This is a genomic window from Mucilaginibacter sp. P4_C11, assembly GCF_056402115.1.
Window position 1 is genome coordinate 1 of the sequence record NZ_JBFUIA010000015.1, and the last position, 57,671, is coordinate 57,671.

Annotated in this window: 50 protein-coding genes (1 of these 50 running past the window's edge); 18 read left to right on the top strand and 32 right to left on the bottom strand. The window is 43.3% G+C overall.

The genetic code is table 11. From position 1 onward, the window contains the following. Positions 1 to 311: 311 nt before the first annotated feature. A complete protein-coding gene (locus tag AC1DU2_RS15005; protein ID WP_477385142.1) occupies positions 312 to 2,390 on the bottom strand; it encodes a TonB-dependent receptor in 2,079 nt (692 codons plus the stop codon). Positions 2,391 to 2,474: 84 nt separating this feature from the next. Next, positions 2,475 to 2,834: an MmcQ/YjbR family DNA-binding protein gene (locus AC1DU2_RS15010; protein ID WP_477385143.1), complete on the bottom strand. Its 360-nt coding sequence runs from the start codon at positions 2,832 to 2,834 to the stop codon at positions 2,475 to 2,477. 42 nt (positions 2,835 to 2,876) lie between these two features. Here AC1DU2_RS15010 and AC1DU2_RS15015 point away from each other — a divergent pair, with 42 nt between their 5' ends. The 3 genes from AC1DU2_RS15015 to AC1DU2_RS15025 all read left to right on the top strand — a co-directional run bounded on the left by AC1DU2_RS15015 (position 2,877) and on the right by AC1DU2_RS15025 (position 8,589). Beyond that, complete coding sequence (locus AC1DU2_RS15015) at positions 2,877 to 3,491, top strand: class I SAM-dependent methyltransferase (protein ID WP_477366120.1); 615 nt, start codon at positions 2,877 to 2,879, stop codon at positions 3,489 to 3,491. Between the two features lie 351 nt (positions 3,492 to 3,842). Further along, positions 3,843 to 6,248 (top strand): glycoside hydrolase family 31 protein, encoded by a 2,406-nt coding sequence (locus AC1DU2_RS15020; RefSeq protein ID WP_477385144.1) that lies wholly within the window; start codon positions 3,843 to 3,845, stop codon positions 6,246 to 6,248. Between the two features lie 166 nt (positions 6,249 to 6,414). Next, positions 6,415 to 8,589, top strand: a complete 2,175-nt coding sequence (locus AC1DU2_RS15025) for a carbohydrate binding family 9 domain-containing protein (protein ID WP_477385145.1) — start codon at positions 6,415 to 6,417, stop codon at positions 8,587 to 8,589. A gap of 102 nt (positions 8,590 to 8,691) precedes the next feature. Here the strand turns inward: AC1DU2_RS15025 and AC1DU2_RS15030 are convergent, their stop codons facing one another. The 3 genes from AC1DU2_RS15030 to AC1DU2_RS15040 all read right to left on the bottom strand — a co-directional run bounded on the left by AC1DU2_RS15030 (position 8,692) and on the right by AC1DU2_RS15040 (position 10,791). After that, positions 8,692 to 9,018 (bottom strand): DUF6686 family protein, encoded by a 327-nt coding sequence (locus tag AC1DU2_RS15030; protein ID WP_477385146.1) that lies wholly within the window; start codon positions 9,016 to 9,018, stop codon positions 8,692 to 8,694. A gap of 78 nt (positions 9,019 to 9,096) precedes the next feature. Beyond that, complete coding sequence (locus tag AC1DU2_RS15035; RefSeq protein WP_477385147.1) at positions 9,097 to 10,023, bottom strand: DUF6607 family protein; 927 nt, start codon at positions 10,021 to 10,023, stop codon at positions 9,097 to 9,099. A gap of 243 nt (positions 10,024 to 10,266) precedes the next feature. Continuing rightward, positions 10,267 to 10,791, bottom strand: coding sequence for a helix-hairpin-helix domain-containing protein (locus AC1DU2_RS15040; protein WP_477385148.1), 525 nt, complete (start codon positions 10,789 to 10,791; stop codon positions 10,267 to 10,269). A gap of 137 nt (positions 10,792 to 10,928) precedes the next feature. Here AC1DU2_RS15040 and AC1DU2_RS15045 point away from each other — a divergent pair, with 137 nt between their 5' ends. Next, entirely contained in the window at positions 10,929 to 13,169 is a 2,241-nt protein-coding gene (locus AC1DU2_RS15045) for a tetratricopeptide repeat-containing sensor histidine kinase (RefSeq protein ID WP_477385149.1), read from the top strand. A 161-nt stretch (positions 13,170 to 13,330) separates the two neighbouring features. Here the strand turns inward: AC1DU2_RS15045 and carA are convergent, their stop codons facing one another. Beyond that, a complete protein-coding gene (gene carA / locus AC1DU2_RS15050) occupies positions 13,331 to 14,431 on the bottom strand; it encodes a glutamine-hydrolyzing carbamoyl-phosphate synthase small subunit (RefSeq protein ID WP_477385150.1) in 1,101 nt (366 codons plus the stop codon). A gap of 269 nt (positions 14,432 to 14,700) precedes the next feature. Between carA and panB the strand changes: the two genes are divergently transcribed. Continuing rightward, positions 14,701 to 15,513 carry a 3-methyl-2-oxobutanoate hydroxymethyltransferase gene (gene panB, locus AC1DU2_RS15055; RefSeq protein WP_477385151.1) on the top strand — a complete coding sequence of 271 codons (813 nt, stop codon included), beginning with the start codon at positions 14,701 to 14,703 and terminating at the stop codon, positions 15,511 to 15,513. A gap of 126 nt (positions 15,514 to 15,639) precedes the next feature. Further along, entirely contained in the window at positions 15,640 to 16,365 is a 726-nt protein-coding gene (locus AC1DU2_RS15060; protein ID WP_477385152.1) for an RluA family pseudouridine synthase, read from the top strand. 42 nt (positions 16,366 to 16,407) lie between these two features. Here AC1DU2_RS15060 and yiaK read toward each other — a convergent pair whose 3' ends face one another. Then, positions 16,408 to 17,397, bottom strand: a complete 990-nt coding sequence (gene yiaK / locus AC1DU2_RS15065) for a 3-dehydro-L-gulonate 2-dehydrogenase (protein WP_477366738.1) — start codon at positions 17,395 to 17,397, stop codon at positions 16,408 to 16,410. Between the two features lie 174 nt (positions 17,398 to 17,571). Here yiaK and AC1DU2_RS15070 point away from each other — a divergent pair, with 174 nt between their 5' ends. Both AC1DU2_RS15070 and purN read left to right on the top strand, forming a co-directional pair. Beyond that, positions 17,572 to 18,093, top strand: coding sequence for a lipocalin family protein (locus tag AC1DU2_RS15070; protein WP_477366735.1), 522 nt, complete (start codon positions 17,572 to 17,574; stop codon positions 18,091 to 18,093). 105 nt (positions 18,094 to 18,198) lie between these two features. Continuing rightward, entirely contained in the window at positions 18,199 to 18,777 is a 579-nt protein-coding gene (gene purN, locus AC1DU2_RS15075) for a phosphoribosylglycinamide formyltransferase (protein ID WP_147052601.1), read from the top strand. A gap of 145 nt (positions 18,778 to 18,922) precedes the next feature. On the opposite strand, the gene AC1DU2_RS15080 is transcribed toward purN, so the two are convergent. Further along, the gene (locus AC1DU2_RS15080) at positions 18,923 to 19,450 is read right to left on the bottom strand and encodes a hypothetical protein (RefSeq protein WP_477366731.1); all 528 of its coding nucleotides are present in this window, start codon (positions 19,448 to 19,450) and stop codon (positions 18,923 to 18,925) included. Positions 19,451 to 19,501: 51 nt separating this feature from the next. Next, positions 19,502 to 20,164: an SH3 domain-containing protein gene (locus tag AC1DU2_RS15085; protein ID WP_477385153.1), complete on the bottom strand. Its 663-nt coding sequence runs from the start codon at positions 20,162 to 20,164 to the stop codon at positions 19,502 to 19,504. Positions 20,165 to 20,292: 128 nt separating this feature from the next. On the opposite strand from AC1DU2_RS15085, the gene AC1DU2_RS15090 reads away from it, so the two are divergent. Then, positions 20,293 to 20,625, top strand: coding sequence for a hypothetical protein (locus AC1DU2_RS15090; protein WP_477366725.1), 333 nt, complete (start codon positions 20,293 to 20,295; stop codon positions 20,623 to 20,625). Here AC1DU2_RS15090 and AC1DU2_RS15095 read toward each other — a convergent pair. After that, the gene (locus tag AC1DU2_RS15095; protein ID WP_477385154.1) at positions 20,615 to 22,975 is read right to left on the bottom strand and encodes a TonB-dependent receptor; all 2,361 of its coding nucleotides are present in this window, start codon (positions 22,973 to 22,975) and stop codon (positions 20,615 to 20,617) included. The genes AC1DU2_RS15090 and AC1DU2_RS15095 overlap by 11 nt on opposite strands. A gap of 339 nt (positions 22,976 to 23,314) precedes the next feature. Further along, entirely contained in the window at positions 23,315 to 24,223 is a 909-nt protein-coding gene (locus AC1DU2_RS15100) for a serine hydrolase (RefSeq protein WP_477385155.1), read from the bottom strand. 60 nt (positions 24,224 to 24,283) lie between these two features. On the opposite strand from AC1DU2_RS15100, the gene AC1DU2_RS15105 reads away from it, so the two are divergent. The 4 genes from AC1DU2_RS15105 (at position 24,284) to AC1DU2_RS15120 (ending at position 28,693) form a co-directional block, all read left to right on the top strand. Then, the gene (locus AC1DU2_RS15105; RefSeq protein WP_477385156.1) at positions 24,284 to 24,490 is read left to right on the top strand and encodes a DUF433 domain-containing protein; all 207 of its coding nucleotides are present in this window, start codon (positions 24,284 to 24,286) and stop codon (positions 24,488 to 24,490) included. Positions 24,491 to 24,748: 258 nt separating this feature from the next. Further along, positions 24,749 to 25,789 carry a tetraacyldisaccharide 4'-kinase gene (gene lpxK / locus AC1DU2_RS15110; protein ID WP_477385157.1) on the top strand — a complete coding sequence of 347 codons (1,041 nt, stop codon included), beginning with the start codon at positions 24,749 to 24,751 and terminating at the stop codon, positions 25,787 to 25,789. Next, the gene (locus tag AC1DU2_RS15115) at positions 25,773 to 26,588 is read left to right on the top strand and encodes a purine-nucleoside phosphorylase (RefSeq protein ID WP_147052612.1); all 816 of its coding nucleotides are present in this window, start codon (positions 25,773 to 25,775) and stop codon (positions 26,586 to 26,588) included. The genes lpxK and AC1DU2_RS15115 overlap by 17 nt, the downstream gene beginning before the upstream one ends. A gap of 8 nt (positions 26,589 to 26,596) precedes the next feature. Further along, complete coding sequence (locus tag AC1DU2_RS15120) at positions 26,597 to 28,693, top strand: putative porin (RefSeq protein WP_477385158.1); 2,097 nt, start codon at positions 26,597 to 26,599, stop codon at positions 28,691 to 28,693. 329 nt (positions 28,694 to 29,022) lie between these two features. On the opposite strand, the gene AC1DU2_RS15125 is transcribed toward AC1DU2_RS15120, so the two are convergent. Next, positions 29,023 to 30,243 carry an asparagine synthetase B gene (locus AC1DU2_RS15125; protein WP_477385159.1) on the bottom strand — a complete coding sequence of 407 codons (1,221 nt, stop codon included), beginning with the start codon at positions 30,241 to 30,243 and terminating at the stop codon, positions 29,023 to 29,025. Positions 30,244 to 30,510: 267 nt separating this feature from the next. Here AC1DU2_RS15125 and AC1DU2_RS15130 point away from each other — a divergent pair, with 267 nt between their 5' ends. Further along, a complete protein-coding gene (locus AC1DU2_RS15130; protein ID WP_477366704.1) occupies positions 30,511 to 30,948 on the top strand; it encodes a peptidylprolyl isomerase in 438 nt (145 codons plus the stop codon). A gap of 84 nt (positions 30,949 to 31,032) precedes the next feature. Continuing rightward, positions 31,033 to 31,551, top strand: a complete 519-nt coding sequence (locus AC1DU2_RS15135) for a DUF5606 family protein (protein WP_477366701.1) — start codon at positions 31,033 to 31,035, stop codon at positions 31,549 to 31,551. 10 nt (positions 31,552 to 31,561) lie between these two features. On the opposite strand, the gene AC1DU2_RS15140 is transcribed toward AC1DU2_RS15135, so the two are convergent. The 5 genes from AC1DU2_RS15140 to rlmH form a co-directional block, all read right to left on the bottom strand. Further along, positions 31,562 to 32,128, bottom strand: coding sequence for a hypothetical protein (locus tag AC1DU2_RS15140; RefSeq protein ID WP_477366698.1), 567 nt, complete (start codon positions 32,126 to 32,128; stop codon positions 31,562 to 31,564). Between the two features lie 3 nt (positions 32,129 to 32,131). Then, complete coding sequence (locus AC1DU2_RS15145; protein ID WP_477385160.1) at positions 32,132 to 32,542, bottom strand: Dabb family protein; 411 nt, start codon at positions 32,540 to 32,542, stop codon at positions 32,132 to 32,134. A 35-nt stretch (positions 32,543 to 32,577) separates the two neighbouring features. After that, positions 32,578 to 33,054: a hypothetical protein gene (locus AC1DU2_RS15150; RefSeq protein ID WP_477366692.1), complete on the bottom strand. Its 477-nt coding sequence runs from the start codon at positions 33,052 to 33,054 to the stop codon at positions 32,578 to 32,580. 11 nt (positions 33,055 to 33,065) lie between these two features. Then, the gene (locus AC1DU2_RS15155; RefSeq protein ID WP_477385161.1) at positions 33,066 to 34,037 is read right to left on the bottom strand and encodes a cation diffusion facilitator family transporter; all 972 of its coding nucleotides are present in this window, start codon (positions 34,035 to 34,037) and stop codon (positions 33,066 to 33,068) included. A 218-nt stretch (positions 34,038 to 34,255) separates the two neighbouring features. Continuing rightward, positions 34,256 to 34,729 (bottom strand): 23S rRNA (pseudouridine(1915)-N(3))-methyltransferase RlmH, encoded by a 474-nt coding sequence (rlmH, locus tag AC1DU2_RS15160; RefSeq protein WP_090645149.1) that lies wholly within the window; start codon positions 34,727 to 34,729, stop codon positions 34,256 to 34,258. 66 nt (positions 34,730 to 34,795) lie between these two features. On the opposite strand from rlmH, the gene AC1DU2_RS15165 reads away from it, so the two are divergent. Continuing rightward, positions 34,796 to 36,604: a MutS-related protein gene (locus AC1DU2_RS15165; RefSeq protein WP_477385162.1), complete on the top strand. Its 1,809-nt coding sequence runs from the start codon at positions 34,796 to 34,798 to the stop codon at positions 36,602 to 36,604. A 427-nt stretch (positions 36,605 to 37,031) separates the two neighbouring features. On the opposite strand, the gene AC1DU2_RS15170 is transcribed toward AC1DU2_RS15165, so the two are convergent. The 8 genes from AC1DU2_RS15170 to AC1DU2_RS15205 all read right to left on the bottom strand — a co-directional run bounded on the left by AC1DU2_RS15170 (position 37,032) and on the right by AC1DU2_RS15205 (position 47,205). Further along, on the bottom strand, positions 37,032 to 38,057 hold the full coding sequence (locus AC1DU2_RS15170; RefSeq protein ID WP_477385163.1) for a hypothetical protein: 1,026 nt from the start codon (positions 38,055 to 38,057) through the stop codon (positions 37,032 to 37,034). Beyond that, the gene (locus tag AC1DU2_RS15175; RefSeq protein ID WP_477385164.1) at positions 38,054 to 38,335 is read right to left on the bottom strand and encodes a hypothetical protein; all 282 of its coding nucleotides are present in this window, start codon (positions 38,333 to 38,335) and stop codon (positions 38,054 to 38,056) included. Before AC1DU2_RS15175 ends, AC1DU2_RS15170 begins: the two co-directional genes overlap by 4 nt. Before the next feature lie 210 nt (positions 38,336 to 38,545). Beyond that, a complete protein-coding gene (locus AC1DU2_RS15180) occupies positions 38,546 to 41,092 on the bottom strand; it encodes a TonB-dependent receptor (protein WP_477385165.1) in 2,547 nt (848 codons plus the stop codon). Positions 41,093 to 41,194: 102 nt separating this feature from the next. Then, a complete protein-coding gene (locus AC1DU2_RS15185; protein ID WP_477385166.1) occupies positions 41,195 to 42,160 on the bottom strand; it encodes an acyltransferase family protein in 966 nt (321 codons plus the stop codon). Between the two features lie 84 nt (positions 42,161 to 42,244). Next, complete coding sequence (locus tag AC1DU2_RS15190; RefSeq protein ID WP_477385167.1) at positions 42,245 to 42,454, bottom strand: cysteine-rich CWC family protein; 210 nt, start codon at positions 42,452 to 42,454, stop codon at positions 42,245 to 42,247. 279 nt (positions 42,455 to 42,733) lie between these two features. Continuing rightward, on the bottom strand, positions 42,734 to 45,106 hold the full coding sequence (locus tag AC1DU2_RS15195; RefSeq protein ID WP_477366668.1) for a ribonucleoside-diphosphate reductase subunit alpha: 2,373 nt from the start codon (positions 45,104 to 45,106) through the stop codon (positions 42,734 to 42,736). A gap of 189 nt (positions 45,107 to 45,295) precedes the next feature. Continuing rightward, entirely contained in the window at positions 45,296 to 46,267 is a 972-nt protein-coding gene (locus AC1DU2_RS15200) for a ribonucleoside-diphosphate reductase small subunit (RefSeq protein WP_192910129.1), read from the bottom strand. A gap of 575 nt (positions 46,268 to 46,842) precedes the next feature. Then, the gene (locus tag AC1DU2_RS15205) at positions 46,843 to 47,205 is read right to left on the bottom strand and encodes a methionine-R-sulfoxide reductase (RefSeq protein ID WP_477385168.1); all 363 of its coding nucleotides are present in this window, start codon (positions 47,203 to 47,205) and stop codon (positions 46,843 to 46,845) included. Positions 47,206 to 47,364: 159 nt separating this feature from the next. Here AC1DU2_RS15205 and AC1DU2_RS15210 point away from each other — a divergent pair, with 159 nt between their 5' ends. Continuing rightward, complete coding sequence (locus AC1DU2_RS15210; RefSeq protein WP_477385169.1) at positions 47,365 to 47,925, top strand: hypothetical protein; 561 nt, start codon at positions 47,365 to 47,367, stop codon at positions 47,923 to 47,925. 126 nt (positions 47,926 to 48,051) lie between these two features. Here the strand turns inward: AC1DU2_RS15210 and AC1DU2_RS15215 are convergent, their stop codons facing one another. From AC1DU2_RS15215 to AC1DU2_RS15245, 7 genes are all read right to left on the bottom strand, one after another. After that, positions 48,052 to 49,581, bottom strand: a complete 1,530-nt coding sequence (locus AC1DU2_RS15215; protein ID WP_477385170.1) for a serine hydrolase domain-containing protein — start codon at positions 49,579 to 49,581, stop codon at positions 48,052 to 48,054. Between the two features lie 173 nt (positions 49,582 to 49,754). Next, entirely contained in the window at positions 49,755 to 50,633 is an 879-nt protein-coding gene (gene sucD / locus AC1DU2_RS15220; RefSeq protein ID WP_274212389.1) for a succinate--CoA ligase subunit alpha, read from the bottom strand. A gap of 209 nt (positions 50,634 to 50,842) precedes the next feature. Beyond that, positions 50,843 to 51,115, bottom strand: coding sequence for an RNA polymerase sigma factor (locus tag AC1DU2_RS15225; RefSeq protein WP_477367693.1), 273 nt, complete (start codon positions 51,113 to 51,115; stop codon positions 50,843 to 50,845). An 11-nt stretch (positions 51,116 to 51,126) separates the two neighbouring features. Beyond that, the gene (locus AC1DU2_RS15230; protein WP_477385171.1) at positions 51,127 to 51,720 is read right to left on the bottom strand and encodes a cupin domain-containing protein; all 594 of its coding nucleotides are present in this window, start codon (positions 51,718 to 51,720) and stop codon (positions 51,127 to 51,129) included. 268 nt (positions 51,721 to 51,988) lie between these two features. Beyond that, complete coding sequence (locus AC1DU2_RS15235) at positions 51,989 to 52,318, bottom strand: hypothetical protein (protein ID WP_147052632.1); 330 nt, start codon at positions 52,316 to 52,318, stop codon at positions 51,989 to 51,991. A 97-nt stretch (positions 52,319 to 52,415) separates the two neighbouring features. Continuing rightward, positions 52,416 to 53,681, bottom strand: coding sequence for a C4-dicarboxylate transporter DctA (dctA, locus tag AC1DU2_RS15240; RefSeq protein ID WP_477385172.1), 1,266 nt, complete (start codon positions 53,679 to 53,681; stop codon positions 52,416 to 52,418). Positions 53,682 to 53,899: 218 nt separating this feature from the next. After that, complete coding sequence (locus AC1DU2_RS15245) at positions 53,900 to 54,691, bottom strand: hypothetical protein (RefSeq protein WP_477367684.1); 792 nt, start codon at positions 54,689 to 54,691, stop codon at positions 53,900 to 53,902. Positions 54,692 to 55,030: 339 nt separating this feature from the next. Between AC1DU2_RS15245 and leuS the strand changes: the two genes are divergently transcribed. Beyond that, positions 55,031 to 57,671, top strand: partial view of a leucine--tRNA ligase gene (leuS, locus tag AC1DU2_RS15250; RefSeq protein WP_477385173.1) — the 5' portion only. 233 nt of this gene lie beyond the right edge of the window; 2,641 of the gene's 2,874 nt are visible here — the first part of the coding sequence; it begins with the start codon at positions 55,031 to 55,033; the stop codon falls past the right edge of the window.

The window sequence follows — 57,671 nt, forward strand, 5'->3', positions numbered from 1 at the left end:
GCTCTGCTGAGGGCAACACCGATTCCTGTTTTCTAAAAGCCCGAACCCAACTCTGAATCGTACGGGCATTCACCCCATATTTTTCTGAAAGCCCAACCAAAGTCGCGCTCCCGGTTAAATATTCCGATATAATTTGTTGCTTTTTTGATACTATTTCACGTCTGATCATGATTTAAATGATTTACTAATTTAGTAAACCTATTTCAGGACGAGACAGCATGACCGCGCAAAATCAAAATCCAAAAAATCTGACAAAATCTGTTTAATCCGAGTTCAGACAAAAACCACGAAATCATCTTCCATCGGTGAAATCACAGCCTTATATTCATCCCCACATTATAATTTCTTAAGGGCGAAGCATTATAATACCTGTTCCCTACTGCATTTAAATCATTCCCGAGGCTGTATTTTTGGTTCAGGATGTTATCCGCGGCAGCAAAAATCTCTAACCGTGTTTTACGACCGATTGTCGGTTGCCAGCTAACCCTGGCCTGTAACAGGTTATAATGCCCGGCGTATACCGTATTTGCATCATTCAGCGGAATTTTTGAAGTGTAGTTATGTTGCGCAAACAACGAAAGATCTGCCGGGAATTTGAGCTGTAGGCTGGATACAAACACATGCCTTGGCACCCCCGTTAACCTGTTGCCCGAATAGCTGGTGCTGGTAACCGTGTAATCGCGGAAAGTAAACCCACTGTAAGTATATGATTCATTAAACTGCAGACCGCGGATAAAATGAGTACTATTCTGGCGGATGATCCAATCCGTAAATGACAGCTCAAAACCAGGCTGATTGGTACCACCGGCATTAATGTAGTGCTCCGTCTCGTCGGCATTTAAACGGCGTACAATGGCATTGCTGATGCGGTAATAAAACACGGATGCATCAAGCAGCAAAGTCTCGTCCTGGTTGCGCAGGCGGAAACCGGTTTCATAGTTCCAGCCGGTTTGGGCTTGCAGGCTGGTATTTACAATATTATCGGTAGGCCGCACCTCGGCAGTGGTTGGTGTAGAGTAGCCGCGGCTTACTGATGCCCGCCAGATGAAGTTATTGGTAAGCTGGTAGCTTAAGGCCAGCCTTGGCATTAACTGCGGCGTAAAATTACGGTTGGTAAAACCGCTTTGGTTAAGCGGGTAAATATTTTTAAAATCATAGTCGTACCAATTCAGGCTCAGCGCGGCTTCTGCGTGCAGGCGTTTAAATATATCTGCCGAGTACCGTCCAAAAATAAAATGCTGATTGGTATGAATGTTATCGCTGGTTTGGGTAGTATCCTTTACCCCCTTTTTATTGCCGTAATTGCTGATCTGTGAATTGGTTTGTTGCCACTCTATCCCCAGGTCGGCTTTCCAGTCCAGGTTTTCCTGGTGATTGCCGGCCAGTTCAAAATAAGTACGCAAACCATAAGTATTCTCGCTACGCTGCTCATAATTGGTAATAAATGGGTTGGCAAAATCAACATGGCTGCCAAAAACAGATAGTACGTTCCTGATCCTGTCGCTTAAATGGTATTCGTTGCTCAATCCGCCTAAATACAGTTTAGTGGTAATACCAATTTGCTGTTGTATCGCACCCGGCAAAGTAGGTGTTGGCTGGCGTGCCAAAGTAGGGTTGGCGGTAAACTGCACCAGGTTTAAACCTCCCGGCGTTTGGTAGGCCAGGTTGGAGTATAAACCCAGCACTTTTAACTCATTTTTACCGCTATAGTTCCATTTATCAGCAAGTTGAATATAATTGCGGTGCGTATCGCTATGTTGCCTGTAACCATGATAGGTTTGAAAACTTTGGCTGATATTAAGCAAATTTGCCCCCGACCGCTGCTGAAGCGTAACCTTTTCATGGAATAAGCCATAGCTGCCGGTGTTTACGCCCGCCGTTAAGTAACTACTATCATTATAGCGGTTAATGGAACTTAGCAGAACTACTCCGCCCGAGTTGGCACCGAACAAACTGCCATCGGGGCCTTTTAGTATTTCGATACTGCCTATGCTGCCTATATCAATAGCATTCAGGTAAGTATTGCCCCCGGCATCCGTTAAGGGAATTTCATCAAAATAAATTTTTACGTCCCTAACCCCAAACGGCGACCGTAACAGGCTCCCGCGAATGGACAAACGGTAGCTCCCCGGCGACCGCTCCTCGGCCCGGATACCCGGAACCGTGTTTAATGCCGTAACAAATGAATTATCGGGCTGTAATTTTAGTTGTGCAGCCCCCAATACATTTACCGAAGCCGGCACACTTAACACAGGCTGTTCGCTCAGGTAACCACGCACAATTGCGGTTTTAAGGTGTGTTGTATCTTTTGTTACCGTTTTTTTGGTTTGGGCTGCGACATTTATAGTTATAGCGAGGACGAGAAAGCAGCTCAGGTACAATTTTATCATATAGTCAAGTAGGTAGGCAAAAGTAGTTGTTTTAACGCTAAATCGGCGTTGTGTTTTGGTAACAAGTTAAGCTAAAAGTAGTATTTACCCGGCTGATATCATTGCTTCATATTCCTTTACCAGTTTTTTTGTTGCCCGGGCAAGATAGGCGGTTATTAACAGGTTTTTCACGTCATCCGGAGATACCGTTTCAAGGCATATTAGCATGTATTTGTAATTGAGATAATGCGGAGTAATAAAGAATGTGTGAGGATCGCGCTCCATCCACTTTTCACGTTCGGTGGCGTGGATACCCAAAAGCTCTTTTCCTAATTTTACACTGGTGAAAATTTTACCATTTACATAAAAGGCCGGATCTTCAAAGCACATTTTTTCGGTAACACCGGGCAATGGCAGTAAAAAACCACGCATAAACTGCATGAAGATTGACATATCTGTAGCCATAATTAAAGTTAAGTAATTTTCATATTATTCTTAATTTTCGCCATGCAAAATCAGCTTCAGCAAACATTTGGCAATATTGATATTTACCTGTTCGATCAGTTATTGAAAGGCCGGTTTGATGACTGCAAAACCGTATTGGATGCCGGCTGCGGCGGCGGCCGAAACCTGGTTTACTTTTTACAAAACGGGTTTGACGTTTACGGAGTTGATCAAAGCGAGGCGGCTGTTGATGCGGTTAAGCAATTATCGGCCACGTTAGCGCCGGCTAATCCCCTGTCAAACTTCGCGGTATCGGGTGTCGAAGACCTGCCTTATCCTGATAACACTTTCGACCTGGTGATTTGCAGCGCGGTTTTACATTTTGCAAAAAGCATCGAACACTTCGACAACATGGTACACTCGCTTTGGCGGGTGCTTAAACCCGGCGGTTACTTTTTTGCCAGGCTGGCATCAGATATCGGGATTGAAAACCTGGTGAAGCCTGTTGATAACAATAACCGTTTCCTGCTCCCAGACGGTTCTGAACGTTTCCTGGTAGATGAACAGATCCTGCTGCGCTACGGCTTTGCGTTAAACGGTACGCTTTACGAGCCGATAAAAACAACCAATGTACAAAACCTTCGGTGCATGACTACGTGGTGTTTGCAGAAGCTTTGAGCCTGCTTATGCAATTGAGTTAAAAACTCACCATAGATATCACAAATGCTAAAATGTTTTAGCTACCAACAGATATCGGCTTTGAACGCGGGTTAATACTCACCCGACATCGCTGAGACTTGAATAGCAGAATATTCATGCCATCCAAATTAACCACCGTTCAAGCCCCTCTATGCGGCGACAGCCGGAGAGAGGGTGCCGTCCGCCAACGGCGGGGCTGGCGGGGGAGTCTTCGCCTTACTGCAAATATTTTTTCTTCAATTAAAAAAAGTACCTATATTCACGTTTTCAAAACAGGTGTTATTCCTACACTTATTATAAACTAATTTACTGCTGTTCAATATGTTTAAAATGTTACCCACCTTAAATGCAAAAATAAAACAATCGATTGCGTTGTTTATTTTGCTGGCAGGCGCTATGGCCACACTTACTGCAAACGCTACCGTTAAATCCTTTAAAAAAGGGACCGATGGCGTTACCTTTTCTTTAGATAAAGGCCTCATGAAGGTACTTGTGCGCAGCGCCGATATTATCGAAGTAAAATATACCATTTTTGATGCCTTTGAAACCAAGCCATCGCTGGTGGTGGTTAATAGCTGGAAAACACCTACTGCCTACCAGGTAACAGCAACTAAAACCGAGGTAATCATTACCACGGCAAAAATGAAAATTATAGTGAACAAGGCCACCAACGCCATCACTTATACCGATTTAAAAGGCAACGTAATTACCGCCGAAGACAGCGAAAATAAAACGATAACACCCGCAACTATTGCCGGCATCAGTACCTATAATGTAAGCACACAATTTACATCGCCGGTAAACGAGGCGCTTTACGGTTTAGGCTGCCACCCGTTGGATTCTTTATCCATCAACTATAAAGGCCGCAACCAGGAGTTGCTTATCAAGTACCTTACCGGCGCTATCCCTGTATTGTTATCAACCAAAGGCTATGGCTTGCTTTGGGACAACTATTCGGCATCCAACTTTTATGGTGCCGAGGCTGATAATACCAAATTTAAATACGTATCCGAGAGCGGTAAACAGGTTGATTACTTCTTCTTCTACGGCCCTTCTTTTGATCATATTATCGATTCGTATCGTACTGCAACCGGCCGTGCGCCAATGTTTGGCAAGTGGGCTTTCGGGCTTTTCCAATCACAAGACAGGTACATGAGCGAAAAAGAAATATTGACTGTGAAAGATAAATACCGCGATAACCACATCCCGGTTGACGTAATTGTACAGGACTGGTATTACTGGGATCCATTGCCAATTGGCTCGCACGTGATGAAGCCCGAGCGTTACCCTCACCCAAAACAAATGGTTGATGAACTGCACAAGGCAAACATCCATGCCATGATCTCGATATGGCCGGTATTTGGCAAAGGTACCCCCAACTACGATGCGTTGGAAAAAATGGGCGGCTTAACCGACATTACCTGGGATAACGTGGTTACTCACACTTTTGATACCTATTACGATGCCCATAACCCTAAAGCCCGCGAATTGTATTGGGACCAGGCACGCGACAGCCTGGTAAAACGCTACGGGTTTGATGCCTGGTGGATTGACCAGTGCGAGCCTGATAACGGCGCTTTGCAGGATGCCCGCCGTCAAAGCAATTTCAGCATAGGCAAGGGGATTGACTATTTTAACACCTACTCGTTACAACATACCAAAGGCGTTTATGAAGGCTGGCGCAGGGATATTCCAAACAAACGCGCTTTCTTTTTGGTAAGGCAATCATTTGCAGGCGAGCAGCGCAATGCGGCTACTTTATGGTCGGGCGATATTGAGTGCACCTTTAAAGATTTCAAAAACCAGGTGCCGCAGGGAATTAATGCCTGCGCATCGGGGCTTGCCTACTGGACATCTGATATTGGTGGTTACCATTGGCATTGGAGAGCGGCCGACTGGTCGCAGCCGGATAAACGCGAGCTGTTTACCCGCTGGTTCCAGTTTGGCGCTTTCAGCCCCATTTTCAGGATTCACGGTAAAGGGGAACGTGCTTTGTTCAGCAATAACTGGGACGACAATACTAAAGCCATTCTGCTGAACTTTGATAAATTGCGTTATCGTTTGTTGCCTTATATCTACTCGTTAGCCGGCCGCACCACCCTCGATAACTATACCATGATGCGCTCACTTGCCTTCGATTTCAGGAACGATGATAAAGTTTACAATTTACCAGACCAGTTTATGTTTGGCCCGGCATTGATGGTTAACCCGGTTACCGAGCAATTGTATACATCGGCCAATGCTGATAAAAAAGCCAAAGCCCGCCAGGTTTACCTGCCCGCTGCAACCAAATGGTACAACTTTTGGACTGGCGAAGTGCTTGACGGTGGCCAAACCATCAGCGCTGCCGCACCAATCGAAATATTGCCGCTTTATGTAAAAGCTGGTTCTATCATCCCAATGGGCCCGCACATGGAGTACGCTACCGAAAAACCAGCCAATAACATTGAGCTAAGGATTTACCCTGGTGCCGATGGTACCTTTAAGTTGTACGAAGACGAAAACGAAAACTACAATTACGAAAAAGGCGCTTTTGCCACCATCAGCTTTAACTGGAATGATAAAGCCCGTAAACTAACCATATCTGATACCAAAGGCCATTTTAAGGGCATGCTGAAAAACCGCACATTTAACATTGTGTTGGTTAAAGGGGCACACGGCTCGGATGTGGAGGTTACCGCGAAAGCCGATAAAGTGGTTAAATATGCTGGCAAGGCAATGATAGTTAACTTGTAAAAAAGAATCAAGAGTCAAGACAGAAAGCTCTTGTGGTAATTGAAAAGGAAATTATTTCTACGTTAATTCTTCTCTCTTAATTATTATCTTTCGGAAAAATATACCAGCCTGCGGTAAAATGCGGGCTGGTTTGTGTTTAAGCATTTCCAAACAAAACCAAAATCTGTTGAAGCCAAGCAAACACCTGTCGCCCGTTCAAATTATATCACTATTGTTGATTTTATGTTGGGTGCCATTTGCTGCATTGGCGCAAAAAAAGAACTCGGCTTTTCAATATCATATTCGTAAAACCACAGCGCCCATCACTATAGATGGCGTTATGGACGAGGCCTGGCATAATGCCGATTCGGCTGCCAACTTTTTTATGGTAACGCCCATGGATACCAGCCGGGCCAAAGTACCCACCGAAGTGCGGATGACTTTTGATAACAACAACCTGTACATTATTGCCGTTTGTTACACTGCCGGGCCAGGCGAATACATGGTTGAATCGCTGAAGCGCGATTTCGCTTTTCAAAAGAACGATAATTTTATATTTTTTCTCGACCCATTTGATGCCCGTACAGATGGCTTTAGCTTTGGCGCCAACGCCGCCGGCGCTCAATGGGATGGTACCATGTACGAGGGTGGCAAGGTTGACCTGAGCTGGGATAACAAATGGATATCGGTAGTAAAAAACTATCCTGATAAGTGGGTGTTTGAAGCAGCCATTCCCTTTAAAAGTATCCGTTATAAAAAAGGTGTTGGCCAATGGGGTATCAACTTTAGCCGCAACGACCTGATAACGACCGAAAAATCGAGCTGGGCACCGGTACCAAGGCAGTTCCCTACCGCCTCGCTGGCTTATACCGGATTGCTGGTTTGGGACGATTTGCCGCCCGATGCCGGCACCAACATTTCTATTATTCCTTACGCGCTCACCGGCATCTCAAAAGATTATAGCGCCGGAACCAAAACCGACTGGAAAAAAGAAATAGGCGGCGACGCCAAAATTGGCCTTACCTCGTCCCTTAACCTCGACCTTACCGTTAACCCCGATTTTTCGCAGGTTGATGTAGACCAGCAAGTGGTTAATTTGAACAGGTACGAACTGTTTTTCCCCGAGAAGAGGCAATTTTTTTTAGAGAACGGCGACCTGTTTGCCAATTTCGGCTACGCCGATATAAGGCCGTTTTTTTCGCGCAGGATTGGGCTTAATGCCCCCATTAGGTTTGGCACCAGGCTTACCGGCAAACTGGATAAAGATTGGCGTGTTGGGTTGATGGATATACAAACCGGAACATCAAACGATGCCCTTACCCCTGCCCAAAACTATGGCGTGCTCACGCTTCAACGCCGCGTTTTTGGCCGTTCAAACATCGGCTTTATGTTTATTAATAAGGATGCTACAGGGACATCAACCCCGGGCAATGCCTATAACCGCAACTTTGGGGTGGAGTACAACCTGGCCTCGCCAAGCAATTTATGGACCGGCAAGCTTTTAGGCCTAAAATCATTTACACCCGGCCTTAAGGGGCACGACCTGGTAGCAGCAGCCCACGTGCAGTACCTAAGCAAATACTGGACGGCCTATTTACAGGATGAGTATGTTGGCAAAAACTATACTGCGGGGGTTGGCTACGTACCCAGGGTTGGCTATAATAAAATTAGCCCGCTGATATTACATAATTTTTTCCCCAAGGGCGGCGATGTACTTATCCATGGCATTCAGTTAACCAGCAACTATTATTTTGACGAAAACTTTAAGCGCACCGACAATGAAAGCACCTTAGCCTATATCATGACGCTGCGTAACAAAAGTACATTTACGGTATCGGGCATTGATACCTATATCAAATTATTGGTGCCTTTTGATCCTACCAATACAGGCAAAACACCGCTGCCTATCGGCTCGCAACATCATTGGAACACGGTTGATGCGCAATTTGCATCAAAGCCGCAGGCCTTATTCACCTATTTGTTAGAGGGCCTACACGGCGGTTATTACGATGGATACCGCACCAGCCTGATTGCGCAACTGGGCTACCGCTTTCAGCCTTATGTTAACCTGTTTGTAAACTCCTCATTTAATGATTTGCGCCTGCCCCAGCCTTATGGCGATACCCAATTTTGGCTGATTGGCCCAAAGGCAGATATTACCTTAAGCAACACCCTATATTTTACCACTTATGTACAATACAACGGCCAGGTAAAAAACATCAATACCAACGTACGCCTGCAATGGCGCTACAAACCGGCATCAGATTTTTTTATTGTTTATGGGGATAACTCCATTCCATCGCCCTATACCGTTAAAAACCGCCAGCTGGTAGTTAAGTGGACGTACTGGTGTAACCTTTGATTTCGGATTTCGGAATTTCCATTTCGGATTTGCTAATTCATTATTTTCGATTTTTTCATTTTCAAATCTTCAAATTCTCAAATTTTCAAATCATTTGCACATCTACTCCCCTCCTTCCATCAGGCTGTATACTTCCTGCATGTAAGCGGCTTCTTCCATGGCGGCATGAAAATCTTCCCATTCATCACTGCTGAAGGTGAACTGGACATCATTTACCGGGGTACGCATTACCATACGTTCCTGCCCGTCGGGAAAGGGGAAGATATAATTCTCAAAATTAAGCTCGATCGTAAAATCCCGGAATTGTATAAACTGCTCGGGCGTAAAGCTCAGGATAAGATTATTATTCCAGATGAAAATACAACGGCACTCCTGGCACCGGCTAATAACCGATGCCCCAACCTGGCTCAAAACTTTTGCGTCGCACATAGGTAGCTGATTTAATTTGTGCCTGCCCTGTAAAAAAGCCATCACGGCGTTTATTACTACAGAGCAGGACTTTATATTTTAAACTGTTTTTTCAACGTATACCTCAATTACTTTGCGGGCAGCAGTTTTACTTTGCTCCGGCGTCCATTTTTCTTTAACAGACTGGTCTGCCAATTCAAACAACCGTTCAAACAACAACTTGCCATCAACTTTTCCTTTTAATTTAAGGGCGTCCGGTTGGGCATAAACATCGTCCCACACCTGCCGAACGGCTGTCCAATAGGGCTGCTGGCTTGCCCACCATTTTTGGGCAAAGGCAAATTTATTTTCGTCTGCTTTAGTAAATTCCTCGTAGCCTTTCTCGCGGGCCAGCAGCTTGTCACTGTTTTCGCTGCGGATTATCTTTTGATTGTCCTGCTCAAACATCCAGCCTTTATCTGTTAAATAAATGCTGTTGCCCCGGCGTAATACATTATAATCGCTGCGTTTGGTAAACTCGCGGCGCGGCAAGGGCGAATCGCATGTTGATTGCCATTCGTGGCGGCCATCAACATGTAGCCAGGTACCTATGCTTTCATATCGCGGGCTATCATCAACCTGGTAAACCTTTTGCACCCAACGCCCTTTTGCATCAGCAGGATTTAGTTTTGCTTTTTTCCAGGTGTTGCTTTTATCAAAATTGAGCAGGTTAGTTTCTTCATAAACCCAGTCTTCGCGCCAGTGCTTAATAACCGACGAATCGCCGGTAACCAGGATATGCTGGATCACTATTTTTCTGGGCGATACCCGCTCCACTACCGCACATTCGTACCCTACAGCATGATATGGAGCATGGTTTTTATAAGCCGTATCGGGCGAAAAGGTCTCGGCATAATCAAAGGTTACTTTGTAAAAGCCACCCAGGGCCAATATAGCCTTCCTATCCTGCTCCGGTTTCGCTTGGGCTTTGATTAAAGTGGTTTGAAATGTAACGAACAGTATTGAAAGGCAAAAAATCTTCTTCATTATGCAATATTCTTTTAAAAGTTGAACTCTGATCTGCATTGAACAAGAGCAAAGTAAATCCTTATTTAGAATAAATCCAAATAAAAATAACAATTAAAAAAAGAGTCAAGAAATAAGAGTCAAGAATTAAGATAAAACTGTCTTGTCCTGAAATGACAGGTAGTCTTAAGTCGAAAGTCTCAAGCTCTAAGTCATTTAGGGATAAAGATTTTTCGACAAGACTTAGGGCTTGCAACTACGTAATTACAACTTAACAGTAGCTGTATCTTTGTTCAGGCTATCGGCATACTGTTTCATTTCAGGGTATTGTGGTAAATCGTACCAGGGGCGCGTTGGCCTGTCGGCAGGGAAGCCGTGTTGGGTGCGGTAGGCTTTGCGTTCGGCCGTGAAATGCCACCACCGCTTACTATCGTCGCGGTGTAAAATATAATGGGCCAATAAACGGTACGAGTCCTCAACGCAGGGGTCGGCCCAGGTGCCGCAGTGCTTTTCAAATGCGTTGTACAGCTCAACTGGATCTTTACCTTCAAGCTGCTTTAATGAATAGTAGCCCTGTTCAATAAGCTCGGATGCAAAGTTAATGCCCAACGATGGGATACTTTGAAATTCCATCAGCGCAGAAATCTCTTTAGCCCTTTGGGGCGAAGCTTTCAGGATAGCCGCTATTTCATCAGGAGCGTAGCCGGCCAGCGCATTTATCTTTATTTTTTGGCTTTTAAGTACTGCCTTTTCGTCAGCATTTAAGTTGAGGTCGATATTCTTTTTCATTGCTCCTTTTAAAGCATTAAAATTAATTAAAGTGAATTAATTAAGCCCACTACTAAAATACCCTATATTTATTAATTAAAATAAATCAAACCAATTAAGCCGTTTGTTTCGTATAAAGCATTAACTATTTACTGATCTTGAGATTTAAAAAACATATTGCAGGTAATCATGGTACACGGGGGTTAATATCGGCGGTCTTTTTTATATTCTTAAGCCTTCCGGCATTTGCTAAATTGCATCCCGAAGTTGACAGTATTAAAAACCTGTTATTGCCCGCTTCTGCCTATCAAAAAAGCCCGGATACCGCTACTATTAATAAGCTCAATAAAATTGCATCAGGCTATTTTAAATCTAACCCTGATAGCGCTTACTATTATGGCAAAAAAAGCGTTGAGCTATCGCGCAAAATTAAATATCCTGAAGGCATAGCGAATGGTTTGCTGGAAATAGGGCACGTAAATTATTTTAAAGGCAACTCCAAGCAAGCAAAACAGAAGTTTGACGAAGCGATAGCCATATTCAAAAGCTTACATAATGATAAAGGCCTTAGCAAATCATACATCTCCTACGGGCGGATGTATAACCAACTGGCCGAATACAAACTTGCGTTAGCCTATTTAGATAAAGCCCGCCTGATTTGCCTGCGCAACCAGGACGAACCTACTTTAACAGATTGTTATAAAAACATAGGGATAACTTACTTTAGCAAGGGCCAGCTTTCAAATGCGCTCGACTTTTACTACAAGGGTCTTTTTATCGCTTTAAAAAACAACTATGTAACAACATCAGCCGAAATTTATAATGATATTGGGGTGGTATTGCAAAATATGGAGGTGTTCCCGAACGCGCTTGAATATTTTAAAAAGGCCATACAGGTTTTTGAGGCTACCAACAACAAACAGGCTGTTGGCACTATTAATGAAAATATTGGCGAAGTGCTGCTTGCCCAACATAAGTATGATGAAGCTATTGTGTATTTATCAAAATCATTAAAAACCGCCAAACAGCAGGATGATAAAGACGGCTTAAGTTCGGTTTATACAGATCTGGGCATGTGTTATGCACATAAAAATCAAATTCCGCTTGCCAAATCATACCTGGATACATCATTACGGATAGCCCAAAAATACAAGATTGTGTATAACCAGGCCTATGCTTTAAATGGTTATGCCACCGTGTATAACTTGTTAGGCGATTATAAAAATGCCTACAAATACGCCGTGGATGGCCAGGCACAGGCCATTAAGCTTGGCAATATATCGGTACGCTCAAACTCTGCTTTACAACTTAACAAAGCAATGGCCGGTCTTGGCAAATTTGAGGACGCCAACCGGATGTTAAATGAATACATCAACCTTAAAAATCAAATTAACGATAATGAAAGCATTCAAAAGCTGACATCATATAATTATGAATTGGGCTTTGCCGAAAAGAAGCGCCAGCTTGCCCAGCAGCAACGTGAACGCGACCTGATATATCAACAGAAAATAAAAAGCCAGCGGCTGGTTAATGCCATATTTTCTATCATCATTGTGGGGATGATTGTAACCGTGGGTATTTATTACCGGCAAAAACGAAAACAACAAAAAATTAACGCCCTGCTTGAAGACCGTAACAGCGAGATATTGAAACAAAAAACCAATATTGACGATCAGGCCGAAAAACTGAACGATTTAAATGTTTTGAAAGACCGGCTGATATCCATTTTAGCGCATGACCTGCGGGCTCCGCTAAGCACACTACGCGGCCTGTTCAGCTTATTGCAGGATGATAGCATCAGCCACGAGGAATTGCTGGAAATGATACCCGGCGTATTAAAAAAACTGGAATACACCTCTGATTTCCTGGATACCCTACTGTTCTGGATAAATAGCCAGATGGAAAACTTTGAAGCATCGGTAAAAAACTTTTCGATAAAAGAACTGGTAAGTTTAGAAATTGAAACCTATCATGAGCAAGCCGAATTAAAAGGTATTACGCTGTTGGATGGCATCCCTGCCAATTTATCTGCCTGGGCCGATCCAAACTCCGTCCGCATCGTTATCCGAAACCTGATTACCAATGCGCTGAAATTTTGCCGTGAGGGTGATACGATAGAGATTTCGGCAACGATGGAAGATAACAAAAGGATTATTGTAAAGGTAAAGGACACCGGTGTAGGCATGCCTTCCGATCAGCGCGACAAGCTGTTTAAAGGCAAGGTAAACAGTAAGGTTGGAACCAAAAATGAATCGGGCACCGGCATGGGCATGCTGTTTTGTAAGGACCTGGTTGAAAAATGCCACGGCAAAATATGGGTAACCAGCCAACCGGGAGTAGGTACCGAGTTTATGTTTACACTGCCCGCGGTAGCTATTGGTGCACCAGTAGAAGCGTAGCAATGCCCGCTTGAATCATCTTAAGCCAAACCCTTTCAAAACTTTGCATAGGTTGATTATTAGCTCATAAATTCAGCAAAAAAGCCTTTCAAGTTTCTCACTCAAAAGGCTTTCAAAAATCTTCAAATTCTCAAATCTTCAAATTTTCAAATTGAAAAGAATTATTTCATCAGGTTGATAAAATCATCAAACAAATACCTTGAATCATGCGGGCCAGGTGATGACTCCGGGTGGTATTGTACCGAGAATGCTTTTTTATCTTTTACGCGGATACCTTCTATCGATTGATCGTTGAGGTTCACGTGGGTAATTTCTACTTTATCAGATGCGCGTACAGCTTCTGGTATCACACCAAAACCATGATTTTGCGATGTTACCTCGCAATGGTTAATGATGATGTTTTTTACCGGGTGGTTTAAGCCACGGTGACCGTTAAACATTTTTTTGGTTGGGATATCGTTAGCCAAAGCCAGCAACTGGTGGCCTAAGCAAATACCAAACATTGGTTTATCAGCAGCTAAAATTTCCTTTACCGTATCAATAGCGTAAGGCATGGCCGACGGATCGCCGGGTCCGTTTGATATAAAATAACCGTTTGGAGCAAAGTCCTTTTCCATTTCGGCATAAGTAGTTTTTGCCGGGAAAACTTTGGCGTAAACATCACGATCATCAAAATTGCGCAGGATGTTTTTCTTTACACCCAAATCAAGTACTGCTACACGGTAGGCGGCATCTTCGTTACCAAAAGTATAAGTTTCGGTGGTTGATACCTGCGACGATAACTCCAGCCCGTCCATCGAAGGCACTTCGGCCAGTTTGGCTTTCAATTCTTCGATATCCAATATCTCTGATGAGATGATTGCGTTCATGGCTCCCTTATCGCGGATATGGCGTACTATCTGGCGGGTATCCACATCGCTGATGCCCACAATATTTTGTGCCTGGAAGTAATCCTGGATAGATTCGTTAGCTTGCTTACGGCTGTAAGCAATGTTATAGTTTTTACAAACCAAACCTGCAATCTGGATATTACCCGATTCAACTTCGATATCGGCTATGCCATAATTACCAATGTGCGCATTGGTTGCAACCATTATTTGCCCAAAGTAGGATGGGTCGGTAAAAATTTCCTGGTAGCCGGTCATCCCTGTGTTAAAACAGATCTCGCCGGTAGTAGTACCTATCTTTCCAGCGGCTTTACCGTAAAATACGGTGCCATCAGCCAATAAAAGTACTGCCGGTAATTTGGTGAAGTGCGTCATTTAGCAAAAAAATTGAATGGATTATTAAATCGGATCGCCTGGTTCAAAGCCCCGTGAAAACTGATAGAAATATTGAAGTAAGGAACTTCCGGATTCACGGTGCAAAAGTACAAGAATATTTCGGATTTCGGAATTGGGATTTCGGATTTTTTTATTTTAGAATTTTTATTTTGAATTAACCTTCATTTAGCCTTACTAAATCCGAAATTGAACATCCGAAATCCGAAATAAAAAAAATTACCTTTGCGCTTTCTTTAACACATTTAACTATGTCTGTAAACAAAGAAGTAAAAAGGATCACCACGCACATTCTGCAGGAGATGAAAAACCGTGGCGAAAAAATTGCCATGCTTACCGCCTACGATTACTCGATGGCTACCATTGTAGATGAAGCCGGTATGGACATCATCCTGGTGGGTGATTCGGCCTCAAACGTGATGGCCGGGCACGAAACCACGCTGCCGATAACGCTCGACCAGATGATCTACCATGCATCATCAGTGGTCCGTGCGGCCAAACGCGCCTTGGTTGTTGTCGATTTACCTTTCGGATCATACCAGGGTAATTCCAAAGAGGCGCTTAACTCGTCTATCCGGATCATGAAAGAGTCTGGTGCGCATGCCGTTAAAATGGAAGGAGGCGTAGAAATAGCCGAATCTATCAGCCGTATACTTACAGCGGGCATCCCGGTAATGGGCCACTTAGGCTTAACGCCGCAATCTATCTATAAATTTGGCACCTATACCGTACGCGCCAAGGAAGAAGTTGAGGCCCAGAAACTGCGTGAAGATGCGCTTAAGTTACAGGAGCTTGGCTGCTTTGCCATTGTACTTGAAAAAATACCGGCCAAACTGGCAACAGAAGTTAGCCAAAGTGTACAAATACCTATTATAGGTATAGGTGCCGGCCAATGCGATGGCCAGGTTTTGGTAATACATGATATGCTGGGTATCAACAACGATTTTAAGCCGCGTTTTTTACGCCAGTATTCTAATTTATATGAGCAAATGAACGGCGCTTTTAAAAACTACATCAGCGATGTAAAATCAAAAAGCTTCCCGAACGATAAGGAACAATATTAAGTAGATGTGCAGATTTCAGATGTGCAGATATGCAAATGATTTGAAAATTTGAAAATGAGAAGGAAGAACTATCTCCGCTATTAAATCAGCAAATCCGAAATCGAACATCCCCAATCCGAAATAAAAATGGCCCGCCCCGAGTTTAATTATACCAGTTTTGATGTTACTGATAAGGATATCCTTTATGAGGATAACCACCTTATTGCGGTGAACAAACGTGCCGGGGATATTGTACAGGTTGACGATACCGGCGACGAATCATTGGACGATAAAGTTAAAAAGTACATAGCCCAAAAATACAACAAGCCCAATGGCGCTTTTTTAGGCGTGGTGCATCGGTTAGACAGGCCCGTGAGCGGCGTTATATTGTTTGCCAAAACCAGTAAAGCGCTTGAGCGGATCAATAAAATGTTTAAGGGCCGCGAAATGCATAAAACCTACTATGCCGTGGTGCGCAAAAAACCGTATCCCGAATCGGGCACATTGGTGCATTGGCTGGTAAAAAATCCGCAAAAAAACGTAACCAAGGCACACGACAAAGAGGTACTGGGCAGTTTACGATCTGAACTAAGCTACAAACTGGTTGCCGAGCTTAACGGATACTACCTGATAGAAGTTGACCCTATAACCGGCAGACCTCACCAAATCCGCGTCCAGTTATCAACACTGGGCTCGCCTATTGTTGGCGATAATAAGTATGGTTATCCGCGCGGCAGCCTGCATAAAAGCATCTGTTTACATGCTCGCAAGCTTACCTTTATTCACCCGGTAAAAAACGAGCCTGTCGAAATTATAGCTCCTGTTCCGCGCGACGGCTTTTGGGAAAAGTTTGAAGGAATGATGATAGGTTAATTCAAAAGTAAAAATTCAAAATTCAAAAACAGAATAGCGGCTTTACAAGCCCTTCACCACCTCCCAAATCCGTTCATCAACCAAAACTCCTTCGGATAGGTTTCGTTCGCGGGTTTTCATGGTATTTTCGCCGGGATAGCTTATAGTACCGCCCTCCTGCTCGGGGGTACTGGTTTTGGTGTAAGCGATAATCTCTTCAATTAATGTGGCTGTTTGTTGGTCGTTTACCGGTTTTATACATATAAATACCTGCGATATGCCGGAGTCGGCCCCGCTTTGGGTTATTCTTGCTGTGGAGTTACCGCCAGTTAAAACCGTAGCCAAAAGATCGAGCACTAAAGCAAGCCCCGATCCTTTCCAAAACCCAATTGGGAGTAATCTTTTCGACTCCAGGATAGCCGCGGGGCTGGTACTTAAATTACCCTTGCTATCATATCCGCCAGGCAAAGGCAAAGCCTCGTTGTTATTTTCATATTGCTTCAGTTTCCCCAACGAATATTGCGATATGGCCATATCCAACACCACATGGCCTTCTTTGCGCGGCACAGCTATTACCAGCGGGTTATTACCCAAGCGCGGATCGAGCCCGCCCCAGGGCGGTAGGTTGGCAATGGTATTGGTAAAGCATATACCTATAAAACCGGCGTCTGCTGCCTGCCAGCCGTAAGTACCACCCCGCATCCAGTGGTTGGTGTTTTTTAGCGCCACGCAACCTATTCCATTATCATTTGCCAGCGTCATGGCCTTATCCATGCCAAACCTGGCATTCAGCATACCCGGGCCCAAATTGCCGTTCCATTGCTCCATGGCGCCAAAACCGTTTTCCCGGGTGGGTGAGTTGCTCGGTTTAACCAGCCCATCTTTTACGTGCTGCACAAAAACAGGAAAACGGTTTAACCCATGGGTATATATCCCATCCCTGCTGTTTTCTGCAAAAATACCCGCACATTGGTCGGCTTTGTCTCCAGTAAAATTAAGCTTTAATAAAACGCGTTTAAATTCGGCTTCGAGCAGAGGGAGTGGGATGCGCATGGTTTTAAATTCAAAAGTTAAAAGTAAAAATTCAAAAGTAAAAACCCTTGCCCCTGCTCGAAGATGTTGATAGCGCCATTAAAATAAAAAACGTTTAAAACAGTTAGTTAAATATAACCCCTGCCGGTAGATTAATAACTGCAGGATTTCATATTTTTGCGCGTACACTATTTCATGAAAAATAAATTTCCATTACTTTTTATAATTGCTTTAGTTGTTGCCGGCGCACTGGCAAACTCCTGCAAAAAAGATAAAAACAGCAATATTCCGGCCCTGCTAACCAGCGGTGTTTGGGAACTGGCATCGGTACAGGTTTACTATTATACGGGGAATACACAGATAGGCAATCCGGATACATTGAATACCGATTGCGATAAAAGTCAGTACTTTACCTTCAAAAGCGATAACACCTGCAGCTACACCAATTTTGATTGTATTGAGCAAACATCAACCGGCACCTGGAATTTGACCGAAAACAAGTTATACTTTTCATCAGATATCGTAGCTAAAGATACTGTAGCAGGCGGCAGCACGAGTACCGAAAAGCCATTTAATTACACGCAGATTGAAACCCTTGGCACTTATTCCCTGGTGTTACAAACCGGCGATGTTGAGCCAAATTATTCTGCTACCAAAGCCCGCACCGTTAAACGTTATGGATTTATAAGGCAAAAAGCTACAACAAATACCAATTAAACCACGTAAAAAATTATATTTGGATATTATTGAACGGTTTATAAAACTACCACGGATATGTTTAACTGTTGTTCGCGGTAACTTCAACACCTTTGAAAAACTTTAATGAAGAAACGAATTGCCATTTTTGCTTCAGGTTCGGGCTCAAACGCCCAAAAGTTAATGGAGCATTTTAAACGCAATGCCGAGGCCGAAGTTGTACTGATACTCACCAACAACCCGCAAGCCTTCGTATTACAGCGTGCCGACAATTTTGAAGTGCCATCGCACATTTTTACCCGCCACGAATTTTTTGAAACTGATGATGTAATCCGCCTGCTCAAAAACCTGCAGGTTGATTTGATTGTACTGGCAGGTTTTCTGTGGCTTATCCCCGGCTCATTATTAAAAGCCTTCCCCAATAAAATCATCAACCTGCACCCCTCCCTGCTACCTAAATATGGCGGCAAAGGCATGTACGGCGATCATGTGCACAAAGCAATCTTGGATAACAAAGAAGAAGAAAGCGGCATCACTATCCATTTTGTAAACGAGCATTTTGATGAAGGCGAGGTTATCCACCAATCGAAGTTCAAAATTGAACCGGGCGATAACATCGAAATGATCAAATTCAAAGGCCAGCAACTGGAGCACCTACATTTCCCCAAAGTGGTAGAGGCGTTGCTGAAGAAGATGAAGAGTTAACAGGGTTTTCAGGATCTGGTAGAATTAACGGTTTTTTTTCTGAACCCGGATAAATCAGATTTTCAGGATTTTGATTAACTTGAGGGCAATTTTTATTCACAACTCACAACTCACAACTCACAACTCACAACTCACAACTCACAACTCACAACTTCTCCAAATACTCCTTCGGTATCGGGTTGTCCTTCCGTTCGCCGTCAAAAAACCAGGCCAGGATCCAGAAACGGGTACCATCGTTAAATAATTCGATACTGTTGATTCCGCGTTCGATAATTGGCCCACCGGCAACATTGCGCGATTCATAGGTGCTGAAAACATGGTAAATGCTGCCAAACTTTTCCACTTTCCTTGAGATCTCCCTTTCGTCAAAACCATCGCGGGATAATGACGCGTCGGACAGGCGATGATATTCTTTCAGCGTCATGTAATGAAACTTTATCTTGCCTTCCTTATTCAATCCTGCCGAACCTACATGCGCATCCGCAATATGCAGCAGGCTATCGCGCTCATAGCTTACCTTCTCCCCTTTTTTTACAGTCACCACATCGTAATAGGCTTTCATAATACCATCAAGGGTACTCACATTGTCGCCATATTTGGTTACAACCTGAGCCGCGGCAAATTGCAGCAAGCCAATAGTTAAAAACAGGGTTAGAGCGGCTGATTTTTTCATGAGCAGGAAATATCGTTAGACAGGTTTAAATAAAATCGAATTTAAACAATATCAGTCACAATCATATGATGATATTTTTACACCTCCGGCTTGTTGTTTTTCAACTTTAATATTTTGCGCGGCATCTGCATTTTTATGCAATACTTTTTCAAAAAGCATAGCTTCATCCAGGCTAATGTTCTTTAAAAGCAGTTTATGGTCGGCACAGCCGTCAAAATAGGTCTCGGTGGTTACGGCCCCATTTTTGTAATAAATGCTTGTTTCTTTGGCTCCTTTTTTGGGTATCCTTTTCGCAATTTTTAAAACCCCGTAATTACGCTTAAGGTAAGCATCTTCCGTTTCTACAAAACCATGATCATCCATTTCCAACGCAGGCATGACAGACAGATAGCCATCAAACAGGTACCCTGGTTTACCCTTAAATTCTACCTTTATCCACTTACCGCTCAGCCGGTACGGTTCTTTTAAAGCTGCGGTGTTAAAATCAACCGTTAAGGCTTTAACTTCTCCCTCGGATTTAACAGGCTTTACAATAGTTCCATAAGGAATGGTCGCGATGGTTTGGCTCTTGTCGTCAGCGCTATTTTTTAAGTTTACACCGGCCAGCAACCATACTTTCAGTGATTTGGAAGTGGTATTTGCCTGCGCCCCAGCCTTAATGGTAATAGTTACAGATAACACAAATGCTATTGTAATTGCGATAAGTTTTTTCATAGGTAAAAAATACAATGTTATTACGGGCTAAAGATACATAGCTAACATTTATTTAACTACCATAAATTAATAATTAGAACGTTAGCCGCCATTTAGTGTTACCCTACTGCACCACAAGCATATATAATATGATAACCGCTAAAATAATCCGCCACCGGCATAAATTCCACCATTATATTAACGACGATCTTAAGTCGGTTAAAGAGGAAACCTTTTTTAAAATAGTTTTTTCAGATCCCGCAGAAATGGACTTGTTTAAAGACTGGATAACGCAACACGGCGGCGAGTACGATTACAATAAAAACGAAAGCCGCCAGGAAGGTAAGTTCCCGGCGGTCCCGATGTTTCATGATGAAATTTGCTGGTGCGATATCATGACCTACTACCTGATGCATGTAGCAGGTTATGTATTTTACTCAACCATTCATCCTTATAAAGGCGAGGTATACACTAAAAATTAGCGGCTACCGATACACCGTAAACCCTTGGGTTACCTAAGTGGGTAGCGCCAAAATCGTATGCGTAATCAATAGCTTTTTTGTTGCCTATGTTGCTTTCCCATAAAAACAGACTATAGTTTTTGGTATCGATGCCGATCCTGGCGTTGAATTTACTGTAGCCTTTTTGTTCGATGGTGTTGGCCAGGTCAAAATACTGGTCGCCAAGGTAGCGCCACTCGCCACGGGCTACTAACCTTGTTTTTTGCCGGCCGCCAAGTGCATAACCATATTGCAGTGCCAGCATGTTGGTAAACTTAGGCGTGTAAATTTGTTTGTTGCCTTTTAAGTCAACAATAACGCCATTGTTGCCTACAGCCAGGTCGGTGTAATGAGCATCGGTGTAGCCAAAATTATTTTCAATTTCCAGGCCTTTAACCGGTGTGGCGCTTAACTCAACCTCAACACCTTTACTGCTTAATTTACCGGCATTTTTGGTTATGGTGATAGCATCCGGTAATACCAAAGTTGGTACCTGCGCATCTGTTACCCGTGTATAAAACAGGGCTACGTTTGCGCGCAGTTTGTTGCCCAAAAAACTATTTTTCGATCCAACCTCGAAGTTGTTGCTATATTCTGGTTTAAAAGTGTACAACGGGGGCGACGATGGATCTGAACCTAACTCGGTAATACCGCCAGCCCTGAAACCACGGCTGTATGTAGCATATAAATTATTGGCAGCCGATAAATGATAAGCCAGGTTAAGTTTTGGCGAAAAGGCTTTAAAATTTGCCGATGAAGAGGTATCCGACCGGGTAACCATAGCGTCGCCGCCATCGGGCTGAAACTCGCCTTTCACACTTTCTTTTTTGTGCTCATGATCATAACGCAAACCGGCGGTAATATCAAATTGCGGACTGACCACGTAGGTTACCTGGCCATAAACTGCCACGCCAAAATTTCTGTCGATATTGGTATTGATGCTGGTAAAGTTGGTTATTGGCGAGCCAACAGCCGCAGCATCGGTGCCAAAATAGGTTCCCTGCTTGTTTGGGGCGTAGTGGTAAAAACCATAAGCGCCCGCAGTCCATTTTAGTTTAGAGGTTGACGATGCAGGCGAAGTAAACCTAAACTCCTGGATGCCTGTACGTACTTTATTCCAGTCGCCGCCATAATTGTTTACTACCGATACCGCGTCGATAGGCGAAAAATCACCGTCAATAGGTTTGGTATAATAACGGTTATTTACCTGGTATGATGACTGCGAGGTAAAGTTAAAATCGCTGCCCGAATAATTGATGGCCAGCGAGGTATTGAAGGTATTATCAATCATTTTGGTGGTGGCGTTTTGATCTACCTGGTAAGGTTTGCTCAAAGCGTCATCCGGCGAACCGGCCAAGGTGAACGCACCGTTATTACGGTTGTTGTAATTTTTAGCATTTAGCGTAAAAGCCAGTTTGGATGTGGCCAGGAATTTAAGGTAGTAATTACCTAAAAAGAAGTGTTGCTTATCAAAATGGCTATTATCAAACGTATTGGTATAAAAACCATTAAAACCCGAGTAAACACCAGCTACACCTAAAAACAATTTATCTTTTATCAACGGTGCTTTTATACCCAGGGTAAAACGCTGCTGGCCGTAGTTGCCAAAATCCAGCCCGGCAAAACCACTTAGCGTGTTTGATGGCTGTTTGGTAATAATATTAATAACACCACCTGTAGCATTGCGGCCGTACAGCGTGCCCTGCGGGCCACGCAGCACCTCTATCCTATCTACATCAAGCAGCTGTGGAATGTAAGTATCCAGGCCGTATTGGTTTACGCCATCAACATAGGTAGCCACAGCTGGGTCATATGAGGTGGTAACTATACCCCTGATACCGCTAACCGTACGGCCATCGCCCGAGCTGGCCGAGTTTAAGTTGGGGGCAATAGCTGTCAAATCTTTCAAATCCCAAAGCCGGTAATCTTTTATTTGCCTGGCCGATAAGGTTGTAACACTGAAAGGCACTTTTTGGGCATCCTCCTCGTATTTTTGAGCCGTTACCGTAACTTCATCCAGTTGGTTACTGGCATCTTTCAATTGAAAACTGATGGGGCGCATAGTGCCGCTTAAAACAATCGATTGGCTTTTTGCAGCATAACCAACGGCGCTGATGTGCAAAATATAACTCCCGGATGCAATATCTTTTAATGAGAATTTCCCGTCCTTATCGGCAACAGTACGGTAATTGGTATTCAGCAGGTAAACTGTAGCACCGGCAATGCCCTGGCTTTTTTCGTCGGTTATGGTACCCGATAAATTGGCAATAGTTTGTGCTTTTACTGTAATACAAAGTATAAGCAATAAAAATAAAGTAAGTGTTTTTTTCATTTAACTGGTTGTAACTGGCATGTGTATTTTTAACACATTGATATAATTGCCAATTATAACAAACGGCATCCATTTAACTGCAAAGCAAACAGAAATTTTACTTAATTATTATTGGTTCATATAGCTACGCTGTCATTAGTCATTGTCGCTGCGCTTGTCATTGGTCATTGGGCTTTGCGATTAAAAAACAAGACGGTAAAAAATCACCAGACGATGGATTGGAAAAGGCGTTGCCTTTTCCAATGACCAATGACCAATGACCAATGACCAATGACCAATGACCAATGACCAATGACCAATGACCCAATGACCCAATGACCCAATGACAAGCGCAGCAACCTATTCATTCAGCATAAATTTATCTAAACCATCCGCTGGTTTCCAGTTGCTGGCGGGTTCGTAGTAATGCCATAGCAGGGCCGATATTTTTTTGATGAGCAGGCCGGCTTCGTTACTTGTTCCCCAGCTTTGATCGGTATTATGGTTGGTGATAATGGAGAATACGTAGTCGCCATGGGGCGCGTTTACCAGCACAGTTTCTGACCGCGACTCATCAACCGCGCCCTGCTTGGATATGGTGTGCACATATGGCGGAATTTGCGACAGGGCGTGCTCGTCCCAGTAAATACGGCCCATGTTGCGGTACATTCTTTCGCTGGCGGCGGGGCTTACGGCTTCGCCTTTTCTGATCATGGTAAAAAGGCGGCACATTTCATAGGGTGTGCTAACGCCCCATCCATAAATTTTACGGATAGCCTCGCGGCCGGCCACACGCGAGTTTACCCGCATCACCTTAAAACCGTTTTGTTGCAGCCAGTTGTTAATATAATCGCCGCCAACCAGTTTTTGCAGCCACAGGCTCGCGGTATTATCACTCATGGTAATCATCAGCATAGCCACTTTACTCAACTGTACGGTGTCCTTATCTTTAAACGAGCCTAAAAGATCCTCTCCGGCATATAAAAGCGAATCGCGGTAAACCAGCTTTTGGTTATAATGCAGTTCGCCCTTCTCTATCTTGTCCATCAGCCCGCACTGAATGCTCACCTTAATCATGCTGGCTGTAGGGAACAGCGTATCGGCATTAATGGCAACGGTTTTACCCGTTTTAAGGTTTTGTACATAAATGCCTGCCTGGCCATGAAAACCCTTAACGGCATCCTGCAATTGCGCAGTTAGTTTTTTATCAGTTTGGGCGAAGGTGGCTGTTGTAAGGAGTAAAAAGAGGGTGAGGAGTTTGAGTTTCATGAGTGAATTGTTTATCAGATGCAAAATACTCAGTAAAATCAATAATCTTATCTTTATGATATGGATATTCAACAGGTTGTCAATATAGATCAGGATGTTTTAAGCGGAACACTGGTATTTGCCGGTACGCGTGTGCCGGTCGAGTCGCTTTTTGACCATTTAAAAGCCGGAATTTCTCTTGAGGCTTTTTTAGACGAATTCCCATCGGTTAAAAAAGAGCAGGCAATGTTTTTGATTGATAAACAACGGCAATTAAATTTCCTGTAAGCTGTTTTGCCCAACATCCTATCTCATCGCTGCAACAAATAGCCTTTAAATTTTTAGATTTGTTTCTTCTTTAAAAAGATAAATGAATAAACCATCGATTCCACGTTATCGCACACTTGACTTCTTGAAGTATATAAACACCGGCTTTGTACGCAGGCGAAGACTCACCCGGCGAGGCTACACCCCCCATTTCCCCTTTAGAGCTCCGAAAAATTTCATTACTCCTAAACAAATGTGGCCTAATACTATTTACCCCATATGAAACTCCTCCGCTGGCTTCTATTCCCATTTTCGCTCGTTTACGGCCTGGTTGTTACCATCCGTAATTGGTGTTATGATGCCGGGGTGTTTAAAAGTACCGGTTTTAACCGCCCGGTGATTGTGGTGGGTAATCTTGATGTAGGTGGCGCGGGTAAAAGCCCCATGACCGAGTACCTGATCCGGTTATTTCAGGATGAAAAACCGACCATACTTAGCCGCGGGTACGGCCGCAAAACCAGGGGCTTTTTGCTGGCGGGCGATAAGCCACAGGCATCGGTTATAGGCGATGAGCCTGCCCAGTTTAAACATAAATTCCCGAAGGTTACCGTTGCCGTTTGCGAAAAACGGGTAGCGGGTATACAGCAGTTAAAAGATAAATACAGCCTGGTAATTTTAGATGATGCCTACCAGCACCGGGCACTTAAACCGGGCTTTAGCATTTTATTGTTTGATTATAACCGCCTTAACCAACCACGGTTGATACTGCCAACCGGCAACCTGCGCGAGCCGTTCAGTGGCCGCGAAAGGGCCGATGTTATTGTCATCAGCAAATGCCCGGCAACATTGGCAGATGCGGAAATGGCTATCATAAAAAAACACATTAAGCCCTTGCCCAACCAGCAGCTATTTTTTACCTCCATAAACTACCTGGCCCTGCAAAACATGAACGGGGCTACTGTGTATCAAAATATTGATGAGCAAACCGCCGTGTTTGTGCTTACGGGTATTGCCAATCCCGCGCCTTTGTTATCGCATTTAAAAAACCATACATCTATCATCAATCACCATAAATATCCCGATCATCACCAGTTTACCTTAAAAAATATCAGTAAACTTGCCGATGATTTTTTTGCCTGTACATCACAAAAAAAGTTAATCATCACAACAGAAAAGGATGCGCAGCGTTTAGGGGAACAGGAATTGCAGCCGGCCATTAAAAAACTGCCTGTTTTGGTACTGCCGATAGGTATTAGTTTTTTAAATAACGGCAAACAGCAGTTTGATAATTTAGTAACCAAATATGTTAGACAATATTGAAAGCACCGCCCGGTACATTAAAAACCGCATAGGCGATTTTGAACCCGAGGTAGGTATAATTTTAGGCACAGGCCTGGGTGGGCTTGTTAAAGATATCGTTGTAGAAAAACAATTGATGTACTCCAACATCCCCGATTTCCCAATCTCGACATTGGAGTTCCATTCGGGTAAGTTGATATTTGGCACACTTGGCGGTGTAAAGGTGGTAGCTATGCAGGGGCGCCTGCACTATTACGAGGGTTATAACATGCAGCAAATCACTTTCCCGGTTAGGGTGATGAAATACCTGGGCATTAAAACCCTTTACGTATCAAATGCCAGTGGCTCCCTTAACCCCGATTTTAAAAAAGGCGACCTGATGGTTATTGCCGATCATATTAACCTGCAACCGCAAAACCCGCTCATTGGCAGAAATTATGAAGAGCTTGGCCCCCGTTTCCCGGATATGAGCCAACCCTACCAGCGCACTTTAATTGATAAAGCTTTAAGTATTGCCGCGGCAAACAATATTACCTGCCATAAAGGAGTTTATGTTGCTGTAACCGGCCCTAATTTAGAAACCAAGGCCGAGTACACTTATTTAAGGATCATTGGCGGCGACGCAGTAGGCATGAGCACCGTACCCGAAGTTATTGTAGCAAACCATATGGGCATACCCGTATTTGCCATATCGGTATTAACAGACGAAGGCTTTACTGATGTGCTGGAGCCGGTATCATTAGAAGAAATTATAAGAGTAGCCGAGGAAGCCGAGCCAAAACTGACCCTGATCCTCAAAAATCTGATAGCCGGTAATTAGTGTAATTAATGCATCATAAGCTCAAATATATTTTATTGCTCCTGTTGTGCTTTGGCATACAGTCGGCTTTTGCACAATACGGCCAGGTAAACCGGGCAAAGCCACTATCAACTCGCGATACATTAAAAACCCAACGGAAAGTTAGCGACGACGAACTGCTGGATAGCCTGCGCAAGAAAGAGGATAATAAAAAAGACTCTGTTGTTTTCAGCTCCAAGTTTATCCGTGTAACGATGGAACGTTTCCTGAGCGACAGCACACAAACTTTCGCGCTGGATACCGGCATTTATAACTTTGAAAATTACAGCCCGCTTACCGATCCCCGCCATCCGCGCATCAGCCTGGGTTACAATGGTGTATCGCAACGAAGCATGCTGTTTGAGCCCGACCAAACCATAGGTTTTAACACCGGCCTGCACTCGCTTGATGTATATGCCTTAAAACCACAGGATATTAAGTATTATAACGCCAGGGTGGCTTACTCCAACCTCACCTTGTTTAACGGCTTTGGCAGCTCGGCCGAGCAGGTTTTCAAAATCATCCACACCCAAAATGTAAAACCTAACTGGAATGTAGGCTTCAACCTCAATTTCAACGGATCGCGAGGCTTTTATAGCACCAGCAGCGTGCTGCAGCAAAATGTGAGCGATGTAAACGCCGCGTTTTTTACCTGGTACCAATCGCCAAGCAAGCGTTACAATTTGCTGGCCAACATCATTTATAATAATTTAAAAGCACCCGAAACGGGCTCCATCCTTAACGATACAATTTTCACGGGCAAAAGCAATTCCCTGTTCTTTAAAAACTCGGCCCCTGTGCGGCTGGCAAACAGTTACCAGCAGTGGACAGATAAAAGCCTGTACATAAAGCAGTTTTATTACCTGGGCCGTATTGATAGTTTGAACAAAGGCAAGGCTAACTCCAAAATTTTGCCTACCCAGCGCGTAGCACACACCTTACTTGTTCAAAACAGCAGTTATAATTACCTGCAAACAAACCAGCCCGATACCTATAATGTATTCCCCGATTATTATTACAGCTATAACCGGTCGCGAGACTCGTTGGTAGTAACCCATGTTCAAAACGAATTTTCTTACAGTTTCTATCTCCGCAGTAAATCGGTAAAGTTTGTAAAAAACGAAGTAAAGCTCGATCTGGGCCTGGTACATGACCTTTATAATTACGCGCAATACGTAAGCGACACCGTGCTAAATCAGTATGGATACAAGTACATCCACCAAAATAAAATGCAGAATAATACCTTCCAGGATATTACCCTGAAAGCCAAATTCAGCTACCGTTTTAGCGACAGGCTTGGTCTTGAAGGCGACTTTAGGCAGATAGTGCAGGGCCGGGATTTTGGCGATTATTTTTATGGCGCAAAGCTTAACGTTGCGGGTAATGATAAAGCAGGCAAAATTATTTTAGAAGCCTATTCACAAAACAGCTCCCCGCCGCTCATTTACACCAACTGGATAAGTAACCATTATATTTTCCATAATAGCTTCAAAAACCAAAAAACAACCAGTGCCTCGTTTAGCTATATCAACAACCCTTTGCAGCTGGATATCAAGGCCGAGTACTTTTTAATTGCCGGGTACATGTATTTTACCGCACAGGATGGCGGTATCGACGCCCACCCTGCTCAGCTGAGTAATGATATTAACCTGTTAAAAGTAAGCGTGGGTAAAAATTTAAGCTACCACAGCCTGCACTTTGATAACTACATCGTTTACCAGAAAACAGATTATCAATCAACCCTGCGCACACCCGAGGTTTATACTTATAGTAACCTGTATTTCAGCAAAACACTTTTTAACGTACTTAAATCAAACTTTGGCGTAAGCGTAAGGTATAATACCCCGTATGTGGCACCGTCATACGCGGTAGGCATTGGCCAGTTTTACAACGGGCCCGATGTTACCTTTACATCGTACCCCGTAGCATCCGTTTACTTTAAGGCCACCCTGCAACGCACCAACCTGTTCCTGATGTATGACTATGCCAACCAGGGCCTGCAAAGCAGAGGTTTTTACACCGTAAACCGCTACCCTATGCAAGACCATTTGCTGAAGTTTGGTGTCAGTTGGACGTTTTATAATTAGTTGTAAAAAAGAATCAAGAGACAAGAATCAAGAATTAAGACACCCGCGTGGCGCTTCTGCCTTCGTACCTTTATATATCTACATCAATTGTGGGCGTATCCCTGCGGGCCGGGCTAACCGCTCATATTTCACAAGCCTTAAGCGCCAGGCCGGTATCCGCTTTTATCCCTTACGCGTTTGTCTGAACTCGAATTAAACGAATTTTTAGAATGTCCCGAATTGCTTTTTTAAATTCTGTAAATTTTTTAATTCTGTAAATTCCGGTTCAGACAAAATCACCTGTACATCAAAAAGTCTTGATACTTGATACTAACTACTTGATACTAAAATCAAGTTTTCTGTTTCTTCTTCTTTGCCGCCGGGAATAATACATTGTTCAAAATCAAGCGATACCCTGCCGAATTGGGGTGAAGTTTTAAATCTGTCGGCGGGTCGCCTACGGCGTGTTGATAATCTTCGGGATCGTGGCCGCCGTAAAATGTCCATTGGCCTTTGCCGTATTCGCCGTGTATGTAGCGGGCTTCATTAGCGGTTTTCATTTCGCCCATGATGGTTACACCGGGTTTTAGCATACTTTTATTATAGGCTGTGGTGAGGCCCATGAAGCCTTTTATCACCTTGTCATGATCCTGGGTAAGCATGCTGGGCACTACATCCCATTTGGCCGAAAAATCAAACAGCGTAAAAAAATCGCGCTGGCGCTCCACCTGCCGGGTAGTAGTTACATCAACGTTGCTAAACTGGTGCGACATGGGGTTCATATCCAGCGTAAAATTCTGGAAAGCGAAAGTTTGTGTAAAATCCAGTTTCGATTGTGCGTCCGGGTCGGCAGCATCGCCATCAAACATCCGCTCGCAAATATCAGTATTGGATGAGGCCAGGGCAATATCAAACGTATCGGTACCCGAGCACATGGCAAACAAAAAGCCGCCGCCGGCGCAAAAATCGCGGATACTTTTGGCCACTGCCAGCTTCATTTGCGATACCTTTTTAAACCCAAGCTTATGAGCCAGCGCCTCCTGCCCTTTTACATCATCGTTGTACCATTGCGCAAACCTAAAAGCACCGTAAAACTTGCTGTACTGGCCGGTAAAATCCTCGTGGTGCAGGTGCAGCCAATCGTATTTTGGCAGTTCGCCTTTTATAACTTCTTCGTCATACACTACATCGTAGGGGATCTCGGCATACTTTAAAACCAGGGTAACGGCATCGTCCCAGGGCAGTTTATTTTTCGGCGAGTAAACGGCCATTTTGGGCGCCTTCTCCAACTTAACCACATCCATATTTACCGACGGGTCGCTTACTTCGGTAATAATCTCATTCACCTTAGCATCGGCCAACACCTGGTAGCTTACCCCTCGTATTTTGCACTCCTCCTCCATCTTCTGGTTATACTTCATCATAAAGCTGCCGCCGCGATAGTTAAGCAACCAGTCAACCTCCTCGCCATTTTTTAAAGCCAGGAAAGCGATGCCGTATGATTTCAGATGATCTTTCTGCTCATCGTCCATGGGGATGAGGATAGAGGCCGCTTTTGATATACAGGGCATTAAGGCTAAAAGCAAAAGGCAGAAAGCAAAAAGCCGAAAAGAAGGTAAAAGGCAAAAGATGAAAGGCGAAAGGTATTTTTTATATTGTTTATTATTCACTGTCCGGTTGTGCTGATTTATCAAATGTAACGAATAAACAACTAATGTTATTACCATGAATCGTGAAGCTTTAATCATGCAGCATAAGGCTAAAAAGCTTTCAGCCTTATGCTTTTCGCTTTCTGCTTTTTTATTACCTTTGCCAACTGTTTTCAAAAAAACAAAGAAATGAGCAAAGCAATAATCAAAACTGAAAAAGGTGACATGACCGTAGAGTTTTACGATCAGGATGCCCCAAATACTGTAGCTAATTTTAAAAAATTAGCTAAATCAAACTTTTACGATGGTGTTATCTTCCACCGCGTTATCCCTAACTTTATGGTGCAAGGTGGCGACCCAACCGGTACCGGTGCTGGTGGCGCAGGCTACAAAATTGATTGCGAATTGACAGGCGATAACCAGTACCATGATCGTGGTGTGCTTTCAATGGCACATGCCGGCCGTAACACCGGCAGCTCACAATTCTTTATCTGCCATAACCGTACAAACACTGCTCACTTAGATCGTAACCACACCGTGTTTGGTAAAGTGATTGAAAACGTTGACATTGTTGACGCTATCCGCCAGGGCGATAAAATTTTAAGCATCGAAGTAATAGAAGATTAAGTTATTGGTTGATTAGGTGAGTGGTTGATTGAGTTTAAAACCTAATCAACCACTCACCCAATCAACCTAATCAACCAATAAAACATGAATTTACAAGGAATTGTAGCCGTATCTGGCAAACCGGGATTATGGCGGGCGTTGGCTCAAAACAAAACCGGTTACGTACTGGAGAGTCTGGATGCACAAAAAACAAAACTGGTGGCCAACCTGTCAACAGCTAAACTGGCTGCCCTTACCGAAATAACTATTTTTGGTATTGAGGATGACATCAGGCTTACCGATGTTTTTGAGCAGATGAAAGCCGCCGCAAACGTACCCGACGCTAAAGCTGATGGTAAAAAAATGCGCGCCTTCTTTTACGAAGTAGCGCCAGATCATGACGAGGAGAAAGTATATGCATCTGATATGAAAAAGATCCTTACCTGGTTCCATATCCTTAAAGATTTACCATCATTTAACGAGGCAGACCCAACTTCGGCACCAGCTGCCGAGGCCGCCCCTGCCGAAGTTGAAGAACCAGTTGCCGAGGTAGTTGCCGCCGAACCGGAGCCAACTCCTGCCCCAAAAGCAAAAGCTAAAAAAACAACAAAAAAAGCCGAGTAATCGGCTTTTTTTAATCCAGGGTACCGGTATCCTTTATCTTACCGGTTGAGTCAACTTTGATAATAAGGCCATTATCATAATAATCAGTAAGTGGAACACCTATCCCATACTCTATCGTAAAGCCGTTGCTATTCATATTTGCATAAGGAAATGACAGTGTGCCTGATTTTGCTAACCTATCGCTTATTGATTTATTGAAGATTGCCTTGCTGATTGTTCCCTTGAAGATGATCCGGGAATTGATCTTAAACTCAACATCCGATACAAAATTGTGAGTTTGAAAAGCCGTCAAACCATAAACATCAAGGTATTCCCTGGGGACACTTATTTTGTTATCATAAACACAGTAATGCCTGATGCTCAAGGCTTCAGTATCACCATTGGCTAAAATCTCTGTTGTATCAACTTTAAAGGTATCTTTATAACTGGCCAGCAATTTTTTTAGCAGGCTATCGCGCTCATGCGGGTTAAGTTTCTTAACTTTTTGCAAGGCCGGATCCGTAGCTTCATTAGCACAACCTGCCATTAAAATGGCAATGCCAAGCACAAACGCGACTGCACCAAACGCGGTTCTCATTCCTTAGGCTTCCACCGCGTCATACACAATCACTTTTTCCCAAAGGTGGCTGCAATTTTTGATGAACTCCAGGTGTAAGGGGTGGGTTTGATAGGTTGCCTGCCCGGCAAGGTCGCTAAAAAACATTAGCTCTGATACCGCCCAGCTGTTATCAACCACATCACGTTTTTCGGTGCTGGCAACAACGCCTACACGCAGTTTTTTAACGGTTTCTATTTTCGACAGGGTTTTAACGCCTGCAACCAGTTTATCCCTGTCTTCAACCGAACCGGGATTTTTAAGCCAGAAAAACACATGGTGTATTACAGGCCAGTCTTCTTTTTGATCTATCATTGGCATTGCTGATGCTACAGCTGTCCCTGCTGCCAGGGCGGCTGTAGTGGTTATAAATTTTCGTCTGTTGGTAGTGCTCATAGCAGGGTTATTATTGAGCGTTAAATTAGGAAGAATTATTGGAATCGCTTAAGCGAAATATTCTCCATTTCGTTTAGTAAAGTATTTTTCATAAAACTTACCTTCTTTTCTAAAAGTTCTGCCAGTTCTATCGTCGGTTCGGCATTAAAAGGATAACATTCATCTACAGATCTTTTAGCTTTGATGTGCGCAATCCAATCTTCAGCCAATCGAATGTAATCTTCTAATACTTCAACAGTAGAATCCGGCCCGTAAACATCTAAATACATTGAAGGGAAATCACCGACAATCACCCACAGAAAATTATTTTCTTTGCTTTGTATATTGTCTATTTCGAAAAGAAAAATACAAAACACTTCCCCAAGGTTGTAATAAAGAAAGCTATCATTTATCGCAGCACACCATTTAAAACTAAGCAGGTACTTCTCAGCTTTTCTATAAACCCCTGGTAATTCGGAATAAAAATCAATATCCGGTTGAATATCTTTATAGTTAACAGGGTATTCTCTCATTGGTTATTTACCTACGCACACTCCGGCTGCCCGCACTTTTCATCGGCAAACTCGGGTTCAAAAGTGCTGTGGTTTATTTCCATGTGTTCCAACCGGTGACGGAGATCATGTTTAATACTATCAAAATCAGCCATATTCTCTGGTTTAATAACCAGGTGGGCGGTTAGGGCATTCTCGGTAGTGCTAAGCGCCCATACGTGCATGTGGTGCACATCTACCACGCCTTTGCCTTTCATCAGCTCCGCTTTTATTTTTCCAAGGTCCATTTCGGCAGGTACGCCGTCCATTTCCAGGCGCAGGCTGTCTTTTAACAACCCCCAGGTTCCGCGCAATATCACAATGGCAATAACTATACTCACAATACTATCTATCCAGTACAGCCTGGTAAAATAGATGATAACACCCGATATCACAACGCCAAGCGATACAATGGCATCAACCGCCATGTGCAGGTAAGCACCTTTAACATTCAGGTCGGTATCTTTGTCTTTTACAAACAACCACGCTGTAAACGCATTTATACCAATCCCAATAAATGCAACCCAGGCCATGGTACCGCCTGATACTGTTTCGGGGTTCAGGAAACGCATGATGGCTTCGTAAACAATAAAGCCAACGGCTACAAACAGGATCATTGCATTAAAAAAGGATACGATGATGGTCGATCTTTTATAGCCGTAGGTATACTTGCTGTTGGCGCTTACTTTAGTAAGCTTAAAGGCCAGCAGGGCCAAAGCTAAAGAAGCCACGTCGCTCAGGTTATGCCCGGCATCGGTTAACAACGACAGCGAATGTGTCATAAAACCGGCTACGGTTTCAATAATTACAAAAGCCGAATTTAAGATGATGCCTACAATAAAGGCTGTATTCAAATGATCCAGCTTGGGCGCATGATCATGGTGATGATGCCCGCCGTGCAAGTGAGAATGTGAATGATCGTGACCCATGGCGCAAAGGTAGGGTTTTAGATGTGCAAATTTCAAATTTCAAATGTGCAGATTATCCATCTTAATCAGAAGTTCATACTCACGCGTGCAAATAAAAAACAGATGTGCAAATTTCAGATGTGCAGATATGCAGATGAAAAAACATATCTGCTAAAATCATTTAACATCTATCCCAATCATCTGCACATCTGAAATTTGCATATCTGCACATCAACTCCCTCATCTGCACATCTAAAATCTGCACATCTGCACATCTACTCGTGATGATACGGCTCGCCCTTCAAAATCGTGTATGCGCGGTAAAGCTGCTCGACAAAAAACAGGCGGACCATCTGGTGCGAGAACGTCATTCGCGACAAAGAAATTTTATCGTTGGCACGTTGGTATACCGATTGGTCGAACCCATAGGGGCCGCCAATAACAAATATCAGGTTGGCCGATAGGCTAATCTCTTTTTTGTTGATATAGGCGGCAAACTGGGTAGAGGTATATTCGTTTCCCTTCTCATCCATCAAAATCACATGATCAAGCGGGCTTATTTTTTTCAGGATAAGCTCGGCCTCTTTTGCTTTTTGCTGGTCGGCGGTAAGTGCTTTGGTATTTTTCAGTTCGTTAATTTCTACCAGTTCAAGTTTGGTGTAATGCTTCAGGCGCTTTACATATTTATCAATGCCCTCTTTTAAATAGGCATCTTCGGTTTTGCCAACGGTTAAAAACGTGATCTTCATATCTCAAACAAATAAACGTTTATTTAAAATATATGTGTTTATTTAGCCACAACTTTTTTACCGGGTATGCAACAGGATATTATTACCAATTATGAACAACGCGCCAATGCCGCACAGCAAGAAGCCGCCAAATATAAAAAACTTGCCAATACGTATTCATTATTGAGGCTCAGCATCTTCGCGCTTATTGTTGTAGCCATCAGCGTTGGCGTGCAGCAGGATAATTTTACAATTGTAGCTCTGGCCTTTGTAGTGCTTATTTTTGCGTTTGCGTGGCTGGTATCCCGCCAAAGCCGGTTCGAAAAACTTAAACAGTACTACGATGACCTGCAAAAAGTAAACCTGAACGAGATAGCCAGCATCCAAAGCCACGTCAATATGTATAACGACGGCGCCCGCTTTGGAAACGAAAAGCACTTTTACACCTCCGACCTGGATATTTTTGGCAACGCCTCCCTGTATCAATTGGTTAACCGCACAGCAACATCTACAGGCAACAATAAACTTGCCGAATGGTTTGATAAACCGGCAACCAAAGCCACCATTCTGCAGCGCCAGGAAGCGGTTAAAGAAATAGCCGGCAAAAACGACTGGAAACTTTCGGTGCAAACCCTATTGGTATTTGCCATTCAGCAGGATGTTAATCAGCTTAAAAACCTTTTCAAATACCTGCATCTGCCGCTTGATATGCCCGGCGAAAAATGGCTTGCCATGTACACCAAAATAGCGCCGTATTTGTTTACAGGTGTTTTGATACTGGCCTGGTTTATTCCTTATGCCAGGCTGGCGGCCATTATAATAGGTATTGCCAACATGGGCATCGTATTCTCTAAAGCCATGTACATTAGCAAAGCCGATATGATTGCCGGTAAAATTGGCGATACGCTGGCCAAATATGCCGATGTATTTAAACAGGCGGAAGACGAGCCCTGGCAGGCCAGCTATAATGCATCGCTTGCTGCATTATTAAAAACCAGCCAAACCTCCAATAAAATAAAAGAGCTGGCCAACCTGATCAACAAACTCAATTATCACCTTAACATGATTGTTGGCTTTGTGCTTAACCTATTCTTTTTGTGGGATATCCGCCAGGTAATAGCCATTGAAAACTGGAAACGCCAGAATAACGAAAGCCTGGAAGCCGCTTTTGATGTTATTGCCGAATTTGAGGTCCTTATCAGCCTGGCAAGTCTCGCTATGAACTACCCCGACTGGGCTTATCCTGAAATTGAAGATAAACCAGGCTATACACTTGTCGCCCACTCACTTGCCCATCCACTTATTGACGCTGCAAAACGTATAGAAAATAACTATGAACTGGAGGATACTCATAAGATAGATATCATCACCGGCTCGAATATGGCGGGCAAGAGCACCTTTTTGCGCACCATAGGCATCAATACAGTACTGGCGCTTTGCGGCGCTCCTGTGTGCACTAAAAGCATGCGGGTGTCTGTTATCACCATGATTAGCTACATGCGGATTAAAGATTCACTAAACGAAAGCACATCAACCTTCAAAGCCGAACTCGACCGCCTGCAAATGTTGTTAGCCGCGGTGGAGAATGAACCCAAGATATTTTTCCTGATTGATGAAATGCTGCGCGGCACCAACTCTGTTGACAAATACCTTGGCTCCAAAGCGGTTATCGAACAACTGATCCGCAAAAATGCCGTGGGTATGGTGGCCACCCACGATTTGCAGATAGCACGCCTGGAAGATAAATACCCCCATTATGTACGCAACTTCTACTTCGATATCCAGGTAAAAGAAGGCGAAATGCTGTTTGATTACAAGATAAAACACGGTGAATGCAAAACCTTTAATGCATCTCTGCTATTGAAGCAGATAGGGATTAATGTAGAGGCGGAGTAGAATCAAGTAGTTGACGGAACCAATTGTCAGTCGGCACTTATTACAGGGCAAACGCATCTAATTGGGTTAACATAACTTAACATATTTCAGATATATATTTTATAAATATTTGATAATCAACATTTTATATTTCATCATGGTTAACACTAAACTGATGGCACAATTTAGGCGCATCCAAATATTTGTGTTGTTGGCCAATACAAGTTTCTTAGGTAGCCGCATCATTTAATCACTATTAGCCAACAAAAACATGGTATCGTTTGATGCTTATATCTTCCCGAAGCTATAAGTTCATTCTGTTAGCTATTATTAAATAACGGCTTATCGCCGTTAACCAATTAGATTCGTTTACCCTGGCGCTTATTAGTGGTTATACCTGATTTTATTCCCTGGCTTTCTATTTTTTACATGAGCGCGGCGTAATCAATTATCGCGGCCCAAATACATTTTTGAGTTTAATGGGTGGGAAAAGATTCCATGAAATCCCTAAACCAAACTGGTGCCCCGAGTCGACAAACCGATAATTGTAATTATCGTGCCCGGCAATAAACGTAACAAAAAAGCCAAGATCAGGGGTGGCCGCTATGGGGTACGCCGTGAATATCGTTTCTAAACGCCAGGGCTCAACGCTTTGATGCGCATTAAATATCCGCTCGAGGTTTCCGGTGATCGAATACCTACCCCATTTCACTTTTTCAATGTATTGAAATCCGGCCGATAGCCTTACTTTGCCGTATATTTTAATATCCTCATCGGAATAACCGCCGGCATCAAAAACCCCAAAAATCCGGTCATGATATAAGGTGCCGCCAAACTTGTATGAATATGTCCTGATAGCCTTATTATCGGTCCTAAAACCGGTATCAAGGATGTTTTTACGATAATTAACTATAAACTCGGTAAGGTCGGTTGAAAAATTTGCGCTTTTCCGGTTCAGTATCGACGATAAGTTTGTTTGCGGTGTTATTGTTTTGTACACGGCCTCGCTTTCAGGCGAGCCATCGGCATATTTATCGGTAAAAGCACCACCGTCTTGCCCGTTAGAGTAATGACCACTTTCGAGCGAAAACGTTAATAAATCGGCGTCATGAATTCTAAATACTTGTTGTGTTCCGGCCAGTATCCGGTATGATGGTGTTCGTACCGGCAATGAATTTTCGGTATACATTCTCAATTGTGGCCGGTAAGATAAATACCAGGCCTGAAAATGATTACCGTGTATGCCATCGCTTCTGTCGCCAAGTTTGTATATATTATTGAACACACTATACCTCACTATCGGGTTGGCTTCAAACAAAATTGTTTCATACTTTTTGGCCGACGACATAGTGCTGAACCAACCAATATTGGGGTCGTCGCCGACCGGATAATAGGCCTGATGAGTATTTTGCGCATTACATACACCTGCGATGCTAAAAAGCAGACCAAGGGTGCCAATGAGTTGCTTTTTCATACCGAAAGGATTGCTCTGATGTCGTTAATTTTCCCGTCGATTCCATTTCCATCAAATCCGTCAGAACTTGAATCATCAATATAATACAGAGAAAAAGTGACATGCGCAGCTATAAGCTCATTCCTGATAAGAACAGCCTGATTTTGAAACTCAATTGAAATAAAAAAAGTTGTTTCAATATTTTCAAATTGAAAGGGATGCAAAATGGCTCTAACTCTTGTTAAAGTAACTCCCATATCATCTGCACCATAAACAGTAAGTATATTTCCGTAAGGCATATGTGGTAAGATTTGGCTTAAGACATCTATTTATCTTGCTATAAATTTAAGCACGACAAATACCGTAAACAATACCTGAAAACAGGGATAATAGCAATTTTCCGAGGCAAATTACAGATTTACCTAAAACCAAAAAGGGCCGGAAGATTAACTCTCCCGGCCCTGCTATTTTCAAAAAGTCTTGACTCTTGCTTCTTGATTCTAAAAGTCTTATCGTCCTCCTGATGGTGTGCCACCGCCGTTACCGCCCTGGTCCCCTTGTTTAAGGTCATCGTTGTTTACGCCTTTTTTCTGTTGTTGCGGGTTGCTGAAGCTTAGCTTACCAAAGCTATAGCTAAATGTGATACCGAACGAACGGAAAGGGAACGCGGTTGAGCTTTTTAACGAAAACGCGTCGCTGCTTATATTTTGATCGAAGTGTTTGTCGCGGGCAAATGGCTGTACCGTGTTAAAGCCGATAGCCAGTTTTTTATCCATAAACTGTTTCTTTAAACCAAAGGCATAAATACCAAATGCCGGGCTGGTACCTTGAATGGTACGGCGGGCCGAGTTGGTAAAGCCAAACAATTCGGCCAAAAAGTTATGCGGAAACTGGTATGATGCACTTCCGAAAGCGGAGTATTGGAAATACAAGCCAGTTGCCGAAGCTTTATCTTTATAAGCATCAAAAATGGTAGGGTTATACGTATAACCGTTGATGCTGGCACGGATGGTTAAAGGCTTTATCGGGTTTATTGATCCGAAGAAACTTGCACCGAACGAATTGTTTTTACCAATATTCTGGTAAGCTGTACGGGTAGCGTGTACTACCTGGTTTTGAATAGTTTCTGTCAGTGTATCAGCAATACCTTCAATCATGTTGTTGGTATTTTTATAATAAACCGAGAAGTTGATTACAGATGACTTAACAAATTTGTTAATGTTCAGCTCAACAGTTTGCGATACTTCCGGCGCCAGGTTCACGTTACCAACTGATTGGCTTTGTATCGAACTGCGGTTAATAAACGGATTTAAAAACTGCAGGCTTGGCCTTTGTATACGTTTGCTGTATGATAATTTAAGCGTTTGGCTGCCTAGTTGTTTCTGTATAGTTAAGCTGGGCACATACGTTGTATAGCTGGTACTAAAAGGGCTTAAATTCTGGTACAGGTCGCCAACTTTTTCCGGATCCTGGTAAGGGTTCTGCGGATCGCCTTTTATCCTGGTATTTTCAACACGGCCACCTACCAATAACGAATAGCTTTTTGGTAAAGTGAAAGTTAATACCGCATAACCTGCGTATACATTCTGGTTATAATCATACAGGTTCGAGTTCAATGAATCGCGTACTGCATTATTACCACTGTTATCGGTATCAAATATATCGTAGTTACTGTTTATACGGCGTTGTATGGTTTTACCACCGGCCTCAACTTTTACTACTTTATTTACAGGCAATGTATAATCGGCCTGGAAAGTATACTCGTTGTTTTTACCGTTGTTATCACCAATCTGGCTTGGGTTAACCGCGGTAAACAAGTTGTTGTAATTGGTAGTAATAATGCTATGGCTCCACTGGCCCGAAAGCGTAAACTCCTCGCCCTCTTTTTTAAACTTGTGGGTATAATCCAAATTCCAATCAAAACCGCCAAAGTGGTTATGCGATTGGGTGGTACTTGTGTACTGGGTTAAAATGCTGCCGGCTTGTATATTATTAACGCCGTTACCATCGGTGCTAAAACCACCATCATTAAGCCTGAAGGTACTGTTAAAGCTATTGAACGCGTTAACCTCGTAACCCATGGTTACCGAACCTATAGCGCCATGCCTTTTGATGCGGCTGGTTGAATTATTAAAGTTATGGCGGGTAATGCTTCCATCGGCACCTTTAAATTGCTGATCAAATGTGGTGGTTGACGTTTGCGGCCACGTTAAGTTACCCCCGGCGTTGATACCCAGGCTAAACCTGTTTTTATTATAGTTAAGGTTAACGTTACCATTGTTTTGGCGTGTACCTACACCACCGCTTACCGAGCCACTGATGCCCGATACATTTTTTTGCTTGGTAATAATGTTGATGATACCACCAGAACCTTCCGCATCATATTTAGCTGATGGAGATGTTACCACCTCGATGCTTTTGATCTGATCGGCAGGGATGGTTTTCAAAACATCCGATAAGCTGGCCGATGTTGCGCCCGATGGTTTACCGTTAATCAAAACTTTAACATTCTGATCGCCGCGAATAGATACGTTGCCGTTAATATCAACGTTTACCAAAGGCACTTTTTGCAATACATCGGTGGCATTACCGCCTGCAGATGTCAGGTCTTTTTCGGCATTATAAACAATCTTGTCAATCTTGTTTTCTATCAGTGGCGCCTGGCCAACAATGTTAACCGTTGCCAGTGTTTTGGAGCCCGGCGACAGGAAAATGTTGTTCATTTTAGCATCCGGCTTTGCAGCAGTAGTTACAACCGGGTCGATTGTTTTTGTTGGATAACCAAGAAAAGAAATTACCAGTTTGTAGCTTCCTGGTTTTACATTGTCTATCTTAAAACTACCTTTTGAATCCGTTAAGACACCATTGATAGGCGATTTACCGCCACTGCGATACAACCCTACAGATGTATAATCCATAGGTTGCTTGGTAACTGAATCGATAACAGTACCAGAAATGCGGCCAACAATTGTGGGGCCACCACCACCAACCCCAAACTGCGCTTTGGCCGAGATGGCAAAACAAATTAGAGCTATAAAAAAGTAAAAACGTTTCATTTGTGCGTATTTTCGTAATTGGAGGCGAAAATAGTTCAAATGTTACACGCTAATCCTTTATTTTTTTGATAAAATGCAAATTGTCATGTACATGTTACACTATCATGATATTACCTTTAATGACAGGTTATAATTCACCCGTTTGGATAATTTTAAACAAGGCTTTTCAACCAGTAAATAAAACAACCAGGCAAATAAAACACTCACACCAATGCCTGTCAAAAATTCTACCCCTTTAAAAAAGAACGTTTTAGGCAATAGCATACCCAGGTAAACAACCAGGTTGCTCCCTATAATATCATGGGTTAGGTATAGCGAAAACGAAATTTTAGAAAGAAAGTCAATAACCGGATAACTTTTTAAAGGCAACAATAATAAACCCAGGGCAAATAACGCAGCGCAGGTTTGCGATACGCCAACCGAATACATGCTGCAAGCAGTAATCAGAACACCAAAAACAAGTACGCCGTTCAACGCTTTTCCTTTAACCTTGTATAAATAATACAAAATACCCAGCGCAAACACCGGGAAGCTGTTGATTAACGTAGCACCGGGTACGTGTAAAAATACAGGTAAAATACTTAACAGCAATAACAGCCATTGCCCCCATTTACCTGTAAACCATGGAAAGCAAAGCGCCACGAAGAGGTAAAACTGGAACTCGATACCCAGGGTCCAGTAAACCGGGCTTAAGTAAGGCTGGCCCAAAAAGCTATTCAGGTAAGCCAGGTGGCAAAGCGCGTTAACCCAATCGGGGTGGTAATGTGCTACCCAAAAAAGCTTCATAATAATAGCCAGCACTATCGAGATGATGTACGGCGGCTCGATACGGATAACCCGTTTGAGGATAAAACGACCACCCAGTTTCCAGCTATAGTTTTCGGGTATAGCCCAGCAAATGATAAAACCCGATAACAGGAAAAACATATAAACACCCAGCCAGCCATAATTTAAAACCGGTAACGTTTTACCACCCAAATGGAATAACGTTACTGCCAGCGCGGCTATCGCCCGGATATAATCAACCTGTTGAAGATGTGGTTTTTGCTTTGTGCTGATAGCGGCCATGGTTAACAGCGGTATTTTTTATGCTGTTGGCGCTAAGATATTGTTTTTAAATTATTGAGTAGCCTGATGATTTTTAATGGGCTATTATTCGATACCCATCCCAACTCTATATTCCTGCTGCACAACAAGCAGGCAATTAGCACACAAACAACCTTCATACAGCTCGCTCACATACTGCACCTCGTTCAGGGTAAGCTGTACAGTGCTGCACTGGCACTTGGTGAATGAATTGGCTTTACATTCAAAAGGAGCCTCACAGCGTTCGCAACGGATGATTTCGTGTTTGGGGTGCATTTTTTAGTCCGAAAGTTGTTTTGTCAAAGGTCGACAAGTTTGATAGCAAATAAAAGCTTTTCAGATCATTATAATGTAAAAGAGAGAAAGTCGGAAAGTTCAGAAGTTAACGGTAGGCTAAATATAAAAGCCCAATGAGCTACGAAGCTTACTGGTCTTTTTATCTTTCGGACTTTTCGGACTTTCCGACTACTAATAATGTAAAAGACCGGTAAGCTACTACGCTTCCGGTCTTCTTTTATCTTTCTGACTTCCCGACTTTCGGACTTTCCCGACTACTTACGCAGAACAGGTAACGCAACCTTCTTCCATCGAGCAGCTTGGGCCTTCTGGTACGTTGTCGGCCATTTGGTCTACATGGTCAGGGATAACCGGCTCCATGTTTGATCCGCCCTGGTTTTCAACGGTGAATTTAACGGCTTGCGAAGCGGCTTGTGTACGCAGGTAGTACATACCTGTTTTTAAGCCTTTTTTCCATGCGTAGAAGTGCATTGAAGTTAGTTTTGAAGCGTTTGGCGCGTTGATGAACAGGTTTAATGATTGCGATTGGCAAACATAAGCACCCCTATCGGCAGCCATATCAATGATATTACGCATCTTAATTTCCCAAACTGTTTTGTACAGTTCTTTAATAGCTGATGGTATTTCGGCAATATCCTGAACAGATCCGTTTGCTGTGATAATCTTATCTTTCATAGCAGGCGTCCACAAGCCAAGGTTAACCAAATCGCGCAGCAGGTATTTGTTTACCACAATAAACTCGCCACTTAATACACGGCGGGTGTAAATGTTTGAGGTATATGGCTCAAAGCACTCATTGTTACCCAATATTTGTGATGTTGATGCTGTTGGCATTGGCGCTACTAACAGTGAGTTACGCACACCATGGTTCATTACATCAAGGCGCAGGTTTTCCCAATCCCAACGGTTGCTGGCAGGCGATACGTTCCATAAATCAAACTGGAATTTACCTTTTGATAATGGCGAGCCCTGGAAGGTTTCGTAAGCACCATCTTTGATAGCCAGGTCTTTTGAAGCCGTCATGGCAGCAAAGTAAATGGTTTCAAAAATTTCCTTGTTCAGTTGTTTAGCCTCATCGCTTTCAAACGGCATACGCAGCTGGATGAAAGTATCTGCCAAACCCTGTACACCTAAACCAATAGGGCGGTGACGCAGGTTTGAGTATTCGGCTTCTTTAACCGGGTAATAATTATAATCGATGATCTTGTTCAGGTTTAAAGTAGCCTGGTAAGTAACATCATATAATTTGTTATGATCAAATGTACCATTGTTAATGTAGCGTGGTAATGCTAATGAAGCCAGGTTACAAACGGCAATCTCGTTGGCATCGGTGTATTCCATAATTTCGGTACAAAGGTTTGAACTTTTGATAGTACCTAAATTTTGCTGGTTTGATTTGCTGTTGGCAGCATCTTTATACAACAGGTATGGTGTGCCGGTTTCAACCTGGGCATCCAATACGGCAAACCACAATTCCTGTGCTTTGATGGTACGGCGTGCACGGCCTTCTTTTTCGTACCTGGTATATAGGGCAACAAACTCTTCGCCAAAGCAATCGGCCAGGCCTGGTGCTTCATGCGGGCAAAACAGGCTCCACTCTTCGTTGGCCTCAACGCGCTGCATAAACAGGTCAGATACCCAAAGGGCGTAAAACAAATCGCGGGCACGCATTTCTTCTTTACCGTGGTTTTTACGCAGATCTAAAAATTCAAAGATATCTGCATGCCATGGCTCTAAATAAATAGCGAAAGCGCCTTTACGTTTGCCGCCACCCTGGTCAACATAACGGGCAGTATCGTTAAATACCCGCAGCATTGGAATAATCCCATTGCTGGTACCGTTTGTGCCGCTGATGTATGAACCTGTAGCACGCACGTTGTGAATGCTTAAGCCAATACCACCTGCGCTTTGTGATATTTTTGCTGTTTGTTTTAAAGTATCGTAAATACCATCAATGCTATCATCTTTCATGGTTAATAAAAAGCATGACGACATTTGTGGTTTTGGAGTACCGGCATTAAATAAAGTAGGCGTAGCATGTGTAAACCAACGCTCGCTCATTAAGTGGTAAGTTTTGATAGCACTTTCTACATCCTCTTTGTGGATACCAACAGATACACGCATAAACAAGTGTTGCGGGCGCTCAACAATTTTACCATCTACTTTTAACAGGTACGATTTTTCAAGGGTTTTAAAACCAAAATAATCAAAACCAAAATCGCGGTCGTAAATGATGGTGCTGTCTAACAGTTCGGCATTCTTTTCAATCACTTCCCAAACGTCATCAGCAATTAACGAGGCATTTTTACCGGTTTTGCCATCCACATAGTTGTACAGGATACGCATAGTTTCCGAGAACGACTTGATAGTGTTCTTATGCAGGTTTGATACTGCAATGCGCGATGCCAGTAAAGCATAATCGGGATGCTTCGTCGTTAATGATGCAGCAGTCTCGGCAGCAAGGTTATCAAGTTCTGACGTGGTTACACCGTCAAACAAACCTTCAATTACCTTTTTTGCCACATCAATCGGGTCAACCAGGTTGAACCCATAGCACAGTTTTTCAATACGTGCCGTGATCTTGTCGAATTTTACCGACTCTTTTCTACCGTCTCTTTTTACTACAAGCATGTTTTAATGGATATTTAGTAGTTAGTATCAAGTAGCAAGACCTGTACCAACTCGTTTACGTATATATATTATTAACTCTTATTCTTTTTTTAACCGGCGTCAATTAGGAAAACTTTGTTCGCCGCCGAACCTATATTTGTGATCTAACTTAGTATCTTGATACTTGATACTAACTACTTGATACTACTCTTAGAAATCCTCATCAAGAGAAAATGCTTTGCTTTCGGCGTTGTTTAATACGCCGCTTTTCTGGTAGTCGCCAACCCGTTTTTCAAAGAAGTTGGTTTTGCCCTGCAGCGATATCATCTCCATAAAGTCGAAAGGATTGCTGGCTCCGTAATGTTTTTCATAGCCCAGTTCGCCAAGCCACCTATCGGCAACAAATTCAATGTACTGGCCCATCATTTTGGCGTTCATACCAATCAGGTTAACGGGCAGTGCATCGGTAACAAATTCTTTTTCTATTTCAACCGCATCAGTAATAATCTTAGTAACGGCTTCGGCGCTTAAGCGCTTGTTAAGCATTTTGTATAATAAACAGGCAAATTCGCAGTGCGAGCCTTCATCACGAGAAATTAACTCATTGCTGAAAGTTAAGCCCGGCATCAGGCCGCGTTTTTTAAGCCAGAAGATAGAGCAAAAGCTACCCGAAAAGAAGATACCTTCAACCGCCGCAAAAGCAACCAAGCGCTCGGCAAAGTTGCCGTTGTTTATCCAGCGCAGCGCCCACTCGGCTTTTTTGGTTACACACGGTATGGTGTCAATAGCATGAAACAGGCGGTCTTTTTCGGCCGGGTCTTTTATATATGTATCAATTAACAGGGCATACGTTTCTGAGTGAATGTTTTCCATCATGATCTGGAAGCCATAAAAACAACGGGCCTCGGGCAATTGCACCTCGCTCATGAAATTTACGGCCAGGTTTTCGTTCACAATACCATCACTGGCGGCAAAGAAAGCCAGTATGTGCGAAATGAAATGCTTCTCGCCCGGATTCAGGTTTTCCCAGTGCTTCATATCATCCGAAAGATCGATCTCCTCGGCCGTCCAGAAACTGGCTTCAGCTTTTTTGTACATTTCCCAAATTGCCGGATACTTGATAGGCAGTATCACAAACCTGTCTTTGTTCTCTCTCAGTAAAATTTCGTCTTCCTGTATCATTTGGTATCTGTTTTTTTCCGTTTTATTATTCCTTTAGTGACATCAGACACCAACCCCGGCCTTATTAAAAAATAAAGCTCCTTTTTCCTGCGATCAGGCTTGGCCAATCACATTTTTTAGTATGTAAATTCCTGACAGTTAAGTGTTTGCATTGCTGGATGATGAATACATCCGACTGTCTGTTGAATACCTTTTTATTACCTTGTAGAACAAAGTTAATGTTTGAGTTGGTATGCTGTTAATGATAGTTTTTAACAAACGCCCGAGTTATTAACACTTTGTCGATTTATTTTTATCGCCCCGTTGTTGAAAGAAAATTAATAGACTTGATTACAGCTAATTAAAATGAGCCCGCCAAATGCATAGTGTAAAAACAGGGCCAAACCAATAATTTAACATTACAAATTACTTTACTTAACACAGACAGTTATTGAAAAATAAATAACGCCTTTGCTAAAGACTGATAACAATCTCGAAATTGAGCTGAAAAAGCGGTTCAAAAAAACAAATGTGGAAAAACAAAATACCCCGCAGGGCAAAAACCAAACGGGATATTCCTAAAAGTTTTAAGAAAGTTATGCGACTGGAACAAATTTCATTGATACCGAATTTACACAATGGCGGGTATTTTTTGGGGTTAGGTATTCGCCTTCAAAAACGTGACCCAGGTGGGCGCCGCAATTGGCACAAACAATCTCAACCCGGCGGCCATCGGCATCGGGCACCCTTTTTACAGCACCCGGAATTTCATCATCAAAACTTGGCCAGCCGCAATGCGATTCGAATTTTGATTCGGAAGTGTATAAGGGTGTGTCGCAGCGTTTACAAACATATAAACCTTGCGCATGGTTGTTTAATAGCGAGCCGGTAAAAGGCCTTTCGGTACCCTTATGCAGTATGATATATTCTTCTTCGGGTGTTAATTTATTGTATTCCATTTTAATTATTGAATTATTGATGGAGTGAATTATTGAGTTGCTCACTCCCTCTGCTACATAAAGATACGATAATTTTAAAGGCATAAATGTATTGAAGGTGATGTTTACATTGGATTGACTTGCACAATAAATACCAAAAATTAAGGCTACCTTGTTGCTATGAATCCATACCTGCTATTATTAACATTTGTTTTAACAGTTGGTAAACCAAAGCAACATTTGGCTTTACCACATTCGGTTCATATACAAGGCCTACAGGCCGATACGTCAAAACTTGCTATTTTAAACCTGGAGAAAAACATGGTAAGTAAGTATTTTGATGAAGGTGCAAAACCGGTTGTGCTCTCGCCTGATGAGATAGAAAAAGCAAACCTTTTGATTAGCGAGGCGATTAGTCAATACAATACCGATAGCGAAAAAATTTACAAACAAAACCTGGCCAATACAAAAAAGTACCCCGGCTCGGTTGCTTATGACCCCAAGATCAAATCGCCATCCGGTTACTATAAGCAAATTGTCGCGGCAATTAATGCAAAGGGCGAAAAAGAAGTTTGGGTAAATTGCTTTTGTAAATTAGATGACTGGCGCCCAGATAATGACAAAAATTATTGGCGAAAAAATATTGTCAGGGTGATGGACGGAGGAAGCTGCTATTTTAACCTGAAAATAAATTTAACTACCGAAACCATCATCTGGTTTAAAGTAAACGGAGTATCCTGACCCGGATAAACAACTGTCGTATCAACGATAAATTGACGGATATTCCTTAGCCCAAAGTCTTAAGTTCTAAGTCAAAAGAGAAAAAAAACAACTTTAGACTTTCGACGCCGTACTGTTGACTTAACACTACGGCGTTACCAAATCCAAATGATACTCCTGTATCAACGGAGGATTTTCGGGCGTGAGCGTAAAGCTCACTTTAATATTGGCATTCTCTCCCTTCATAATAAAATAGCCGCGCAGTTGGTTTTCCGGCATTACATCGCCAATACTTACTGTTTTCCCGGCTTTGGCAAAGGCGGCTGCGGCTGCAACTTTTAATTTATCAGGAAAGTAGTCCATAAAAAAGTTATCAGCAAAAATGCCGCTTTCTTTGGCTTTGCTCCAATCGGCAATAACTTTCAACAGGTCGTTTTTGCGTTGCTCCAATATCAATGAGGCCGGCAACTGGCGGGGTTTTATGCCGGTGATAGCCATTATAGTATCCAACACCTGTGTATTGGGATAGCCGGCCCGGGCATACGTTAAATTGGCGAACGACACCACGCCGATACCGTAATCGGGCATAATGTTCCATTGGCTGCCAAAACCCGGCAAACCACCGGTATGGCCAATATAAACCCGGTTATCACAATCTTTGGCCCAGCGTAACCCGTAAGCGTAAGCGCTCACATTGGGGCAAGGGCGGCCTGTAGTTGTTTTGGCATTGGCTGTTAAATAGTTTACATCCCAGGGGTACTGCATCTCGCGGATGGAGCTGCGTTTTATGGGGCCGGTTTCGGCATCATCCCTTGGCGGCCAGGCATCCAGGTGCAGGGCCATATAAATACTAAAATCTTCAATAGTGGTAATCAGGCCACCCATGGCACCGTAAGCACCGTCGTGCAGCAAAGGTTGCTCAACCCATTTATCATCCAGCCAGCGGTAGCCAAGGGCCAGCTGTTCTTTAGGTACTTGGGTGTACTCCCAGTAGGTATGTGTCATACCCAGTGGTTTCAGGATATTGTCGGTAATATAAGTCTCGTAGGTTTTTCCTGATACTTTTTTGATGATGTAACCCAGTGTGGCAAAWCCCAGGTTACTGTACTCATACCCCTGCCCGGGGTTATTGGAAAACGAAACACCTTTTTTGTAGATGGCCACCAGTTCGGCATCGCTTACGGCCAGTTGTCTGTCGCCCCAGGGATTATCTTCCGGGTAACCGGCAGCGTGGGTAAGCAGGTGGCGTATGGTTATGGGCGTAGCATCTTTAGTAAGGTATTTAGTACCCTTCATTTCGGAAATATACAGGTAAGCCGGATCATCCAACTTGAGCTTACCCTCGTCGCGAAGCTTTAAAATGGCCATGGCCGTAAGGCTTTTAGTCATAGAGGCAATGCGAAAGGCTGATTTTGGCGTAGCCGGTATTTTATTGGGCACATCGGTATAGCCCAGCCCCACCGTATGCACCAGTTTACCATCTACAATAATGCCATAGGCCACACCGGGCCAATGATTATCTTCGGCATATTTTTTATAAATCTGGTCTATCACCGGGTAAGTGGCTTCTATTTTCTTCAGCCTGTCGGGATCGGTAAAGGCAGCGGGTTTGTAGGTTTGGGCGGTGGCTGTAAGGCCTAAGGATAAACATAACCAGAGCAGATTTTTTTTAATCATGGCAAAGTTTTAAAGCTGATGTTCCTAAATTAAAGAATTTAGCTGACTGTCTGAATCAGAATTCTCAGAATTTAAGAATTTTCAGGATAGCATGTATCATACACAAAAAATCCCGGCCAAAAATGACCAGGATTTAAATATATTATTCAGCTTTGTGCCTTTGGCTTTCCGCTTTAAGCTAACTTTGCCAATTCTTCTGCCATAGCAGCACCAATTTCGGCAGGCGATTCTACTACGCGGATACCGCACTCGGTCATAATTTTCATTTTGGCTGCAGCTGTATCGTCGGCACCGCCAACAATTGCACCTGCGTGGCCCATCCTGCGGCCCGGAGGCGCGGTTTGGCCTGCAATAAAACCTACAACTGGTTTAGTACCAAATTCTTTAATCCAACGGGCTGCATCAGCTTCCATACCGCCACCAATTTCGCCAATCATGATAATCCCATGTGTATCCGGGTCATTCATCAGTAACTCAACAGCTTCTTTAGTTGGGGTGCCTATGATAGGGTCGCCACCAATACCTATGGCAGTAGTGATACCTAAACCGGCTTTAACCACCTGGTCAACAGCCTCGTAAGTTAACGTACCCGATTTTGAAACTACGCCTACATTACCTTTCTTGAAGATAAAGCCTGGCATAATACCAATTTTACTTTCATCGGCAGTAATAATACCCGGGCAGTTGGGGCCAATAAGGCGCGCATCCTTATCGGTTAAATATTCTTTTACCGCAATCATATCTTTTGTAGGGATACCTTCGGTAATACAAACAATAACTTTAATACCAGCCTCGGCAGCTTCCATAATGGCATCCGCGCCAAAGGCAGGAGGTACAAAAATGATAGATACATCGGCGCCGGTTTGGTCAACCGCGTCTTTAACTGTGTTAAAAACAGGCCTGTCCAGGTGGCTTTGGCCGCCCTTGCCAGGTGTAACACCACCAACAAGCTGGGTACCATAAGCAATCATTTGCTCGGCGTGGTAGCTGCCCTCTTTACCGGTGAAACCTTGTACAATAACTTTTGAATCTTTATTTACCAGAACACTCATTGGTTTTTTCGTTTAGTACGGCAAATCTAAAGTTTTTGGCCGAATGTCAAACCCCATTATAATTTAATAGGGGAATAATTTAGTATGATAACATAAAAGTGACGTTTTGATATTGGATGGCTTTAACAGCTGCGCCGGTTTACACTATTTTTTCGGGTGGCAGGTAAGGGTACATCTGTGCCAATTGCGCTTGCTTAATCACACCCACTTTAGGTTATTTGTGCCCGTGATGCCCGGTTCCTGGCTATCCCGGCCATCCAGATTAACAGGCGTTTATCCTGTTGATGATACGATTGAATGTTTGCCCAAATCTCCAATATGGTACTTGCCAGTATTTCTTCTGCTGTTTGCCTGTCGCTGATATGGCAGCAAATGATTTTAAAAAGGGTGGCTGCATAGCTATCATATAAGGCGCCAACACTCGAAGGATCGCGTTTCTCCATAGCACCGATGAGTTCTTTTTCTGAAAGAGTTGTTTCCATCACAGTCAAAATCAGGCAAAGCGGTGTTGCAAAATGGCAATAACGTAAGGAGACAGTATCTCTATATCGTGATTAACATGTAATGGAATTTCCAGGTGATCGCCGGGATTAAGCGTAAATACTTTATCGCCAACGGTGCAGGCGCATTGTCCTTTCAATATAAAAAAGCTTTCGGATACCTCTTCATGTACCTCTTCGGGCACATTTAGTTTAGTTACTACCAGGGTTTGGGCAATATGTTCATCCTGGCGCAGCAGGTGTGCAAAAAAATCATCGAAGGGTTCGGCCGGTAAAAGGTGTTCAACTGCGCTAAGCCAGGCAGTATAACTGGAGTATTCGTCGGTCGCGGGCAAATTTTCTATATCGATGGCGTCGCCCGGGAAACCCAAAGCTGCCAATATGCTGTTCCTGAGCCTTGCCGGAGGTGTAATGGCCGCGCTTTCGGCAATTTTCTCAATCGTATCTTCAATTTTTTCCAGCTCCTGCCTAATCATGGGATGTTCCTGGCTTAAAGCTACAACCTCCCGGGCGCGTTCCTCGTCAAAAATATCAAAGCAATGCTGTTCAAGGTTACCACTGTTAATATAGTTGTTGATATCTATCATAATTTGGGTATCAGGGTATGCATGAGTTAAATTGACTGCGGTAAACCCCGGCCGGTAATCAGGTTCAGGCTAACGCGCAAATATAAATAAAGTATTATATACCAATTGCAGTATACTGGTTTAACCTACTCTTTATCAGTGTAAGCCACCATTCTCAGCAATTCAGGCGTATTATAAGCGGGGCTTTTAACCTTTCACCTATTGTGGTATTGTCAACGAATATACATTAATGTAGTCCTATCAATTAGCTGAAGCTATCAGTGAGGCCCTAAGCAGGATTGGGTTTGGCGGTAATTTTCTTCCAGATGGAAAACCCTCCGTAAACAAACATTAAACCAATAAACACATATACCCAAATGGAAATATTGCGGCCTGCAATGATGAGGTAAAGATAAGGCAGGCTAAAACTAAGCGACGCAAGCAACAGCGGAATAAGGATAGGCTTTTTGGCCCTGAAAGTTTTGAGCACCCAGCCAAGGAACGAAAAAAAACAGATCTTACTAACTAAATAAAGAATACCAATAAGTAAAGGGTCAACCTCGTGCTTCTCGCCCAAGGCAATAACCCAATCTTTAATAAGCGTGATATAATCCGTCATATATTGCAAGTTATACATTAACTGGTACACATTGTGTGTATTTGCCAATTAATATGTTCACCGGAATCCTTTAGGCGGCAAATCAAAAGTTCCCCCTTCAGGGGGGTAGGGGGTTAAACTCCCCTTCGCTCTTGGCAATTACAATGGTAGCTACACCATTGCCAATCACATTGGTAATAGCCCGTGCTTCCGACATAAACCTATCTACCCCAATCAATATAGCCAGACCCTCTACCGGGATAATTTTAATAGCCGCGAGCGTGCTGCTCAGCACAATAAACCCGCTGCCGGTAACACCTGCTGCACCTTTGGATGTAATCATGAGGATGCCAATTATAGTTAACTGCTGCGCCAGCGACAAAGGCACATTAAAAACCTGCGCCAAAAATATCACACACATAGATAGGTAAATAGTGGTACCATCTAAATTAAAGGAATACCCTGTTGGGATAACCAGGCCCACCACAGATTTAGAGCAGCCAAACTTTTCCAGCTTTTCCATCATGGCAGGCAGTGCCGATTCGGAAGAAGACGTGCCTAACACAATCAGAATCTCTTCCTTAATATACTTAAGATATTGCCACAGGCTGAATTTATAAATGCGGCAAATGATATTGAGCACCACAAAAATAAACAGGAACATGGTAAGATAAACCGAGCCCATTAATATAGCCAGCGGCTGCAGGGTTTTTACGCCGTACTTACTAATGGTAAATGCCATCCCCCCGAAAGCGCCCAAAGGGGCAACCTTCATCACTATTTTCATGATATTAAAAAACACTTTGGATAGTTTATCAAACAAACTGATAACCGCTTGCCCCGTTTCGCCCATACGGCTCAGACCAACGCCGAACAGTATGGCAAAAAATAAAATCTGCAAAATATCGCCTTTAGCAAAGGCTTCAAATACGTTACCGGGCACTATATGGGCTATAAAATCGCCCCAGTGCATTTCAGATGCTGCTTTTTCATACACGGCAAGTTTACCTGTTGTATCGGTAATGGTATGATTTTGAAAACCGGCACCCGGTTTTATGATATTGGCAACCGTAACACCTATAATAAGGGCAAAAGAGGTTACTATTTCAAAATAAAGCAAAGCCTTCCCTCCTACCCGGCCAACCTTTTTCATATCGCTCATACCGGCAATACCCAGCACAATGGTAAAAAATATGATTGGCGCAATCAGCATGGTGATCAGGCTGATAAAAGTTTTGCTGATTAACTCGGCTGTTGGAGCAAAGCCCTTAAAGTTTAGCCCTACCACTACGCCCAGGGCAATAGCTATAAGTACCTGGAAGGTGAGGTTTGAAATGAGGCGAAGCCCCCTGCCCCCCTGAAGGGGGAACTTTTTGACTGGCATTAGTATCTGGCGTTTTATAGTTTAACAAGTATACGATTTTGGAATTGTAAAATGTCCCGACGGCTGGCCTGCGGTATTGGCGATAAGAACCATTTATGACAGCATATTTAGTTATTGCACGTTGCATACCGCCCCAGTTGTCTTTTTCAAAACGTCTGTTAGCAAAAACCCCCGTTTACCAATAAAGGCAAACGGGGGTTTTAGATTGGCAAGCTGATTTATAACACTTGCCCGGTTTTAATATTTATAGTATAAACTTTACCGTTAATGGTAAACTGTGCTTTATGATTACCCTGGAAAGTGATGGTGCCACTGTAGTTCCAGGTTTTGCCTTCGTAAGTTCCTTTGGTTGTAAATGACGCGTGGCCGTCGGTTATATCGGCGTCGGCAGCGCGGTCTATCATTAGGCCGGTTAGTTTAAAGTTGAATGATGCGGATATAGCTTTTGCTTTCCCGGCCTCAGTATAAGTACCATTTACATACGCATTTAAAGCACCATCTAACTGCAGTTTCAGGTTACTAACTCCGGGATTAAGGCTTTTTAAAACAAAATTTTTGCCATATTTTTCGGTGATATTGGCACCGCCGCCAACTAATACCAGGTTTAAACTATCGTTAACCGTGATGCTCGATGGTTTGCTGTTGGTACATAAAACTTCGTATTTGATTTTTTCCCAAAGGTCGAGTTTTGAAGTATCGCTATCACCCAGTTTTAGCGAAAAGGTAGTATCAATTTTGAAACCGCAGCCAAAATTGCCCGCAGATTCGATCCTTGCTTTGCCTTTAGATTTAAAGACGATATTTGATGGATAATCTAATCCGTCAGAAATACTGAAGCCGCCTTGGGTTCCGTATAAGGCTTCGCTAAGGTTTGAAGCAATCTCGGTACTTACTACCGTCGGATCGGCTGTGTTTGCTGTTGTACCGTCATCTTTTAACTTGCGGCAACCAAAACAGGTTAAAACAAGGCCTGCAACGGCTATCAAGGTAAGTTTGTAATTGTGTTTCATGTTTAAGTTTTTAAAAATATTGACCAAATTTAACTCTATTACGGCTAATTGTAAAATAAGTTGGGTTAATTTATTAACATATATTCATATCACTATCAACCCGTTAGCTAAATGACTTATAGATACCTCCAATATTTCCATCCGGGAAAAACACTTCGGGTTGCAAAATTTTACGATAGCCCCTATGTTGTTAATTACCATTACGAAAGTGAACGTCAATAAGTAACACATGACTGCCGTTTTTTGTATTGTTTTTATAGCAATCAACTAATCGCCAATAAACTACCATACTAATAGAGATTTTCTTAATTTCGCAACCTCATACGTATAACCAACAAAATGGACTATCAATTTAAAGATATAGAGCAAAAGTGGCAGCAGTTTTGGGCCCAGAACAATACGTTTAAAGCCGAAGATAAAAGCACCAAACCCAAGTATTATGTGCTGGATATGTTCCCCTACCCATCGGGTGCGGGGCTGCATGTGGGCCATCCGCTGGGGTATATTGCATCTGATATTTTTGCACGTTACAAGCGCCTTAAGGGTTTTAACGTATTGCACCCCATGGGTTACGATAGCTTTGGCTTACCGGCCGAGCAGTATGCCATACAAACCGGGCAGCACCCGGCGGTAACTACCGAAGATAATATTGCTACCTATCGCCGCCAGCTGGACCAGATTGGTTTCTCGTTCGACTGGAGCCGCGAAGTGCGCACCAGTTCGCCCGATTATTATAAGTGGACCCAGTGGATTTTTATGCAGCTGTTTAATAGCTGGTATAATAAGGATGCCGATAAAGCCGAAAGCATTGCTAAACTGGTTGAACATTTTGAGCAAAACGGGTCGGCGGGTATTAATGCCGTATGCGATGAAGAAATATTGAGTTTTACTGCTGCAGACTGGAAAGCGATGAGCAACCAGGACCAGCAGGCCGAACTATTGAAATACCGCCTTACCTACCTGCGCGAAAGTACCGTAAACTGGTGTCCCGCCCTTGGTACCGTATTGGCCAACGATGAGGTAAAAGACGGCTTTAGCGAGCGCGGCGGCTACCCTGTTGAGCAAAAAAAGATGATGCAATGGAGCATGCGTATCACCGCCTATGCCGAAAGACTGTTGCAAGGCCTGGACACCATTGACTGGCCCGAGCCTTTGAAAGAAATGCAGCGCAACTGGATTGGCAAGAGCACCGGTGCATCGGTTCGTTTTCCAATAGCGGGTTCGGGTGGCGAGGTTCGAGGTTCGGGAGATTCCAAACCCGCAACTGGCTACCCGATCCACGCAACTCATATAGAGGTTTTCACCACCCGCGTGGATACCATCTTCGGTGTAACCTTTGTGGTGATAGCGCCCGAGCACGAGTTGGTGGCCAGTTTAACCACCCCGGAGCAAAAGGCAGATATTGATGCCTATATAGCGGTAACCAAAAAGAAATCGGAACTTGACAGGATGGCTGATGCCAAAACGGTTTCGGGTGCTTTTACCGGCAGCTATGTTTTAAACCCGCTGAACGGCCAGCAAATCCCGATTTGGATTGCCGATTACGTACTGGCTGGTTACGGCACCGGCGCGGTTATGGCCGTTCCATCCGGCGACCAGCGCGACTATTTATTTGCCAAACATTTTGATTTGCCGATAGTACAGATTCTTGACACCCAAAAGATAGAAACCGAGGCCGACTCAACCAAGGAAGGCACCTATATCAACTCGGAATTCATGAACGGGTTGGATTATAAAGCGGGTACCGCTGCCGTTATTGCCAAACTGGAAGAGGTTGGCGCCGGTAAGGCAAAAATCAACTTCAGGATGCGCGACGCCATTTTTGGCCGCCAACGCTACTGGGGCGAACCCGTTCCCGTTTATTTTAAAGATGGTTTACCTTATTTAATTGAGGAAAGTCACTTGCCGTTGTTATTGCCCGAAGTTGATAAATATTTGCCGACTGAAAGCGGTGAACCGCCTTTGGGTCGCGCTGAAGGATGGAGCTACAAGAGTCAAGAATCAAGAATCAAGAATCAAGACGAAGCCGGTTATGCTTACGAGCTTTCGACCATGCCCGGCTGGGCTGGATCTAGCTGGTACTGGTTCCGTTATATGGATGCGCACAATGATAAAGAGTTTGCTTCGCCGGAAGCTATCGCTTATTGGAAGGATGTTGATTTATACATCGGCGGCAGCGAACACGCTACAGGCCACTTGTTGTATAGCCGTTTCTGGAACAAGTTTTTGAAGGATATTGGCAAAGTTGGAGAAGAAGAACCTTTTAAAAAATTGATTAACCAGGGGATGATTCAAGGCCGCAGTAATTTTGTTTATCGTTTGATAGACGAAGAAGGCCGCGGAACAAACACTTTTGTATCTCATGGTTTAATTAAGGAATACAAAACCTCTCCTTTGCATGTTGATGTAAACATTGTAGAGAACGAAGTGATGAACATCAACAAGTTTAAACAATGGCGGCCTGAATTTGCAGATGCTGAATTCATTTTAGAAAACGGCAAATATATCTGCGGCGTAGAGGTTGAAAAAATGTCGAAACGTTACTACAACGTTGTTAACCCGGACGACATTGCCCAACGTTACGGTGCCGATACCCTACGCATGTACGAGATGTTCCTTGGCCCGCTGGAACAAAGCAAACCATGGAATACCAACGGCATTGAGGGTGTGTTTAAATTCCTGCGTAAATTCTGGCGGTTGTTTCATAACGATGCCTGGGAATTTAGCGTATCGGGTGCCGAGCCTTCAAAAGCAGAATTAAAATCATTACACAAGATCATCCGCAAGGTGGAGGAAGATATCGAGCGTTTTTCGTTCAACACTTCGGTATCCAGTTTCATGATAGCCGTAAATGAGTTAACCGATTTGAAATGTAATAACCGTGCGATATTGCAGGATATGGTGATCATCCTATCCTCGTACGCCCCACACATTTGCGAGGAGTTATGGACTTTACTGGGTAACCCGGCCGGTACTTTAT

What these genes read in the sequence shown, in the direction of transcription:
- AC1DU2_RS15005 (WP_477385142.1), bottom strand. Translation starts at nt 2,390, where the DNA reads ATGATAAAATTGTACCTGAGCTGCTTTCTCGTCCTCGCTATAACTATA.
- AC1DU2_RS15010 (WP_477385143.1), bottom strand. Translation starts at nt 2,834, where the DNA reads ATGGCTACAGATATGTCAATCTTCATGCAGTTTATGCGTGGTTTTTTA.
- AC1DU2_RS15015 (WP_477366120.1), top strand. Translation starts at nt 2,877, where the DNA reads ATGCAAAATCAGCTTCAGCAAACATTTGGCAATATTGATATTTACCTG.
- AC1DU2_RS15020 (WP_477385144.1), top strand. Translation starts at nt 3,843, where the DNA reads ATGTTACCCACCTTAAATGCAAAAATAAAACAATCGATTGCGTTGTTT.
- AC1DU2_RS15030 (WP_477385146.1), bottom strand. Translation starts at nt 9,018, where the DNA reads ATGTGCGACGCAAAAGTTTTGAGCCAGGTTGGGGCATCGGTTATTAGC.
- AC1DU2_RS15035 (WP_477385147.1), bottom strand. Translation starts at nt 10,023, where the DNA reads ATGAAGAAGATTTTTTGCCTTTCAATACTGTTCGTTACATTTCAAACC.
- AC1DU2_RS15040 (WP_477385148.1), bottom strand. Translation starts at nt 10,791, where the DNA reads ATGAAAAAGAATATCGACCTCAACTTAAATGCTGACGAAAAGGCAGTA.
- carA (WP_477385150.1), bottom strand. Translation starts at nt 14,431, where the DNA reads ATGACGCACTTCACCAAATTACCGGCAGTACTTTTATTGGCTGATGGC.
- panB (WP_477385151.1), top strand. Translation starts at nt 14,701, where the DNA reads ATGTCTGTAAACAAAGAAGTAAAAAGGATCACCACGCACATTCTGCAG.
- AC1DU2_RS15060 (WP_477385152.1), top strand. Translation starts at nt 15,640, where the DNA reads ATGGCCCGCCCCGAGTTTAATTATACCAGTTTTGATGTTACTGATAAG.
- yiaK (WP_477366738.1), bottom strand. Translation starts at nt 17,397, where the DNA reads ATGCGCATCCCACTCCCTCTGCTCGAAGCCGAATTTAAACGCGTTTTA.
- AC1DU2_RS15070 (WP_477366735.1), top strand. Translation starts at nt 17,572, where the DNA reads ATGAAAAATAAATTTCCATTACTTTTTATAATTGCTTTAGTTGTTGCC.
- purN (WP_147052601.1), top strand. Translation starts at nt 18,199, where the DNA reads ATGAAGAAACGAATTGCCATTTTTGCTTCAGGTTCGGGCTCAAACGCC.
- AC1DU2_RS15080 (WP_477366731.1), bottom strand. Translation starts at nt 19,450, where the DNA reads ATGAAAAAATCAGCCGCTCTAACCCTGTTTTTAACTATTGGCTTGCTG.
- AC1DU2_RS15085 (WP_477385153.1), bottom strand. Translation starts at nt 20,164, where the DNA reads ATGAAAAAACTTATCGCAATTACAATAGCATTTGTGTTATCTGTAACT.
- AC1DU2_RS15090 (WP_477366725.1), top strand. Translation starts at nt 20,293, where the DNA reads ATGATAACCGCTAAAATAATCCGCCACCGGCATAAATTCCACCATTAT.
- AC1DU2_RS15095 (WP_477385154.1), bottom strand. Translation starts at nt 22,975, where the DNA reads ATGAAAAAAACACTTACTTTATTTTTATTGCTTATACTTTGTATTACA.
- AC1DU2_RS15100 (WP_477385155.1), bottom strand. Translation starts at nt 24,223, where the DNA reads ATGAAACTCAAACTCCTCACCCTCTTTTTACTCCTTACAACAGCCACC.
- AC1DU2_RS15105 (WP_477385156.1), top strand. Translation starts at nt 24,284, where the DNA reads ATGGATATTCAACAGGTTGTCAATATAGATCAGGATGTTTTAAGCGGA.
- lpxK (WP_477385157.1), top strand. Translation starts at nt 24,749, where the DNA reads ATGAAACTCCTCCGCTGGCTTCTATTCCCATTTTCGCTCGTTTACGGC.
- AC1DU2_RS15115 (WP_147052612.1), top strand. Translation starts at nt 25,773, where the DNA reads ATGTTAGACAATATTGAAAGCACCGCCCGGTACATTAAAAACCGCATA.
- AC1DU2_RS15120 (WP_477385158.1), top strand. Translation starts at nt 26,597, where the DNA reads ATGCATCATAAGCTCAAATATATTTTATTGCTCCTGTTGTGCTTTGGC.
- AC1DU2_RS15125 (WP_477385159.1), bottom strand. Translation starts at nt 30,243, where the DNA reads ATGCCCTGTATATCAAAAGCGGCCTCTATCCTCATCCCCATGGACGAT.
- AC1DU2_RS15130 (WP_477366704.1), top strand. Translation starts at nt 30,511, where the DNA reads ATGAGCAAAGCAATAATCAAAACTGAAAAAGGTGACATGACCGTAGAG.
- AC1DU2_RS15135 (WP_477366701.1), top strand. Translation starts at nt 31,033, where the DNA reads ATGAATTTACAAGGAATTGTAGCCGTATCTGGCAAACCGGGATTATGG.
- AC1DU2_RS15140 (WP_477366698.1), bottom strand. Translation starts at nt 32,128, where the DNA reads ATGAGAACCGCGTTTGGTGCAGTCGCGTTTGTGCTTGGCATTGCCATT.
- AC1DU2_RS15145 (WP_477385160.1), bottom strand. Translation starts at nt 32,542, where the DNA reads ATGAGCACTACCAACAGACGAAAATTTATAACCACTACAGCCGCCCTG.
- AC1DU2_RS15150 (WP_477366692.1), bottom strand. Translation starts at nt 33,054, where the DNA reads ATGAGAGAATACCCTGTTAACTATAAAGATATTCAACCGGATATTGAT.
- rlmH (WP_090645149.1), bottom strand. Translation starts at nt 34,729, where the DNA reads ATGAAGATCACGTTTTTAACCGTTGGCAAAACCGAAGATGCCTATTTA.
- AC1DU2_RS15165 (WP_477385162.1), top strand. Translation starts at nt 34,796, where the DNA reads ATGCAACAGGATATTATTACCAATTATGAACAACGCGCCAATGCCGCA.
- AC1DU2_RS15170 (WP_477385163.1), bottom strand. Translation starts at nt 38,057, where the DNA reads ATGAAAAAGCAACTCATTGGCACCCTTGGTCTGCTTTTTAGCATCGCA.
- AC1DU2_RS15175 (WP_477385164.1), bottom strand. Translation starts at nt 38,335, where the DNA reads ATGCCTTACGGAAATATACTTACTGTTTATGGTGCAGATGATATGGGA.
- AC1DU2_RS15180 (WP_477385165.1), bottom strand. Translation starts at nt 41,092, where the DNA reads ATGAAACGTTTTTACTTTTTTATAGCTCTAATTTGTTTTGCCATCTCG.
- AC1DU2_RS15185 (WP_477385166.1), bottom strand. Translation starts at nt 42,160, where the DNA reads ATGGCCGCTATCAGCACAAAGCAAAAACCACATCTTCAACAGGTTGAT.
- AC1DU2_RS15190 (WP_477385167.1), bottom strand. Translation starts at nt 42,454, where the DNA reads ATGCACCCCAAACACGAAATCATCCGTTGCGAACGCTGTGAGGCTCCT.
- AC1DU2_RS15195 (WP_477366668.1), bottom strand. Translation starts at nt 45,106, where the DNA reads ATGCTTGTAGTAAAAAGAGACGGTAGAAAAGAGTCGGTAAAATTCGAC.
- AC1DU2_RS15200 (WP_192910129.1), bottom strand. Translation starts at nt 46,267, where the DNA reads ATGATACAGGAAGACGAAATTTTACTGAGAGAGAACAAAGACAGGTTT.
- AC1DU2_RS15205 (WP_477385168.1), bottom strand. Translation starts at nt 47,205, where the DNA reads ATGGAATACAATAAATTAACACCCGAAGAAGAATATATCATACTGCAT.
- AC1DU2_RS15210 (WP_477385169.1), top strand. Translation starts at nt 47,365, where the DNA reads ATGAATCCATACCTGCTATTATTAACATTTGTTTTAACAGTTGGTAAA.
- sucD (WP_274212389.1), bottom strand. Translation starts at nt 50,633, where the DNA reads ATGAGTGTTCTGGTAAATAAAGATTCAAAAGTTATTGTACAAGGTTTC.
- AC1DU2_RS15225 (WP_477367693.1), bottom strand. Translation starts at nt 51,115, where the DNA reads ATGGAAACAACTCTTTCAGAAAAAGAACTCATCGGTGCTATGGAGAAA.
- AC1DU2_RS15230 (WP_477385171.1), bottom strand. Translation starts at nt 51,720, where the DNA reads ATGATAGATATCAACAACTATATTAACAGTGGTAACCTTGAACAGCAT.
- AC1DU2_RS15235 (WP_147052632.1), bottom strand. Translation starts at nt 52,318, where the DNA reads ATGACGGATTATATCACGCTTATTAAAGATTGGGTTATTGCCTTGGGC.
- dctA (WP_477385172.1), bottom strand. Translation starts at nt 53,681, where the DNA reads ATGCCAGTCAAAAAGTTCCCCCTTCAGGGGGGCAGGGGGCTTCGCCTC.
- AC1DU2_RS15245 (WP_477367684.1), bottom strand. Translation starts at nt 54,691, where the DNA reads ATGAAACACAATTACAAACTTACCTTGATAGCCGTTGCAGGCCTTGTT.